General features: G+C 48.6%; 40 protein-coding genes and 2 pseudogenes (2 of these 42 running past the window's edge). 7 read left to right on the top strand and 35 right to left on the bottom strand.

Annotated elements, in window-relative coordinates:
* The 4 genes from MHI37_RS02620 to MHI37_RS02605 form a co-directional block, all read right to left on the bottom strand.
* Positions 1-272 carry the start of an ABC-2 family transporter protein gene (locus MHI37_RS02620; RefSeq protein ID WP_076338684.1) on the bottom strand. The gene continues 532 nt to the left of window position 1, outside the view, so the window shows 272 of its 804 coding nt (coding positions 1-272); it begins with the start codon at positions 270-272; the stop codon falls past the left edge of the window.
* A gap of 1 nt (position 273) precedes the next feature.
* Positions 274-1,083, bottom strand: a complete 810-nt coding sequence (locus MHI37_RS02615; RefSeq protein ID WP_076338683.1) for an ABC-2 family transporter protein — start codon at positions 1,081-1,083, stop codon at positions 274-276.
* The gene (locus MHI37_RS02610; protein ID WP_076338682.1) at positions 1,080-2,102 is read right to left on the bottom strand and encodes an ATP-binding cassette domain-containing protein; all 1,023 of its coding nucleotides are present in this window, start codon (positions 2,100-2,102) and stop codon (positions 1,080-1,082) included. Before MHI37_RS02610 ends, MHI37_RS02615 begins: the two co-directional genes overlap by 4 nt.
* A gap of 124 nt (positions 2,103-2,226) precedes the next feature.
* Positions 2,227-4,002, bottom strand: a complete 1,776-nt coding sequence (locus tag MHI37_RS02605; RefSeq protein WP_256710639.1) for a family 43 glycosylhydrolase — start codon at positions 4,000-4,002, stop codon at positions 2,227-2,229.
* Between MHI37_RS02605 and MHI37_RS02600 the strand changes: the two genes are divergently transcribed.
* A complete protein-coding gene (locus MHI37_RS02600) occupies positions 3,911-4,162 on the top strand; it encodes a hypothetical protein (RefSeq protein ID WP_256710640.1) in 252 nt (83 codons plus the stop codon). The genes MHI37_RS02605 and MHI37_RS02600 overlap by 92 nt on opposite strands.
* 179 nt (positions 4,163-4,341) lie before the next feature.
* Here MHI37_RS02600 and MHI37_RS02595 read toward each other — a convergent pair whose 3' ends face one another.
* The 16 genes and pseudogenes from MHI37_RS02595 to MHI37_RS02520 form a co-directional block, all read right to left on the bottom strand.
* On the bottom strand, positions 4,342-6,081 hold the full coding sequence (locus MHI37_RS02595; protein WP_076338680.1) for an ABC transporter ATP-binding protein: 1,740 nt from the start codon (positions 6,079-6,081) through the stop codon (positions 4,342-4,344).
* Positions 6,078-8,012, bottom strand: coding sequence for an ABC transporter ATP-binding protein (locus MHI37_RS02590; protein WP_083676446.1), 1,935 nt, complete (start codon positions 8,010-8,012; stop codon positions 6,078-6,080). The genes MHI37_RS02595 and MHI37_RS02590 overlap by 4 nt, the downstream gene beginning before the upstream one ends.
* An 85-nt stretch (positions 8,013-8,097) precedes the next feature.
* On the bottom strand, positions 8,098-9,048 hold the full coding sequence (locus MHI37_RS02585; RefSeq protein WP_076338679.1) for an ABC transporter substrate-binding protein: 951 nt from the start codon (positions 9,046-9,048) through the stop codon (positions 8,098-8,100).
* A 251-nt stretch (positions 9,049-9,299) separates the two neighbouring features.
* Entirely contained in the window at positions 9,300-10,325 is a 1,026-nt protein-coding gene (locus tag MHI37_RS02580; protein ID WP_144023759.1) for a helix-turn-helix domain-containing protein, read from the bottom strand.
* A 466-nt stretch (positions 10,326-10,791) separates the two neighbouring features.
* A pseudogene (locus MHI37_RS02575) lies at positions 10,792-11,013 on the bottom strand (IS5/IS1182 family transposase); the annotation flags it as partial.
* A gap of 165 nt (positions 11,014-11,178) precedes the next feature.
* A pseudogene (locus MHI37_RS02570) lies at positions 11,179-11,544 on the bottom strand (IS1380 family transposase); the annotation flags it as partial.
* A gap of 1,247 nt (positions 11,545-12,791) precedes the next feature.
* On the bottom strand, positions 12,792-13,073 hold the full coding sequence (locus tag MHI37_RS02565; RefSeq protein WP_076338676.1) for a hypothetical protein: 282 nt from the start codon (positions 13,071-13,073) through the stop codon (positions 12,792-12,794).
* Positions 13,070-13,339, bottom strand: coding sequence for a hypothetical protein (locus tag MHI37_RS02560; protein WP_076338675.1), 270 nt, complete (start codon positions 13,337-13,339; stop codon positions 13,070-13,072). The genes MHI37_RS02565 and MHI37_RS02560 overlap by 4 nt, the downstream gene beginning before the upstream one ends.
* Positions 13,340-13,712: 373 nt before the next feature.
* Positions 13,713-14,162: a YdeI/OmpD-associated family protein gene (locus tag MHI37_RS02555; protein WP_256710635.1), complete on the bottom strand. Its 450-nt coding sequence runs from the start codon at positions 14,160-14,162 to the stop codon at positions 13,713-13,715.
* Between the two features lie 180 nt (positions 14,163-14,342).
* Positions 14,343-16,433 carry a carbohydrate-binding protein gene (locus tag MHI37_RS02550; protein WP_076338674.1) on the bottom strand — a complete coding sequence of 697 codons (2,091 nt, stop codon included), beginning with the start codon at positions 16,431-16,433 and terminating at the stop codon, positions 14,343-14,345.
* Between the two features lie 338 nt (positions 16,434-16,771).
* Positions 16,772-18,013, bottom strand: coding sequence for a molybdopterin-dependent oxidoreductase (locus MHI37_RS02545; protein WP_076338673.1), 1,242 nt, complete (start codon positions 18,011-18,013; stop codon positions 16,772-16,774).
* Between the two features lie 546 nt (positions 18,014-18,559).
* Positions 18,560-26,137 (bottom strand): immunoglobulin-like domain-containing protein, encoded by a 7,578-nt coding sequence (locus tag MHI37_RS02540; RefSeq protein ID WP_179090282.1) that lies wholly within the window; start codon positions 26,135-26,137, stop codon positions 18,560-18,562.
* A 181-nt stretch (positions 26,138-26,318) separates the two neighbouring features.
* Positions 26,319-27,908 carry an extracellular solute-binding protein gene (locus MHI37_RS02535; RefSeq protein ID WP_076338672.1) on the bottom strand — a complete coding sequence of 530 codons (1,590 nt, stop codon included), beginning with the start codon at positions 27,906-27,908 and terminating at the stop codon, positions 26,319-26,321.
* A 69-nt stretch (positions 27,909-27,977) separates the two neighbouring features.
* Positions 27,978-28,871 (bottom strand): carbohydrate ABC transporter permease, encoded by an 894-nt coding sequence (locus tag MHI37_RS02530; protein ID WP_076338671.1) that lies wholly within the window; start codon positions 28,869-28,871, stop codon positions 27,978-27,980.
* Positions 28,872-28,914: 43 nt separating this feature from the next.
* Positions 28,915-29,838 carry an ABC transporter permease subunit gene (locus tag MHI37_RS02525; RefSeq protein ID WP_179090281.1) on the bottom strand — a complete coding sequence of 308 codons (924 nt, stop codon included), beginning with the start codon at positions 29,836-29,838 and terminating at the stop codon, positions 28,915-28,917.
* Positions 29,839-30,295: 457 nt separating this feature from the next.
* The gene (locus MHI37_RS02520; RefSeq protein ID WP_076338670.1) at positions 30,296-32,311 is read right to left on the bottom strand and encodes a beta-galactosidase; all 2,016 of its coding nucleotides are present in this window, start codon (positions 32,309-32,311) and stop codon (positions 30,296-30,298) included.
* A 354-nt stretch (positions 32,312-32,665) separates the two neighbouring features.
* Between MHI37_RS02520 and MHI37_RS02515 the strand changes: the two genes are divergently transcribed.
* From MHI37_RS02515 to MHI37_RS02505, 3 genes are all read left to right on the top strand, one after another.
* Positions 32,666-34,903 carry a helix-turn-helix domain-containing protein gene (locus MHI37_RS02515; RefSeq protein WP_076338669.1) on the top strand — a complete coding sequence of 746 codons (2,238 nt, stop codon included), beginning with the start codon at positions 32,666-32,668 and terminating at the stop codon, positions 34,901-34,903.
* A 73-nt stretch (positions 34,904-34,976) separates the two neighbouring features.
* Positions 34,977-36,011, top strand: coding sequence for an NAD-dependent epimerase/dehydratase family protein (locus tag MHI37_RS02510; protein WP_076338668.1), 1,035 nt, complete (start codon positions 34,977-34,979; stop codon positions 36,009-36,011).
* Positions 36,012-36,024: 13 nt separating this feature from the next.
* Positions 36,025-36,420: a hypothetical protein gene (locus MHI37_RS02505; RefSeq protein ID WP_076338667.1), complete on the top strand. Its 396-nt coding sequence runs from the start codon at positions 36,025-36,027 to the stop codon at positions 36,418-36,420.
* Positions 36,421-36,507: 87 nt separating this feature from the next.
* Here the strand turns inward: MHI37_RS02505 and map are convergent, their stop codons facing one another.
* From map to MHI37_RS02460, 9 genes are all read right to left on the bottom strand, one after another.
* On the bottom strand, positions 36,508-37,260 hold the full coding sequence (map, locus tag MHI37_RS02500; protein WP_076338666.1) for a type I methionyl aminopeptidase: 753 nt from the start codon (positions 37,258-37,260) through the stop codon (positions 36,508-36,510).
* 1,677 nt (positions 37,261-38,937) lie between these two features.
* The gene (locus MHI37_RS02495) at positions 38,938-39,126 is read right to left on the bottom strand and encodes a hypothetical protein (RefSeq protein WP_054026245.1); all 189 of its coding nucleotides are present in this window, start codon (positions 39,124-39,126) and stop codon (positions 38,938-38,940) included.
* Positions 39,127-39,307: 181 nt separating this feature from the next.
* A complete protein-coding gene (locus tag MHI37_RS02490; protein WP_076337087.1) occupies positions 39,308-39,535 on the bottom strand; it encodes a hypothetical protein in 228 nt (75 codons plus the stop codon).
* A 241-nt stretch (positions 39,536-39,776) separates the two neighbouring features.
* The gene (locus MHI37_RS02485; protein ID WP_256710531.1) at positions 39,777-40,214 is read right to left on the bottom strand and encodes a PaaI family thioesterase; all 438 of its coding nucleotides are present in this window, start codon (positions 40,212-40,214) and stop codon (positions 39,777-39,779) included.
* A gap of 2 nt (positions 40,215-40,216) precedes the next feature.
* The gene (locus tag MHI37_RS02480) at positions 40,217-42,007 is read right to left on the bottom strand and encodes a long-chain fatty acid--CoA ligase (RefSeq protein WP_076337086.1); all 1,791 of its coding nucleotides are present in this window, start codon (positions 42,005-42,007) and stop codon (positions 40,217-40,219) included.
* Positions 42,008-42,022: 15 nt separating this feature from the next.
* Positions 42,023-43,813, bottom strand: coding sequence for an acyl-CoA dehydrogenase family protein (locus tag MHI37_RS02475; protein WP_076337085.1), 1,791 nt, complete (start codon positions 43,811-43,813; stop codon positions 42,023-42,025).
* 86 nt (positions 43,814-43,899) lie between these two features.
* Positions 43,900-45,114: an acetyl-CoA C-acyltransferase gene (locus tag MHI37_RS02470; protein ID WP_076337084.1), complete on the bottom strand. Its 1,215-nt coding sequence runs from the start codon at positions 45,112-45,114 to the stop codon at positions 43,900-43,902.
* A gap of 22 nt (positions 45,115-45,136) precedes the next feature.
* The gene (locus MHI37_RS02465) at positions 45,137-47,578 is read right to left on the bottom strand and encodes a 3-hydroxyacyl-CoA dehydrogenase/enoyl-CoA hydratase family protein (protein ID WP_076337083.1); all 2,442 of its coding nucleotides are present in this window, start codon (positions 47,576-47,578) and stop codon (positions 45,137-45,139) included.
* Positions 47,579-47,628: 50 nt separating this feature from the next.
* A complete protein-coding gene (locus MHI37_RS02460) occupies positions 47,629-49,860 on the bottom strand; it encodes a (Fe-S)-binding protein (protein ID WP_256710530.1) in 2,232 nt (743 codons plus the stop codon).
* 266 nt (positions 49,861-50,126) lie between these two features.
* Between MHI37_RS02460 and MHI37_RS02455 the strand changes: the two genes are divergently transcribed.
* Together MHI37_RS02455 and MHI37_RS02450 are read left to right on the top strand one after the other, a co-directional pair.
* Positions 50,127-50,972, top strand: coding sequence for an electron transfer flavoprotein subunit beta/FixA family protein (locus MHI37_RS02455; RefSeq protein WP_076337097.1), 846 nt, complete (start codon positions 50,127-50,129; stop codon positions 50,970-50,972).
* A gap of 639 nt (positions 50,973-51,611) precedes the next feature.
* Positions 51,612-52,604 (top strand): electron transfer flavoprotein subunit alpha/FixB family protein, encoded by a 993-nt coding sequence (locus tag MHI37_RS02450; protein ID WP_076337096.1) that lies wholly within the window; start codon positions 51,612-51,614, stop codon positions 52,602-52,604.
* A 566-nt stretch (positions 52,605-53,170) separates the two neighbouring features.
* Here the strand turns inward: MHI37_RS02450 and MHI37_RS02445 are convergent.
* The 6 genes from MHI37_RS02445 to MHI37_RS02420 all read right to left on the bottom strand — a co-directional run bounded on the left by MHI37_RS02445 (position 53,171) and on the right by MHI37_RS02420 (position 57,308).
* Positions 53,171-53,842, bottom strand: coding sequence for an SOS response-associated peptidase (locus MHI37_RS02445; RefSeq protein WP_076337081.1), 672 nt, complete (start codon positions 53,840-53,842; stop codon positions 53,171-53,173).
* Positions 53,843-53,956: 114 nt separating this feature from the next.
* Positions 53,957-54,808, bottom strand: a complete 852-nt coding sequence (locus tag MHI37_RS02440; protein ID WP_076337080.1) for an AraC family transcriptional regulator — start codon at positions 54,806-54,808, stop codon at positions 53,957-53,959.
* 276 nt (positions 54,809-55,084) lie between these two features.
* Complete coding sequence (locus MHI37_RS02435; protein ID WP_076337079.1) at positions 55,085-55,798, bottom strand: hypothetical protein; 714 nt, start codon at positions 55,796-55,798, stop codon at positions 55,085-55,087.
* A 25-nt stretch (positions 55,799-55,823) separates the two neighbouring features.
* On the bottom strand, positions 55,824-56,276 hold the full coding sequence (locus MHI37_RS02430; RefSeq protein ID WP_076337078.1) for a flavodoxin: 453 nt from the start codon (positions 56,274-56,276) through the stop codon (positions 55,824-55,826).
* A 32-nt stretch (positions 56,277-56,308) separates the two neighbouring features.
* A complete protein-coding gene (locus MHI37_RS02425) occupies positions 56,309-57,109 on the bottom strand; it encodes a hypothetical protein (protein ID WP_083676275.1) in 801 nt (266 codons plus the stop codon).
* A 13-nt stretch (positions 57,110-57,122) separates the two neighbouring features.
* The gene (locus tag MHI37_RS02420) at positions 57,123-57,308 is read right to left on the bottom strand and encodes a hypothetical protein (protein WP_076337076.1); all 186 of its coding nucleotides are present in this window, start codon (positions 57,306-57,308) and stop codon (positions 57,123-57,125) included.
* Positions 57,309-57,585: 277 nt separating this feature from the next.
* Here MHI37_RS02420 and MHI37_RS02415 point away from each other — a divergent pair, with 277 nt between their 5' ends.
* A protein-coding gene (locus MHI37_RS02415) for an exosporium glycoprotein BclB-related protein (protein ID WP_083676274.1) crosses the window boundary here: on the top strand, positions 57,586-57,671 show its start. It continues 739 nt past the right edge of the window; the window shows 86 of its 825 coding nt (coding positions 1-86); its start codon is at positions 57,586-57,588; the stop codon falls past the right edge of the window.

Genomic DNA, 57,671 nt, shown 5'->3' with positions numbered 1-57,671 from the left:
TGCACATCTTCTTCGACATCATTCATTTGGAAAAAGAAAAATACAGCCGCTATAGCATAAGTAAGCATATTTAGGGTGTAAAGAAGCATGACCTCATACATATTCCAGCCATTAATCGTCTGAAAGCGGCTCATAAGCGCCCAAATGACCGTATAGCTGACGATATGATTGAGTGCAAAGCCAATAAAATCCATATAAAAGCCAAAGCCGTGTTCGGTTTTACTTTTGAAATAAATCGGAATAAAACGCCCGTACAGCTTCAAGTATCTCATCTTAGCCTCCCTGAACGACAAGCCGGGTAACGGCTCTCGACCACATCCATTTTTGCAACAGCAGAAAACCCGCCATCCAAGCTAATTGCTGGAGAACGATGGCAAGCAGATCCTGCCAGCCCGTTACTCTCCCCAAGTAGACGGAGATTGGTTCATAATAAATGAGGCGAAACGGCAGAAAGTACGAGAGCTGCACCAGCGAGTCCGAGAAAAACCAAATCGGAATAAACGCCCCAGAAAATAGCCTAATCAGCCCGTTAAGCACCGTATTAACCTGCCAGACGAGAATGTACCAGAAGGCAATTAACCCAATCGTATATGTAATTAAGAAATTAAGAATCAAGCCATTAATGACCAAAATAAGGAAGGCAAGGCCATTTTCCAGCGAGGGCAGTTGCACGTGGAAAAATAGCATGCTGACGATCATTAACGGAATTAATTCAAACAATATCCGGTACAAATTCGCACCGAACACCTGACAGAAAATGACGGATCGGAAGCTCATCGGCTTAATGAGATCCATTGCAATTTCGCCAGAGGATACTTTGGAGCTTACTTTAAAAATAACGTCATTCGTAGCAAATACCGAGATAACTGAGCTGATTACGACATACGTGATCATTTCCTGAATGGTCACCGTGCCGGCTTGCGAGGTTAAATGGCCTGAATCGCCAAACAATGCGTACCAAATATAGACCTGCACGGAAATTTTGAACAGTTGCCCAAACAGGAACAGCAGCACCTCAGCCCGAAAAGCAAGCAGCGAGCGGAAGGCGTTCAGCGTCATTTCCCGATAGAGTGCGATTCTCATATGATCACTTCCTGCCGCTGACGATCTTCCTGACTAAAGCCGGCATAAAGATTTCGAATAATTTCTTCGATCTCGGTTTCCTTAACCTTGAAATCACGCACGGAGTAACGATCCATAATCCACTTGATAACCACAGAGGAATTAATATTTTTCTTATCATAGACGAGTTGGCTTCGGGCATCTTCCGTTCGGCTGAACGAAATCCCCATGCGCAGAAGCGCATCGTCCATGACAAAGTCCTCCTCCGTATCCAGCTCCATGGTCTCCATATTACCGTAATCGTTCTTCAGCGTATTCAGATTTCCGTCATACATAAGCCTGCCGTGATCGACGACCATCACGCGACTGCATAGCTTCTCAATGTCGGACATGTCATGCGTCGTCAGTATGACCGTCGTTCCTCTTTCCCGATTAATCTCACGGATGAATTCGCGGATTCGCTCTTTCACCACGACATCAAGTCCAATTGTGGGTTCGTCGAGATATACGATTTCCGGATCATGCAGCAGTGCCGCGCAAAGGTCTGCACGCATCCGTTGGCCGAGGCTTAGCGAGCGGACGGCAACATTTTTGAATTCGTCTAGTCCAAGAATATCGCCGAACAGCGCCATATTTTGAAGATAGCGATCCTCTGGTATATCATACATATACTTCGTGAGCCGCAACGATTCGATGACCGGCGTATCCCACCATAACTGGCTTTTTTGGCCGAATACAGCTCCGATTCTCCGTGCATTCTCGATACGATTCTCGAAAGGCACAAGCCCTTTCACATGCACGTCGCCGCTGGTTGGCACGAGGATGCCTACCATCATTTTGATCGTCGTCGATTTTCCCGCTCCATTGGGCCCGATGTAACCGACAATCTCACCTTGATCAATCGTAAACGAAATGTCCTCGACCGCGACCTTCTGCTCGTATTCCCGGTACACGAGACTTTTCATCAATGGCCAGAACCCGTCTTTCCTCTTCTGTCGTTTAAATTCCTTACGTAAATTTTCCACTTGAATCAGCGGCATCAATGCCCCTCCCTCCTAGATGACATTCCAATAATCCGATAAAGGCTGCAGGAGTTAAAACCATCCTATCAACCTAAGGCCGGCCCCGATTCATTCGCGGCCGACCTAGTTCTGTTGCTGAGCTTTAAGGAGTCGACGATACGATGATGCGGCTTACGTTGGCTCCTCCCATTCCACCATTCATTCGAATCACGTTATTGGCACCTGGGTTCAAAGCAATTTGCCGGCTAACCTGGCCAGTAAAAGTACTCCAGCCCCCTGTGCCAGGCAGGGAAATAGAGTACCCGTTCCCCGACTGATCACCGCTGCTGTTTACTCTAAAAGTTGCGGCGTTGTCCGCGGAAGCGTAAAGCACGGTAAGAGTCACCTGGCCGCCAGAGCCGCCGTTGACGCCAGACAGCTCGAAATAGGAACCCGGAATATGCATATTTTCAACCGTTCCGCCTGACTTAGTCGCGCCACCCCCAACAGACACATTGCTTCCGTTCAGCGCATATTCCGTAACTGTACTAGTTGTTGGGACCAACGATACACTGACTCCAGTTACGTTGGCTCCGCCCATTCCGCCGCCGAGCCTGATCACGTTATTCGTGCCTGCGTTCAAATCAATTAGACGGTTGCTTCGGCCCGTGTTGTTGCCCCACCCTCCGGTGCCAGGCAAGGAAAGAAAATAACCATCTCCTGCCGTATCACCGCTAGCGTCCACCTTAAAGGCTGTACCGCTGTCGCCAGATGCATAAAGCACAGTAAGGAGTGCCTTGCCACCTGTGCCTCCGTTGATGCCATTCAACTGAATGTAGGAGCCTTGGGTATGCATATTTTCAACCGTACCACCCGAACGGGTCGCCCCTCCTCCAATAGATACGTTGCTGCCATTCATCGTATATTCTGTTTTCTGGGTATATTCATCAAAGCTCTCATTAATCAGATCATAATATTTGATCTCTGTAGCATGGGAACGCGGTCCGACAGCCGGGACACCCCCAGACGTCTGTACGACCTTTTGAATCGTCCCATCCGAATTGAAGTTTAACTGATCCACGCAGACGGAACGCAGCGTACCGTTGGAGGAAATTTCTCCGTTATGGTAAAACATATACCAGTTGCCCTTATATTCCACGATAGACCCATGCGACGTTTCGCTATTGTTTACCGGATCCAGAATTACGCCTCGATTTACCCACGGTCCAAGCGGATTATTGCTGGTTGCATACCGCATCTGGTTCCCACCTGGATTATTGTCCGAATACATTAAGTAATACAGGCTTCCCCGCTTAAAGACCCAAGTGGCCTCATGGAAATCCTGCAGCTCAGTGAACTGCTTGATCGGTCCGTCTAATGACATCATGTCGCTACCCAGCTTGACACCGTAGCTCGTACCTCCACCACCCGCATAAAGGTAATAGGTACCATCGTCATCGCGAAATACACTGGGATCTATCAAATTACTGCCTGGAAGCCCCTCTATATAGCCTTGGACGGTGAAATCCGCAGTAGGCTTATCACTTGTTGCTACACCGATTTTCCATGAATCGTTCCAATTCGTATCGCTAGGATGAGGAAAATAGAAATAGTAAGTTCCATCCTTGAAAGCGGCATCTGGGGCCCACATAAAACCGCCCTCCGGTCGACCCCACGACACATCATCAGAACTTAGAATTTCTCCTTCATCCACCCAGTCCACCATATTATCCGACGAGAAAACATGGTATTTATCCATTAAATCGCTGCCCCTGGAAGGAAATATATCATGTGACGCGTAAACATAGATACGTCCGTCATTCCAAACATGAGCAGAAGGATCGGCTGTGAAAATGCTAGTGAAAATAGGATTGCCAGACAAGACAGGTGTATCGGCAGTGGAAGAAGAGGAAGTGAAAAAGAAAACGGATATCAGCATGGTTCCTGACAAGAACAGACTCGAAAGCTTTTTTCTCATAAGTGTTACCTCCCCATTAAATAAATTCGGGTTGCATCCCGGCAACCATACAGCTAAGACGATTCAATCATCACCCCTCAGCATTTGGAATGGGAAAAATGTAAAATTCATGATTCAGTAATACCTTACAATATATGTAATCCGTTATATAGTGAGCATTTTTAAACTTTCAATGCCATTCTTAGCCTAATGATAGGTAAGGAAAGTACGTGCAAGCTGTTGGAACAAAATTGAAGAAGCCCGCAAGCTGCCACAAGGACAATTAGCGAGCTTCCCCTATTAAAAAATTTCGAATTTTTGTTATTTGAGCTGCCAGCCTGCAGCTTCCTGCTGTAATCTCCATAAGCTAGCATAGCGTCCAGCCTGTGAGCATAACTCGTCATGCGTGCCTTCTTCTACAAGCCTGCCCTGCTCGAGAAACAGAATTTTGTCCGCATGCTGAATGGTCATCAGACGGTGGGCGATCATAATGACCGTCTTGCTTGCGACCAACTCATTGATGGCCTGCTGAACCTCAGCTTCATTTTCCGGATCAAGCGAAGCCGTTGCTTCGTCGAGTAGAATGATCGATGCATTCTTGAGCAGTGCGCGGGCAATGGAGATACGCTGCTTCTCACCGCCGGACAATGTGGAGCCGCCCTCGCCTACCGGGGTGTCATACCCTTGAGGCAGCCTAGAAATAAACTCATGGCAACAGGCACGTCTGGCCGCCTCCTCAATCTCTGCTTGCGTTGCATCCAGCTTGCCGATACGGATATTATTTCCAATGGTATCTTGAAAGAGGTATACATCCTGAAAGACCATCGACATATGCGATAACAGCTGCTCCGTATCGGCCTGTTCTAGTGTCTGCTCCCCAATGCGGATAGCACCTTGCTGGACGTCCCAGAAGCGAGCGAGCAAGCGCAAAACTGTGCTCTTCCCACTGCCTGACGGGCCCACTAAGGCTGTAATGCTCTGCGGCGGAATCGTAAATGACAGCTCCTTCAGAACAGGTGCTTCTGGCCGATAACCGAAGGTAATCTGGTCGAATACAATCGCGCCATTCTCGTCAATACTTCCCGTTCCCGGCATCGGCTGCTCCCGCCGAATATCCATAATGCGCTGGGCACTGTAAGCGGAATAGCGAATCTCCCCATAGTTCATCAATACGGCGGTCAGCGGGTCGAAGATACGGGTGCCCACAAGTAAGAACAGCAGAAAGACGGTCAAAGAAAGCGTCCCTCCGGCAAGCCAACTGCTCCCTGCTGCAATCATGATCGTCATGCCCGAGCGGGTCAGCAGCGTCGCTCCCAAAATGAGTGGGCCCATTAACCCTTCAAGCCGAATGGAAGCCTGCCTCAGCTCGTCAAAGGCAAGACGCAAACGTTCGAATCGCTTGCCCCCCATGTTATGGGCTTTGATTTCTTGAATGCCGCTCAAATATTCCTGCAGTCGGTTGGCGGCTTCATTCTTGGCCCGGATGTGCCCTTCGCTCAAGCGCACCTGCAGCGCGTCCGTCAGCCAAAGCAGCAGCAGGCCTGCTGGCACTGCCACGAACATCGCCAGTGCCATCCGCCAATCCAACAGCAGCAAGCCGCCAAACGCCAGCAAAGGCAGCATCACTGCACTGATTAACTGGGGCACATTATGCGATATCGTATGCTCGACTTGAGCATAATCGCTTAATAGCAGGTTAGTCATATCCGCCGGATCACGCTTACCGAAATAACCTAACGGGAGACGGCGCAAATGTTCAGCCAAACTCATCCGACCCGCAGCAGCTAGGCTATACGCCGCTCTATAAGCTTTGTTGTACAGCAATGAATATGCCGCGTATGAGACAGGCAGCCAAATAATCAGTACAGCCGCCACCATCCAGAGCCGCCAGGTATTCCACGCAGTACCCGGCTCCGTATAGAAGGTATACATCGTATGAAATAGATCGGCCAGCAGAGCAGCGGGGACGATCTTGACCACGCCATCCAACATAGCGGCAAGTGCCGAAGGGATAAGGGTACGAGGATTTCCACCTGACAGATTCGTCAGATAATGTTTCATGGCTTCCCCCTCCTTCCATCAGAAGCGTGATGTATATCCGCAACAGTATCTTTGGATGATGCAGAAGCAGCTCCAGCTATATCAGCCATTACGGTTGTTCCGGCAGCTTCTGCAGTTGCTGAGCCCCTGGCTGTTGGCCGTCCCGCCCCAAGCTTCCAAGAAGCAGCACTTATATGGGATTTCCACATCTGCTCATATAGTCCCTGTAATGCCCGAAGCTCGTCATGAGTGCCACGCTCTACAATTTCTCCTTGTCGAATAACCAGAATCTGTTCTGCCGCCCGTATGGAAGATAGCCGATGAGCAATAATAAGCACTGTTTTCCCCTGCACCAGCTTAGCCAACGCCTGCTGAATTAGGTACTCATTTTCGGCATCCGCATAGGCGGTTGCCTCATCCAGCACTAAAATCGGAGCATCCTTGAGCAATGCCCGAGCGATAGATACCCGCTGGGCTTCGCCGCCTGACAGATAAGTGCCTCCCTCCCCGATCATGGTGTCATAGCCTTGCGGAAGCTGCTCAATAAATTCATGACAACGAGCCATTGTCGCAGCTTTTCTAACAGCTTCCTTGGAAGCCGTCCTATTGCCCATTCGGATATTGGCTTCGATTGTATCGTAGAAGAGATGCACATCCTGAAAAACAAACGATACGAGGTCCATCAGCTTCTCCGTTCCGATCTCTTGGATCGGAACGCCGCCAATCGTAATACGACCTTCATTGATCTCCCAAAACCGCAGCAGCAATTGGGCAATTGTAGATTTTCCGCCGCCCGAAGGACCAACAAGTGCCGTCATCTCACCAGCCTTGGCCACAAAACGGATATCCTTGAGAACAGGCTTGTAATGTTTGCTGTCGCTCCTCTCATAGGCGAAGGAAAGCTGCTCAAACGCAATGTCATAGAAAGATGGGTCTTTCGGAACAGCAGGCTCTTCGACAATCCCTTCCTCAAGCACAGTCTCAATCCGCTTGTAGCCCTCCACAATTTCCCGCAAGCCACTCCCAGCTTGCATCAGCTTCAGCAGCGGTACTGCCATTCCTGGAGTAATAAGCAGAAACAGTACAAAGGTAACCGTAAACGCCAGATTGCCAGGCGTATTGGAAGCAAGCGCTAGCCCTGCTGGAATGATGAATGTGAACAGCGAGCTAACCACTAGAAAAAACAGACCGTATGGCCTTCTGTAAAGGTCGGTTATCCGAAGCGATATATCCCGATAGCGCTCGACTGCATACCTGAAGGTCAGAAAGCTGTCCGCTTTAATACCGAATACTTTGACAGCAGGCATCCCGCGAACATACTCCACACCTGTTGCATTCATTTCCTCCACCGCAAATTGAAAATCACGGTAGGTGTTTCGCCCGCTTTCAGTGGCAAACATTCGGGCTTGCAGCCAGTAGCCGAAGCTGATCGGTACGAGCAGTACCAAGGCCATCCTCCAATCCAGCCAGAACAAATAACCAAGTAACAACAAAGGAATCATGACGGCGCTGACCGTATCCGGAAGCTGATGAGCAATAAATTTTTCAATTTTCTCGACACTGACCTCGATAATTTTTTTCAACTCTCCGGTCGCAGTTCTTGTATGATAGCCCATGGGAACTTTGGCCACATGATCGGCAAGACGAACCCTTAATCGGTATAAAATATCAAAGGCCGCAATATGCGAGCACATACCGCCAATATAGAGCGTGATGAGAGCTCCGATTAACGCCGCCAATGCTGCAAGACCCCAATACATAATGAGACTCTTGTCTATACCTGCCTGATCGTTGGCATGGAGAAAAAGCTCCTGCACAATTTGATATACCGCAACAAAAGGAGCCACCTGCAGCAAGCTGGAGATCGTCGAGAAAATGACGGCCACGGACAGAAGTCCCTTTTTCTCTGCAGTAACTTGTAGTAGTCCCGATAACTCAGATTTCAAATCCATGGCAATAACTCCTTTACGTTAGGATTGAATAGCCTGTCCGGTTCATTATTACCCGCCGACTTGATTGAGATAAGAACGGATCGGCTTACTGTTTGTGCTTCTCCAGAATAAGTGACCCAATCATGTCGAGCAGATGCATCCTGCCCATTGCGGTATAGGAATAATTGTAGTTATCGATATTTGTAATTTGATACACATTGTCCTGCTGAACGGCCTTTAAATTACTCCATACTTTACTATCACTCATTTTGTTCTCGCTGTTCTCCATGAGCAGCAAATGATCCGGGTTAATGGCAGTGAGTCCTTCCAAACTCATCTCCTTGCCTCCCCAATGATCCGGATCGGGAATGCCCTCTGTGCGTTTGAAGCCGAAGTCTTTATAGATCAACTCCGCACTGCCTGTAGATGAATAGGCCACTAGATTTTTCGGATAGGTTTCAATCATAGCAAAGCTTTCATCCTGTATAATCGGCGATAGCTTCTCCTTCCAATCCACAACCTTCTGCTCATACTCCACCAGCCATTTATCCATTACATCCTTTTGGTCAAAAAGATCGGCCAGAAAGGCAAATCGTTCCCTCCAGGCATAATAAGGATGCGGTACAACCACCGTTGGCGCAATTTGCGACAACTGTTCGTACAAATCCTCATTGAACAGCGTCCCTAATATGATCAAATCCGGCTCAGTAGCTGTGACAAGCTCTATATTAATCGGCTCGGCATACCAGCCCAAATTGATCGTATCGGGGTCCAACTTGTCCTTAATTGTAGAAGTGAATACTTCCCGGGTTCCATAATCCGCATTTGCTGATGCAATCGGCTTAATTCCCAGAAGCAGCAGTTCTTCCGTTGATCCCGATAAATCAGCAATCCGCTCCGGATGAAGCGGCAATTTGATTTTGTCCCCTCTAGCATTCTCAATCATTTTGAACGTTGCCTGACCGTTCTCTCCCTTTTCCCCTGTTGTCTTCGCACTACTGCAAGCTGACAGTACAAACACCATGCATGCTATGGCCAAAACTAAAACCTTCTTCATCTCTTCATCCACCCTTTCCAGTATTGGGTACGCTCTAGCGTAGTTGCCAACTGAATGAATTCCGTCCCTTTACATAAGTATTCGTTTCTCCATCTCCATCGAAAAATCAATAACGATTATCATTATCAATTAAGCTAAAAAAAAAGAGCTTCGATCCACGTTAGGGGGTCATTCAGCCGATATGCCCTACTATCTCATACCTACTCTGCCAGCTGCTACCCAAATCGGGAGGGTAAAAGGACAAATCCGGATTATTGTGAAGGAAGTAAACGCTCCCCGCTCAGCTTCCGGTGATGAGGGAAATATTCAGACGGCTTCATCCCGTATTTTCGCTTAAACTGATCCGAGAAATGACCTGCCTTGCTAAAGCCCACAGCATAAGCAGCCTCCGTTATATTTACAACTCCCTCTTCCAGCATATAATAGGCCGCCGTCAGCCTGCAATCAATCACATAGGCATGGACCGGGAAACCGAACAGCTCCTTAAAACCTTTTTTAAGCTTGTATTCGTTCAGGCATACTTGCTTGGCTAATTCACCTAGCCCTGGAGGCGTCAGCAGATTGGCATCCAAAATTTCTTTGGCCCGATGAAGGGCAGCAAGATCAGTTCTGGACAAATCCGGCATAGTTAGCGGCTTCTGAAGCAGCGATTCACTAAAGTATAGGGCAATAAGCTCCAATACCTTGGCACTCAAATAAATCTGCTTCACGTCGCCCGTGTATCGACAATGCAAAATTTCATGCGTAATTTGCTTCATGCCTGGCGTCATCTTACTACTGAATAATTGTCCCTTTTTCTCAAAAAAAGTATGCATTACCTTATCGATGGGAAGATGCTGCAACGATTGGCTGGCCATTTGCCGGTTCAGCTTCAAGGTTAAGCCCTGAAAATGCCGGTGGACATCATACTCGCAGCAATTGCTGCTCTCCGTGTTGAAGAAAGCTGACACCTCGCCAGAATCAAGTCCGAACTCCTTCCTGTTGCCCTCGACATTCCACCAGATCGGATCGCCCAGACAAAAACCAATAACGGCCGAGTCCTCTGCTTCTTTGCTGCTCATCACCATATGTTTATTAAAACGCACATCGCAAAGCACCAACTCGACAGCAGTAAGTGGCCGCATACGCTGCCAATAGCCGTTTCCAATCTCGAACGGAACTTTCACTTGATGCTCCAGGGCATCTGCACTGTACATGCGATTCAAATGAGCGGTCAATTCACAACCTCTATTTCGTTTATTCTCAATTTCACACCAGTGTCGTTGGATGTTCTCCATTCTGGTTTACCCCCCGATGCTTTTTTTCTATTATTTTTGCTGTAAAAGAAGAAAGGAAAGTAAAAATCAAGAATCTAAGCCCCTCGAAAAGGATGTACGTAACATTGCTGCGCGTCTTTTTTGCGCATCAGCCCACACTTGTACTAGAGGAACCGTATTTTTACCTGGAAGAACAAGATCGTCGTCATTTCAAACGGATATTAGATGACCTTTCGAAAGAAAAGCAGATCTTAATTTTAACTTCGAATTTAGAGGATGCCCTGATTTCCTGTAATGCCATTTATTGATTGAACGAGTTCGGATTTCATCAATTGGATATTCGGGACTCAGAAGAGGATAAGCAGGAAGTGCAAGAACAAGATCGGGCTAATATAGCCTTGCAAAAGATTTATACGAAAAGAAATGACAAAGTGATTTTATTTAATCCGCCTGAAATCGATTTTATAGAAAGTGTAGATGGTTCGATCGACAGATCGGAGATCGATTTCAACAACAAATACTTAAACATTCGAATGGGAGGCACTGCGTTACGACCGTTATCGAGGCAATATTTATCTTCTAGTTCTTCATGGACGAACGAGAAGTCTACAAGGTCATTAATCTGACGTAACCTATTATCTTTAGGTACGACAATATCATATATTCCCATATATGGACTGAGGTTTAAGGTTTGTTGGTTTGAAATCATCCGGGTCACCACCTAATTATGATTACCTCTATTATACAAGAAAACAGGACACCCTTCCGCTAGAAATTCCGGGAATGGTATCCTATTTATGAGTTTTGGACTTTTTCAGTGGCCTCGTTCAGTACAGGAATCATCTCTTATGTGTGGCTTAGCACTCTTTTTTTAATAGTGTCCTTGACTAAGGGGCCAGTTTACTTTGTAGGTTCGTGATACGCCTTCTTTCTTCGTTTTGGAGTTGTCAAAGGGCGAAACATCAAGATCAAGTGGTAAATAGGATTGAGAATCACGATCCTCGTATTGGACCACAATTGGAGTAAGCGGTGCTCTTGCCCGTTTTAGTAAATCGGCTGATTCCTCCCAAATAATGGTTTACCATTGACCGGATGGGGCTGCTTGATCGAAACGCTGACGCATAGTTGGGCTAGATGGGAAATTTCGAATGCCAAGCGCTTTAGAAAAGAAAATATCTTTGCGAAAAGGTTCAATATGATCAAAATCGCTCTTCCCTTGGCATAACAAGCCAATGAAAGCACGGAAGTTAACTGCATGGGAAATGGGCTGTTATCTCTATTTCACGAAGATATCCTCTTAAAATCTATGGTTTTCAAGAAGTCTCTATCACGGATTCAGGTATTACTCAAAGTCGTATTACATCTTCAATACCATACTTTTTGAGTTTAGTCCACGCAAATGTCATTACGGAAAATACCAATCGTTTTTTCGTTGACTCCCACTCTCTGATTCGTTACTCTTTGGAAGGAATAGTAAATAAGTCCTAAAGACTATAGAATCATGATTATTACAATGTGGGGAGTGATTTCAGCGCATGGACAAGAGGGCTAACCCTTGAAATGATCGGGAAAGTCATGAAAACAGATTGATTGTTCTGGACCTATAAGCGTTTCTTAAATAGGATAAAATTTTTGAAGGTTGAGATAATCATCATGTCCCGAAAATCATTTTAAAGAATCGAGGCGATTTAAACATGAAAAAAAGAATAGGTTTGAGCTTAATTCTTGCATACGTTATTTCACGAGTCATTCTTTCAATGCTTGGTATGGATTACGATATGACAAAAAATATCCTTTCGTACAAGTTTTTTATAGACTTAATTTTGTTTGCTTCTATATTTTATTTGTGCTTCTTATTGTTGAGGACGAAAAAACAAAAAAAAGACTAATGGGTGTCTCATATTACGATCATGTATAGCATTATTGGAAATAAAAAAGACAATCTCTTTAAATATTCGAAATGCGTATTGAGCCATTTCAATATCAAAGCCCTCATCTGTTAAACAAGATGAGGGCTTTGATGTTGAGAGCAGTGAAGTAATCAGAGTGTTTTTCGCCATACACCTGTACCTTTTACAACTAACAACGCTAGTTCTTCAATGGCCTCCCTCCGGGCCGGAGTATCCGCCTTATTTCATGCATGACCTTCCTGCTGTTTTCCTGCCAATCGGCGTTGTTCGAGTTACCAAGATAACATACACTCCAGCCGGAAACGATCAGATCGGCGGTTTTATCAGCAAGCGGCAACTGCCGCTGATCTCCAGCTGTCGTTATGCATTGAAAGTGATTTCAAGGCGGGGCTTGTGGCTGTACAGAGCTTGGCGATCCGCCAGCTTCATTGTATTGCCGCTCATGATGGTCGCAGGACGTTGTTTCTGCTGTCGAGTTCGTGAGTCGGGTGGGCGGAGCTCCAAAACCGCCGCAGAATAAAAATGGGATGCATCTCACCACCTATACGTGAGCGCATCCCAATTATTTAAGAACATTTTAATTTTCACCCGGGCATTTAACAGCCACTACAATCGTTTCTTCCCCTATACACTCTACAAAAAAGCGGAATTTACGTATAACAACGCGCATTAAACCGGCATACTCCCCGAATTCCTCCGTATAAGGTTTGTTGAATACAGGATTTAAAAGCAAATCTTCCGTTTCGAGAATAATCTGCACAATATAATCTAAGGTCTCTTCCGTGGTAAAGAACTCACTTCTGAATGAAAGAAGCTTGCTCCTTACTGGTTTTGGCCATACGACTTGTCGCACCTTCATTTTTCGAAGTCCGCAGGTGAAATGGACTGAAGAAATTGTTTCGTATTCAGCCCGTTTCCTAACTTATAATCAGCCCTACTATCTTGAATCATTTGACGTAATCGTGGGTCGGACGCAATCTCTGCACGAATCGATAGCTGATCCTCTTCTTGAAGTACAATGGTAAACGTCCCTTTTCCAGGAATATACACCCGTGAAACTGAATTCGCTTTGTTCATTCGACCTATATGATCGAACAATTCGGTTTCAGTCTGTACTGTCTCCATTCTTCTCACCACCTGCTTAAGCTGATTCTATTGTACCATAATTGCGTTTATGATCATATATGTGCTTCCTCGTACGCCCGGTTACCCACTTCCAAATCGTTCAGCGCATAGCGCGCATCCACAAGCACCTTCTCCATAACTATTGATCACACCCAAGCATCGTTCGAGTAACCACGAGCTTCCCAATAACCCACATGCTCGCCTTTAATCAGCTCGATGCGGTTTAACCACTTCACCGTGACGTTACGCTGGGTCCTGACATTGTCTGCTCCCTGTTATCCGAGCTTGTCGGCATGCCTCTTCTGGCATGGTGGCTGAGCAAGGCTGCTAGAACCCGATAATCCGAGCATTCCTGCTCCTTCCTTCTCAAGCTTTAGGCTTTGCCTTCCTTCAAGGAGTCCACTGCTTTCTGAATGCGGCGTTGACGAGTTTCGGCAGTCTTCGCCTGATCGATGTTGTACACAATCCGCCGTTTGTTGCTATAGCTTAATCCTTCGAAAAATTTCAAAGCCGCCTCTTCCTGCCCCAGCGCCTCCGCAAAATCTTCGGGCACCGTTATTGCGCGAGGCTCTGTGTCCAGCTCCAGCGCCACTTCTACCGTATCGCCCGCAGCAACGGCTGCGGCTTGGCGATTCTCGGCACTCAGCGGCAGCATGAACTTGCCGCCCATCGTCGCAATCGTACTGCGATAGGTATGATCCCCAATCGCAACCCGCACCGCAGGCTTTTTGCCCGAGCCAAGCGATTCCACAACCTCGGCAGGCACCTCGAAACCGGTAGCAGTCTTGCCTTCCAATACAATAACCGTTTGAAATTTCATCATGCTTCTCAACCTCTCTTTCTCTGCATCTATTCGTGACTCTATTGTACCCGATTTCCATTCGCCAAAAACTAATGAAAGAGAGACTCCCAAAGGAGTCTCCCATTTTGCAGCTATAGAACCATCATTGACCGCCTGTACAAGCTGTACACTTTCTCCTGCATTGTCCAGAGCTGCCCATTCTTACTGATGACTCGTCGGATGCTGCGCCGTTGCCGGTATTTGGCCTTTGAGCATTCGATTGATGTCGCCTGTCAGCCTTAAGTAGAAGTCCGACGATACCGCAACACCGTCTGCATCGAGCGTCAAGAAATAATGGTTGGCCGGAATCATCGAGGCGTTCTCTGCCGCCTTGGCGATTGCCGTGCCTTCATCGTATTCGTCGAACATGGCGACGTATCCGGTATTAATACCGAGGCTCTTGGCGTTATACGCCTGACGCCATATGAAATCGCCATGCAGCCTCGGAATTTGGTTCTGCGGCCCGCCGTGAAGATTATACCAGGAGAAGCCCGGCCACAGCACCGGCTGATAATCGATGCCCTGCTGGTTCGTCATGGCCACATCCGGCTGCATCAGATTGTTTTTGAAGTGATCCGCACCGTCCAAACCTCCGAAGCGGCCTACATACCAAGGCGAGAGCATGTCAAACGATTGATATACGCTGAGGAAGCCCGACTTTGAGTCTTCAACACCGGTACGCCAATAAGTTGGCACGCCGCCGATGACGTAAATATTCTGATCTTTGAACCATTGGATAAGAGCCGACGATTCGGAAGCCGTTCCCGGCCGATCGTTGAAGCCGATACCCCAAATACAGACGACAATCTTGCCGTCCTGCTTCGCATAGGCCGAAGAAGAGGTCAGATTCATGTTGCTGAGAATATTGTTTGTCCAGTCGAACTTGACCGCATCGTCCCACGTATTCGAGTCCATGCCTGAAATATCGTACATGATGTAAAACTTGCGGTTATAGCTTTCGGCAGCATTTTTCACCTTAACCGCCACGCTGTCCCGATTCGTCCGCCAGTTGTCCGGCGTACTGCTCGTGCTGGCGCCGAACCGCTGCAAGGCCGCGCCGTCTATGTTGTAGGTCTGCATCCATTCAAAATGCTTGTTGACCGTCTCTTGGTCATAGGACGAGAACAGTCTAGCCTGTTGGCCGTTATTCAAGTTTTGCAAGCTGGTTGCGTACGTCTTCGAATATTCTCTGAGATCCGGATACAGGTCGAAGTTTACGTTGCTGCCGGTTCCCGGAGCGGAGCTGTTCTTTGACCAATGAATCCAGCCGCCGTTCGGAGAACCGTCCCCAGTAGCATTGAACCAGCCTTGATAGCCCGCGATTACTTTGCCGACAACATCCCCTCCTGACGGCTGAGGCGCCGTTGGATCGAAGCGGAACCAGTTCAAGTTGAACAAATTGCCCGCTCCGCCGACGAACTTCAGAAACAAATCATGCACGCCCGATATGTTCGAGACCGCGCATGTTGTCGTTATCCAAGTCTGCCAGCCGCCCGTACCGGAAACGGTGCAGGTTCCAGCCAACGTTCCATTCACGCTGCCCAATCGAACTTCGATGGAGCCGCCGCTGGTTTGGCTTGCGACACGAGCAACGAAAGCGTTTGCACCACTGCCGAAATTAATATTGTTGAAACGGATATAGTCTCCATTGTCAATATGCGAGACATTCTGTCCGCCTTCGCTCGACGCTTCAAGCTGCGTGCCCAGCTGTGCGTCATATTGCTCCGCTTCCGTCTGTACGAATGCCGATTTCGATCCAGAGAATTGGAACCACAGCATATTGAACAAATTGCCCGCTCCCCCCGTAAATTTCAGAAACAACGTTTGCGTGCCGGTTGGATTGCCGCTTACGCTGCACGTAACCGTAGTCCAACTTTGCCAGCCGCCTGTAGCCGGCACTGTGCATGTAGCCGCCAGCGTGCCGTTCACGCTGCCCAGCCGCGCCTCGACAGCTCCACCGCTTGCATTGCTCGCTACCCTAACGAAGAAAGCGCTTGCACCACTGCCGAAATCGACCCCATCAAACCGAATATAGTCTCCGTTATCAATAAACGCGACATTCTGCCCGCCCTCGCTCGACGTTTCCAACTGGATGCCCGACTGTGCGTTAAAGCTCGACGCCGCTGTCTGCGCGAACGCGGAAGCTGCGCGGGCATACGATGGCGTCAGCACCATCGTCGCCAGCAGTAACGCGACAATCAGAGCTGCGGATAACCACTTCCTGTAGACTTGCTTGTCAACTGCATGATTCATTCTTTCTCCTCCTCGAATTTAATGAGTGCATACAAACATAGCCTGTCTCCGTTCCAAATGGTCGTCCAATTCCTCCTTTCTCTGCAGACCCGAGCTTACCGTCCTTGACGGACGGGTTTCTTCGCCTGTCGCTCCAGAGAGAATGTCATCGAAATGTGAAAGGGGCAAACAATCGTCGGGATGCCTGTCCCTACCATATTCATATAATTACTGCCACAGGAATAGGGGGCGATCTTAGCTTTTACAGTTAAATGTCATCCAAATAATGTATTCTGGTACTAAAGTCTTCTCTCCGTTGGTCACACAAAAAAAACGGCAGGCCTGCAGCAGGCCCGCCTCTACACCCAAGCATCGTTCGAGTAACCGCGTGCTTCCCAATAACCCACATGCTCGCCTTTAATCAACTCGATGCGGTTTAGCCACTTCACCGACTTGTACGCGTACATTTTTGGTACGATGAGACGAACCGGACCGCCGAGGTCGCTCGGAATCGGCTTGCCGTCATGCATAACCGCGGCCATCACATCATCCATGTCGGCTTGCTCTAGCGTTAGCGTATCCGTGTACACGCCATCCCCCGAATAAAGCTTCACCGTTTCAGCACCAGACTGCACACCCGCCATCCTCAATAGCTCTTTGAGCGGAATGCCCTCCCACGTGTTTTTGTACACCGACCAGCCCGTCACACAGTGAAAATCACTGACCTGCACCGTTCGCTTCAGCGCCACAAACTGCTGCCAGTCCCATTTGAATGACTTATCGACAAGTCCATCGATTTGAAACATCCAGTCCGCATTTGTAAAAGAAGGAATCGGCGTTACCGTATACACACGGAACTGTCCAATTGCGCCTCCCCCCATCGGTGGGGCGGAAGCAGGCAGCGGCTGTGGTGCTGGGAGGAGCATATTGGCATCATTTTCGATCAGCTTATCTATCGTTTGGCCCCCGCCAATGCTTCCAAGCGAGGTGCCCAGCCATTTGAGAAAAGACGGACCAATCGTAACCGCTAATCCTAAACCTATCGCACCGCGTATGAACGCTTTACGCGTATAGACGGCCTGAGGCGATCCTGCGGGATGCAGGGCATCCGCTTCGTTCTGCTCATTTTTAATCGTACGACGATTCGGCTCCTTTAGCCATTTCACTCTAGTGATCGAATGGTAAATAATATAAGGAAGACCGATCCACGTTAACAAATCATGTACGACTAACGCGGCGTTTGATATTCCCGGACCTACCGCCTTAAATTGCCACAGCAGCACCCCTGAACCGAACCAGCCAAGCAGTAAGCCCAGCACTACAAGCACATTAAATCGCTGCCAAGGCTTTTGCTTCAGCTGCTTCCAATGCTTGCCCGCAAGGAGGAGGTAATAGATGACTGGTAAAATAGAAGTAATCCCAACGACGATATGCGCCCATTTAATCCATACCCGGCCTTCGCCCAGAAACCCACGCCAGAAGCCACCCACCAGAATAAGCCCGGTCAATGCCAAAATAACAACAATCCAGCCATTCCAGGCATGAAGCGAAACGAGCTTTTTCCCATAGCCCTTGCGAAGCTTCTCCAAAATTCTGCTCATTTATGTACCCTCCTGCTTCCAACCGACGTATATCTTCTTCCTACATTATAACTCCGATAAGATCTGGTTACGACACCAGTTAAGTTATCGCGTAATAACTTGCTCAGTACGCGAACTTTCTTTCTCTTACCTCCACAATTGCTATTTCAGCCTACATTCTCGCAGCCTATACTTCACTTCCCACCGCTCAAGTCCATTTAAGACTAGCTCAAACATTATGCCTCCTGCTACACTGCACTTTATACAATCAAACCGACATCTGAGAGGCTCCTAACGGCGTAGAGTGTAGTTAGTGCAATAGAATCGACCCTCCTTATACGAAAACAGCCAATTATCCGCCATTCTATTGTATTTAGTACAACGTAGCTCCATGTCTCCCCTTCTGCTACGCTCTACATTGCATAAAGTACATTAGAGATCATTTCCTGTTTCCTATTGAGCCCTGCTGGCCATCCTGCCCCCTTACACTACCTCCAATGAAACAGAAAAAGACAGATCACCCTCTAACGACGAGGAATGATCTGTCTTCTCTAAATAGCTCTGAAATTATAGATTAAGCAATTTGTAAATAACAGCTGCTGCTTGTGCGCGAGTCGTTTGCTGCTTAGGCTGGTAGCTTCCATCAGTGAAGCCGTTGATGAAGCCTGCCTCCTGCATCGCGCCTACTGCTTCAACCGCATAAGCTGAAATTGCTGCTTGGTCCTTAAATGACTGACCTGCAATAGTCCCATTGCCCGTAATGCCAGCAAGCGCTGCTGCGCGAGACAGCATGACCGCCATATCCTCTCTCGTAATGGATTCGTTGGCTCCGAAGGAGCCGTCCGCTTTTCCTTTTACGATGCCGAGTTTTTCAGCGGAAGCGACTGAAGCGAAGTACCATGCTCCTTCTTTCGCATCGCTGAAGCTGCTGCTTGCTTGCTCGTCGATAAGTCCAAGCGAGCTTATAAGCAGCTGTACAAATTCTGCTCTCGTTACTGCTCTCGCTGGTTCGAAAACCCCCTCGCCAGTTCCGCGAACGATTTCTCTTGCAGCTAAAGCTTCAATCATCGTTTGTGCCCAAGATGCTTTCGATAGATCACTGAAAGCTACAGCGGCATGTGCTGCCGCATAACGGCTGAAGTGCTTCGGCTTAAAGCTAATCGTACCTGTCGCTTCGTTGTACTTCACATTGCGAACCACTTCAAGCTTGCCATCCTCACCAATATAATAGATAACAATTTGATGCGATTTCTCGCCCGGTTGAAGTGTATACTTCATTTCAACGGTAACAGGTTGGCTTAGATTAAACTCACTTACGTTATCGCCATCAACGCTTAGTTTGAAGTCATAGACTGGATGCCCATTAACTTGCTCCTTCACGCCTGCTGGAAGATCAGAATCATTAACCTTAGTAAAGACAACTTCTACCTGCTGAGCGCCTTCGGTCAAAATACCTGACGAAGCTTCCGTTCCAAAGTAAACCGTCACATCACCTGTGCTCACCGCAATTTGTGTAATTCCTTGTTGTGCACTTAACAGCTGCTGAACGGGAATTGTTACTTTTGCACCATTACTAGCACCGTTGTTGCTTGCTTGCAAATTAATTTTCAGCACAGTAGAAATATCGGATTCGAGCGCCTTCTTCAAATCAGCCTCCGTAATGCGAGCATTCAAAATGCCGCTTCCGTCCACTGACGTCTTCACCGTAATACTGCCTCCGGCTGCTTGAACCGAATCATTATTCACACTAGACCCGCTGCCATTCCCAGGAACGACAGGATCTACCGGATCTACTGGGTCTACCGGATCTACCGGATCCACTGGATCTACCGGATCTACCGGATCTACCGGATCTACCGGATCTACCGGATCTACTGGATCTACCGGATCTACCGGATCCACTGGATCAACCGGATCAACCGGATCTACCGGATCCGTTTCTTCTGCCTTTGTCTTCACCTGCACAGCTTCTGAAAGCTCCGATTCAAGCGCAATGTTCACAGCTGACACTTTGTAGTAATACGTTGTATCTGCACTCAGCCCTGTGTCTGTGTAAGAAGTATCAGCAATGTCTGCCGAATTAATCTTCACATAAGGCCCATTCAAAGCATCGGAACGATAAACGTTATAAGTAACTGTATTCTCTGATTGCTTCCATGACAGTTTCACTGAATCTACCGATACTTCTACCACTTGCAAATCTGCAGGAGCACCGGCTGAAAGCTCCTTCGTCTTCGCCTCAACAGGCACTGACAAAGCTGACTCTATGCTCTCATACATTGCGGTTACCTTGTAATAATAGGTCGTATTTGCATCCAACCCTGCATCCGTATAAACATTAGTCAAAATACTAACACCATTAACTTGGACATAATCGCCATCCAATGCATCGGAGCGATACACATTATAGCCGGATGCTTGCGCAACCTTCTTCCAAGAAAGCGTCACTGCACTTTCTGTCGCCTCATCAACAGCAAGCTGAACAGGATTGTTAGTCGCATGACCGTACACCTTCACTTCTCCAAGCTGAGGCGTATACCAGTTGCTTGGGTTGTTGTGAAGCACGGCATCTACAAGCTGCACTCTCACATATCTGGCTAGGCCTGATAAGCTGTCCGTCGTAAAGCCATAGCTCGTATTGTCGAGTCGATCCAGCGCTAGTGTATAATGAACACCGTCTAGGCTCGTTTCGATTTTATACTTATGGTATGCCTCTGAACCGTTGTACAGGAACCAAGAAATCTGAATACTGCTCAGACTGTAGGTTCCGCCCAAATCTACCTGCCACCATTTCGGCCAAGTATTATTTTCGCCAACCCAGCTTGATGTGTAATCTCCGTCATTTGCATTTTGCGGGCGGTTTACACCGCTCCAATCGCTAGCCGTTGCCGGCTTGCCTGCTGACAAGAGCTGTCCATCCGTCAAGCCGGATACGACACCCGTACCTGGATCTACTGTAATGAAGTCTGAATAATCATAGGAAGCTGTCAAACCATTAAAGCTGATTGGCATCCAAACCCGCTTCGACAATTTCAAATCTTCAGGCTTCCATTGGTTCGACATCATAATGTAGGAGGTCGCCTCAGTGCCTTGAATGGTAAGCACGCCGCCTGATTGACCGCCAAACGTTGAAGCATTTCCGATTTTTTGCGGTTCACTCCAAGGTCCCGTAATGGACGTCGCCGTAGAGTAGGTGCCCTGCGTCGGCCTCCAGCCCGCTGCCCCGGAGGAGAATAAGAAGTATACTCCGTTATGCTTCACCATTGCAGGTGCTTCGCGATGCTTGCCTGTGTAAATCTTCGTTGCTCCCGCAGATTCATCTACCGTCGAATAATCGCTAGAGAGCTTATACAAATTCAAATCCGAGTTCGTATTTGTTGAAGAGATCAAATATGCCGATCCATCCTCGTCTACAAAGGTGGTAAGATCTCTTGAATCATTGCCAAGTGGGCGGAAGCTGCCTTGGAACACAAATGGTCCAGTTGGCGTATCCGATACGGCTGCAGCAACTCTTGCAAGTGTATAATCAACCGCATTCTCATAGTGGAACCAAGCTACATATTTGCCTGTTTCCTGGTTGTAAATGACGCTCATCGCTTCCAGCTTGCTTGCAGCCAGCTCAGTATGTGACTCGTCACTTAGGAGAACCTCATCCTGCAGTGTCCAATTTTTAAAATCGTTTGACGTATAAACGATCATATCCGTGAACCGGAAGCCATCGCCTACAGTCGTATAGTAATACCAAGTATCACCTACTTGGAGATAGCTTCCGATTGGCATTACATTGCCATCCGTATCATACCAAAGGTTGTTGCGGTTATCGAACGTAATCGATGATGCCGGCACGACGTAAGTCTTCGCACTGACCGCAGCGGAAATTTCCGATTCTCCGCCTGCATGCTGCGCTTTTACTTTATAGTAATACGTTTTGCCAGAAGCAAGCCCAATATCCTCGTAGGATGCAGCTCTGCCATAATAGATGGAAGTATACTCTCCATCCAAGCTATCCGAACGAGATAGCGTATAGTGGCTTGCATTCGTTACATTGCTCCAGCTTACATTGATGCTTGTCATGTCCTCTGCGGTCTTCATAGCCGTAGCCGTCAATCCCTGCGGTGTATCAAGCCCCATATTCGAGCTGTATATTTTCACTTCATACAGCCCTCTGTACCAGGTCACTGTATTTCCAGCATTGTTCGTATGCCCCTTCTGACCGGTAATCGTCAATTTCACATAACGATAGTTGCCAGCCAGCTTGTGACTGTTAAAGGAAGGTGTTGTGTTGGTTGTTTGATCGATCAGCATAGTATAAGCATCGCTGCTCGTCTTCTTACCCTCGATTTTGTATTGATAATAGACTTCCGAGCCATTCCACTCTCTCCAGCTCAGATCGATGCGGCTCAGATCATACTCGCGGTCAAGATCAACCTCCCACGTATTTCCAAAGGCAGTCGTTCCTGCGTCAAAATACGTGTCATAATTTCCGTCATTCGCTGCGGAAGCACCAAAGCCTGAAGCCGCGGAGCTCGCCACAGCCGGCTTGCCCTGAGATACGAGCAAATCCTTCGGTGTCTCGAAGTGGCCCGTTGCCGCATTCAAATCCCAATCTCCAGAATAAGTAAGCTCTGCCAAACCATTGTCCAATTGCAGCGGAAGCCAAATGTATTGGGATTCCCTTAGTGCAGTCGGTGTCCAGCGGTCGCCTACATAAACGTAAGACGTCGTTTCCGAGCCATATACGCTTACGATAAAGGCGGATTGCGTATAATACGTCGCAGGGTCTCCGAATTTCTTAAGCTCTGACCATCCGTTTTTATCAGCTAAATTAGTTGTTGTAGCATACATGCCCTGATTCGGATACCAGCCGGACAAGCCGGAGGTGAACATGTAATAGATACCGTCCTTCTTGACGATAGCTGGTGATTCACGCTTTCCGCCAGGAAATGCGGTGTACAGAAATTCATCTACATACAAATAATCATCCGTAAGACGGAAAACATTCATATCGGCATTATTATTCGAAGATGAGAATAAATAAGCTTGACCATCATCATCCTTGAACACTGTAAAGTCTCTGGACTGCATGCCGCCAGGCTGGAAACGATTCACATAGGTGTAATCGCCATCAACCGTATCCGATATCGCTACAATGACATTCGCTTGATTGTAGTTGCCGGACTCTTCCCAATGTCCCCACAGCACATATTTGCCTGTTTTCGCATTATAGAGCACCTTCGGACGCTCAATCTTAGCCGAAGCAAGCTGCGGATGATCGGTTGGCGTCAATACCGTATTGCGATATTGCCATGTTTTTAGATCCTTGGAGGCATAAATGGATACACCCTTCAGCACCGCTGAATTATGTCCTTTATCCTCGCCAAACCAATAATACGTATCTTCTACTTTAATGATATGACCGCCGTGAGCCTGAATTAATCCGCCCTCATCGTCATACCAGAATTCACCGTTACGAATCGTGTCGCTGTAGGCGCTATCGTTTATGACAGTCACAGCCGCTTGAACACGCGTGCTTTGGCCTTTAACCGTGCCTGACGCAGTAAATGACCCTACCGCTTCGTATCTCGCTGGGTCAATCACATCCCAGTCCACTTCCACGGTGGTATACAGATTGTTTGTATAGTCGATTTTCACTTCAGAAGGCAGCCTTGGCTCGAAGCCTACTCTCGTTGATGCCTTCAATACTTCAAGCGTTCTTGCCGTAGACAGACTGTTCACATATTGGCTCCACTGCGTTTCAGTAATCGGCGTGAAGCTGCCCGATATCGCTCCTGCTGGCAGTGTGAAGCCTCCTGTATCCTTCGTCCAGTCCCCACTCGATATCGTACTGGAGTAGAGCGACCATGAACCATTCGTATTCTCATATTTGTACCATCTGTCTTCAAGGAGCAGCTTGAATGTATTCGCCCCCTGAATATCTACAAGACTCGCATTGCTGTTCAGCTCAGTCCACGCTCTGCCGTTCCGGCTGACTGCATAGTACTGTGCATCGTTACCCGTTGCGGTTTTCTTAAAGGAAAATAAATATCCGCTAATCGCGTCCTGCTCTAATATTTTGATAGCAAAGTCTCTTGTATCTGTTACCGTTCCCCTTGTAATCGTTGCCGTCAAGATGACATTCAGATCACCCTTGCCAGCCGCCGGACGGCTAACCATGCCATCTGGTCTAAGATTCATAGGAGAATCAGATTTCCAGCTAATCGTAGTATAATTCGCTCCAGTATTCGGCAATGTAAGCTTACCGGTTACCGCATTCGCGTTGTAAATAACAAGTGCTGCTTTGTCTACTGCAACTGCACCATCATCGTACATCTCCGCAAACACAGTTGCAGTAAATATTTTGGTTAGCTCCTCGTTGCCACGTTTAATCGTTGCGGTTAGGACAACCTCTACATCTAGCGCTCCTAATGCTGGACGTGCAACCGCTCCGCTTGCGTTAATAACAGCGGTATTACTAGATTCCCAGCTGATTTGTGTGCCGCTTGCTCCCTGAACAGGCAGCTTCAAATCCGCCATCACCATGCTCGTATCACCCAGCGTCAAAGCAGCATGATCCTCTGCTACCTTAGCCTGATCTTCAGGCTGCGTGAATAATGCGATTTCCGCAGGACTAAGACTGCGATTGAATACATAGAAATCGTCTATTTTCGTTTTCATATAAGGATCAGCGCTGAACATCGAGCGGCCGATATAGTTGAGCGTTGTATTGCCAAGATCCTTCGGTGTGATTGTCATATTGCTATTGCGAGCAACTTCGACACCATTGATGTAAATCGTTGCTGTACTTCCTGACAGCGTTACCGCATAATGCATCCATTCATTCGCGGCTTGCTGCGCCGGACTAACTGTTGCATACTGCTCTGCGCCGCCGTTTTTGAACACAAATCTGCTTGCATCGCCGTCCGTGCTTGCAGTCAGAAAAATGTAATTGTTAGTGCCCAAACCGATATCAAAGATCCGGCCCCATTTCTTAAGCTCTTTCTGATTTACCCAAGTTGTAATGGTCATATCCGTCAATCCGTTCAAAATACCATTTGGAAGCGTAACATGACCATTGACGCCGTCTAGTTCAACCGCACCGCCGGAACGGCCGGTCGTCCATGTCGCTCCGCCGACCAAATTCGCCTTCGTCTGGTTGGTGCCTGCAGCTATTGAGGATGCCGTCATCCCAGAGGTTTCGTCAAATTTATAGGCAGCGATAATCCCCGGGAGCAAATCCACCGATGAAGGCAATACCAATACCGTTGTCATAATAAGCGTTGGCGTTGCTGCTGAATAGCTATCACCCTCAGCGGAAACCCGGTAATAATACGTTACACCCGTAGCAAGATTCGTATCTGCAAAAGTTAAATCCGTACCGCTGTAAATCTGTGCGAAGCCGGCATTCGGCTGGGTTGAGCGATAAAGTCGGTATAGCGTTGCACTCGGATCGCTATCCCATGAAATCGTTGCTGATGAAGAGGTTACATTCGCAGCAGTCGCTTCAGGAAGAGTTCCGATGCTCCGGAGCTGCACATCATCAATACCCGACTTCTCCCATCTGGAGCGAAAGCCAGCCTTGCCTGTGGCTAACGATGAATCGCTTACCTGAGCAATCAGCTTATTATCCACATAAGCTTTAATGATGCTCCCGTCTACTACAAGCCGCATCGTATACCACTGACCAACTGCAATTGTCGCTGGATAATCCAAGAGTGTAGTAGTCGTTGCTCCAACTCTCTTGGAGAGCGAGTACTTTCCATCACCAAGTTGAAACATATAATAGTTGTCCGTATTCGTGTAGCGAGCAAGTATTCCTACAAATGAACCGGTGGTGACCTTTTTCACCTTTGCTTCGTAGTCATAGTTGCTGCTTGGGCTGCTGTCAATCGTTGCAATCGCTTCATCGCCACTGCTGACACTCAGCATTTTATTGCTTGCAAGCGCCGGGTCGTTCGCAACGCTCAAAATCGATGAATTATTGAGCGTCCACCCTACTGAATTTCCATCCTGAAAATCATCCTCGAATATTACGCTTGAAGGTACAACAGATGCCCCTTCTGCCGCAAAGCCGTACGCAGGCACAATGCTGGAAAATACGATTATAAAAGCAAGCAACATTTTCGAAAATAAGGGAGCTGGTTTCATCGTGCATTTTTCCTCCATTCAGTTGAATTGGAGCGCTTACGAAGGAGGTTATCTCCCTCGATTTATACCGAATTAATATATTCAAATAATCATCTTTTCTGTAAGCGCTCTCCTAAATACTTATAATCAAGGCTGTCTCAGCGATAGATGAACTACCTCCAAGACAGCCTCTGAAAATCAATTATTTAATGCCTTGCTCTGTTACATAAGCTTGCCATTGTTTCGTGTATTCAGCTTGAATTTTTTCAAGACCTGCTTGATTTGCTTTTTCCATGAATGTGGCAAGTCCTTCATCCACGCTTTTTACAAGACCAGCATTAAGCGGGAACAGATATTGCTTCTCCACTTGCTCAAGAGCTGCTCTTTCTGCTTGATATTCAGTGTAATCCTCAGCAAAACCTGTGAATTTATCAGGCACTTGAATTTTATCAAGCTCGTCAAAGATCGCTTTTACGCCGTCGTAGTTTTTATCGAACAGCATGTAGTCTGGATTTCTCCAAGCCCAGCCGTTCATGCCCTCACGAGGGAAGCCATTGGTGTTGGAATCGCCAATCATAGAATAGTAGCCGTCTTTTACTTCGTAGTTTTTACCTTCTACGCCGTATTGTGTCAGCATGTTATAACGCTCATCCGTTACCATCTTCTCGTAGAACGCTAGTGCGCGCTCAGCATTTTTGCTGCTTGCTGGAATTGCAAAGCCGTTATGGATCGGGTGAACTGGTGTCGCAATTCCGTTTGTTATAGGGAATGGGTGGTAGCCAAGCTTCCATTCTGGATGAGTCGATTGAATCTTGATCACCATATCATTGAAACGAGTTGGGTTATCGCCAAGGATTGCTGCTGCTTTACCGCTCGTAATTTGATCTTGAAGCGTATCTTTAACGGCTAGAACGTTTTTCACCATATAACCGTTGTCCTGCCAGCGCTTAAGAACAGTCAAATGCTCTTTTTGCTCATCTGAACCCCAGTAGGAGTAAACTTCGCTAGGTGTTGCATAGTTTACTCCAACACCATAAGGAAGAGCACCGATTGGAGCGCCTGCAATACCTTTAAAGCGATCCATAAGATTTGTTTTCACATCAGAGTTCATAGAAAGCGGTGTTACAGTAGGCTCGTTTTTCTTAATGCCTTCCAAATATTGCTCGAAAGTCGCAATATCTACTGGTGTAGGCAGATTGTACTTCTCACGAAGATCCTCGCGCCATACAAAACCGTCGGTTACGTACTCTTTATAAGTAGCTGGAACGGTGTAAATTTGACCATCGATTTTTACAGCTTCCCACATATCGCCAGGTACATAAGCGTTTAGTGTAGGTGCAGCTACAGGAAGAATTTCGTCAAGCGCTTGGAAAGCGCCTTTTTTCGCATAGGATTGGTACTGCGTCCATTCTGCTGTGAAGATCAAGTCAACCTGTTGGCCTGAACCAAGCAGCAGCTTATACTTTTGATCCCAGTCCGTCCATGAAGTGTAGTTGAATTTTACAGTTGCATTCAAATCCTCAAGAGCCATTTTGTTGATTTGATCTTGAATGGAAGCAATGTCTTTAGGAGCGTCGCCCAGCATGTAGAATTGTAGCTCTACTTTTTTCGACGTATCGATTCCTGTTTTTTCTTCTGTTTTGTCCGTCGATGTGTTTGCCGGATCTTTTGGTGCATTTGTTGCATTAGAGCCCCCGTTATTGTTGTTGTTCGATCCGCAGGCTGCCAGAACAGTCATAAGTAAAATGATCGATAATAGCATAGTAACTGCTTTAAATGCATTCCTTTTCATGTGAATCCTCCCTTTAATCTGTTTTTTTCTATGTCAGCTAAACTTGGAATTGTATATCCTCGTCTAGTTCTAACCTTTTACCGCGCCTATCGTCAACCCTTTAACAAAATAACGCTGTACGAACGGATACAAGAAGAGGATCGGCCCCGTGACAATGATGGACATTGCCATCTTCGTTGATTCAGTTGGCATATCCGATCCTAACGAAACACCGGTTCCCGAGCCCATTTGTGCAATAAAGCTCATGGCGTTAATTACGTTGTACAAGTAGTATTGCAGCTGGTACTTCGTCGTATCGTTGATGAACAATGAGGACGTAAACCAGTCATTCCAATAATGAAGCGCCAGGAACAAGCCCACAGTTGCGATACCCGGCATGGAAAGCTGAAGCACGATGCGGCTATAGATGGTAAAGTCATTGGCACCATCAATTTTTGCAGACTCGATTACCTCATCCGGTACTGCCGAGCGAATGAAGTTTTTCATCAATATAATGAGGAAAGGCGTCATAAGGCCTGGTAAAATCAATACTTCGATCTTATCCGTAAGCTTCAGATACTTTGTAATTAAGATGTACCAAGGCACGAGACCTCCGCCAAACAGCGTCGTGAAATAAATCATAAACGCGAAGAAGTTGCGGTATTTAAAATCTCTGCGCTGCAGCACATAACCAGCCATTGTCATAAAGAACAGCCCTAGTGTCGTTCCCACAACGGTTGCGAAGGTGGTTACGCCATAGGCAGTCAATACCTGCTTCGGAAAGCGGAACACCGTTGCATACCCCTCGAAGGAAAATACAGTCGGAATGAGATGGTAGCCATCTCGGATGATCGCCTCATTTTGCGTAAAGGAAGCTGAAATAATAAGCAGAAACGGAAACAAGCAAGCCACAGTTGTAGCCAGTATGACTACAAAAGCAATGAGTCTGAACCATTTCATATAACTGTCGTCTTTGATCTTCATGGGTACCTCCTACAGTAGGCTGATAGCGTATGCTTCAGATAGTTTAGAACAATGCGTACTCGTCATTAATTTTCTTAATAATATAGTTGACCGTCATAATAAGAATGAAGCCGAACAGCGATTGATAAAGCCCTGCTGCCGTTGACATACCGATATCGAATGTTACCTTCAATGAACGATACACATACGTATCAAGAATATCGGTTGTGTTGTACAATACGCCGTTGTTGCCGATGAGCTGATAGAACAAATCGAATTGTCCCTTCATGATGCTGCCGAGGGCGAACAAGAGAAGCATAACGAAGGTCGTCTTCAGCATCGGCACCGTAATGTACCAAATACGTTGAAAAATATTCGCGCCGTCAATTTTGGCAGCCTCGTAATATTCCTCGCTAATGCCTGTAATCGAAGCCAGATAGATAACCATGCTGTAGCCGATATTTTTCCAAAGGTAGAAGATGATGATAAGGAACACCCATATCCAAGGCGTATTGTATACATCTAGCGGCTCGTACCCGAACGATTTCAGCGTTGAATTCAGAAATCCGCTTTCGTAGTTGAACACGTTATACACGATAACGCTAAGAATAACGAAGGATACAAAGTATGGAAGAAACATGATCGATTGCGTCAGCTTCTTAAACCACTGAAGACGAAGCTCGCTTAGCAGAATCGCCAACGCAATAGCTAGTACGTTTCCGAGTAGTATAAACACGATGTTGTAGCCGACCGTATTTAAGGTAAGTCTAGCAAGTACCCCCGATTTCCATAAAAACTTGAAGTTGTCGAATCCAACGAATTGGCTGTTGAACAAGCTTGTGTTGAAGTCGAATCGGGTGAAGGCATAGTAGATCCCTACCATAGGTACATACGAGTTAATTAGGAAGAAGATAAGCGCTGGCAACAACATAATGAAGAGTATGCGATTGGTTACCAGTTCCTTAAGCACTCCATTTTTTTTCAACATGCAGATGATGTCTCCTCTCACAGTGTTCTTTTCTATTTTTCTAATATAAGAACGCATGCATTTGACTGCTGCGCGGCTTATACTGCACTTAGAAAACGTTTCTTCCCGCCTTAGCAGCGGTGTCAGTCGTTTGCTTCAGTGTGTCGTTTGCTCTGTTAACACCGTACATCGAGCCGGCAAGCGCAGGATAGAGCAAGATATTAAGTTTAGTGAACGAAATAGCGAAATAGCGAGTGAACGATTTAAACTTTTATGCAAAAACAAGCGATTCTGCTGTTTTTGGGCAACAAGGTGAAACGGCTGTCGCCGTCCTTTGGCGGCGCCAGCGCGTTTCATTCCCAGAAATATAGAGAAAGTATGGCCAAATGATCTACTTTCCTATATTTAAAAAAAACACGAACTCAGCTGCTCGAATAGGTATTCGAGACTAGTGAGCTCGTGATTTTCGCACCATTTTCTATACTTTTTGCAAAATCATAACGCCATATGGCTCTATTTCTTTCGTCCCACTAACTGTACACCTCGTTAATAAATCAACATAGACCGTTTCTTCAAGCTCAATCGCTGCTGGAGCACGATTATGATTCAATACGAAGGTGTACAGCTGGTCTCCCTTCCTTCGCTGCGCCAGCTCCACACCCTCTCCCGCCTTGAACGGGGCTGCGATTTGATGCTTCTCGCACAGTGTACGCGTTAAATCAGCCAGCAGCTTCGGCTCAGGAGCCGTTGCCACATAATAAGCTTCACCTTCGCCATAAGCATTCACCGTCAGCGCAGGCATGCCCGCATAAAAATCAGAGCCATAAGTCCCAATTGCCCTTGCCCCCTCCAAATGAAGCAGGTCACACAGCAGGCCGCATTCATACGATCCGGCTACATAGCCATACGCCTCGCCAATATTAATGCTGTTGCGCATCTCAGGCAGCAGGCTGTCGATTTCTTCTACCCATAGTCCAAGAAGATTGCGAAGCTTGCCAGGATAGCCGCCTAGTGTTACAAGATCATTCTCGTTCACAATGCCGCTGAAGAAGGTCGTTATGAAGGTGCCTCCCTCGCGCACAAATTGCTCAATACGCTCGGCAACCCCTGGCTTCAGCATATACAGCACGGGAGCAACGAGTATTTTGTATTTAGAGAAGTCACTCAATGGACTTAGAACGTCTACGGCAACATTTTGATTATAAAAGGCTTTATAGTACCGCTGTGCTTGATCCAAATAGTTCAAGTCAACGCTTGGTCCGCTCGTGATCTCTACCGCGTTCCATGTATCAATATCAAACAATAAGGCAACCTCAGCATGAACCTCAGAATCCAGCAGCCGATCGCCAAGCTCACCAAGCTCGCGCCCGAGCGTCGCACACTCTTTAAATACCCGCGTATCCTCATGCCCAACATGCTCAATCACAGCTCCATGGTATTTCTCGCAGGCTCCGAATGAACGGCGAAGCTGAAAGAACATAACCGTATCTGCCCCATGCGCTACCGCTTGATAGCTCCAGAGCCGCATCACGCCAGGACGCTTCAAGCTGTTGTAGGGCTGCCAGTTCTGCTGGCTTGGCGTCTGCTCCATCAGCATGAATGGCTTGCCTTCCTTTAAGCCGCGCATATAATCATGGCGCATCGCCACATTGCTCATCGGCTCATTCATTTGGGGATAGCTGTCCCAGGATACAACATCCATCGCATCTCCCCATTTTTTGAGATCGAGACCGTTAAACAAGCCCCAAATATTCGTTGTAATCGGGATATCCGGTGTAACCTCTCTCAGCTGTGCGTATTCCCCCTGATAGCAGCCTAAAATCGAGTCAGACATGAACCTTTTGTAATCGAGAGCCATCGGTTGGAAGTTGCGATTGTCCCCATTAAGATTGGATGGCGGCACAATCTCTTCCCATTCGTAGACGGTGTGGCCCCAAAAGCTCATATTCCATTCGGCGTTCAGCCTGTCAATCGTCTCATATTTCACCTTCAGCCATTCCCGAAACTCCGCCGCACAATTAGAGCAGTAGCAATGCGTGCCGTACTCATTATTAATATGCCAAATGAGCAGAGCAGGATGGTCCTTATAGCGATCGGCCAGTGTGCGAGCCAGTTGACTCGATAAACGCCGATACGTCTTGCTATTGGGGCAAAAATTAGTGCGTGCGCCATGTGTCCGCTTCCTTCCGTCAACATCCACCGGCAGCACGTCCTCATATTTACGTGACATCCACGCGGGCTGCGCCGCAGTCGATGTCGCAAGGCAAGCATAAATACCGTTGTCAGCGATGAGATTCAACAGCTTGTCCAGCCATTCTAGCTGGTACGCATCCTCCGCGGGCTGAAGCTTCGCCCAGCTGAACACAGGAAGCGTTACGACATTAATTCCTGCTTCTTTAAACAAGCGCATATCCTCATGCCATATCTCCTCCGGCCATTGATCCGGATTATAGTCTCCTCCATACCAAATCTGTTTTAGCTTCGAATTTATCATTGCCGCTTCATCCCTTCTGTCATTATCATGGAATTCCGTGACATTCTAACGGATTACTGCGCGATTTGTCATCTGACTTGAGGCGTTTCTCCAATAAATTCACTACAGTATGAATTGTTCACTCCGAAAAATCAGGTTCATTCACCTTCATATGATTGATTCATTGCACCTGTGAAGGAGTGAAGATTATAATGAGATTTGTATTCCAAGCTCATCGAGTGAAATATTCCAACTTATTAGACGAAAACAAAGGGGCAACTCGAGAGGCCTTATTATTGGATGGAGAATGCGTATCGTCTGTATGGTGAACAGCATTCTATTAACTTTATTCATATAAATAGAGGGGGATTAGTCATGCCAGCAGTGAAAATCAACGGAAAATTATACAGTAAGCTGCTGTTCACGATCACCTTGAGTATCGTGCTCACTCTTTTGGTTTCGTCCTTGTTCTATTTCTTCAATTACATGCAAATTGATTTGAAGAAGGCTTATCAATACGATCTCAGCAATTTAACCCAAACGAGCAAAGAGGTCATCAGCATGACCGAGAGCGCACAATCTTTATCCTTTCAAATCTACCGAACGTTTAGCGTCTCTAGACTTATGTTCTATACCGAGCCAAATATTTACGATGTGATGGCTGCAATGAATGAATTGAACAACTATCTGAACTCGATGCCATTCATCGAATCTATATATGTTTACAATTCAGCAAACAATCAGTTCTACACGGCCAGCCGCCAGGGCGAAGCTGGCACGTTCAGCAGAGCAGATCTAGCGGATAAGGAAATTTTGGATATATTGGACAACTTCCAGCAATACCGTCCATTCACTCCGATTCCGAGAACCTATACAACCGTCAGCTTAGCTGGAGAACAGCTAACTAAGGCGTATACCTATTTAGGCTATGATGCTATAGGCAAATCACAAAAAATTAATTCTGCCGTTATCATTAATATTTCTTCCGATTGGATCAACAAGGATATCGCTGCTGCAAAAAGTGAAACCAGGGGCGTTTCTTATATTCTAGACAATCAGAATCGTCTGCTCTCCGGAGATTCACTCATGCCAAAAAAACTAAGCGACAAGGATAACTCCTTGCTTAATAATGTAATCAAAAACAAAGAGTCCGGGTATTTAGTTGCAGATTTTGAGGGGAAAGAGTCTCTCATCTCCTATACCGCGCCGGATTCGCTCGAATGGCAATACGTACGCATTACACCATACAAGCAAGTGACGAAGGCCATCTATTCCATCCTTAACAATACGATTCTAATTGCGGCCGTTATTCTAGCCATCGGCTTGCTTATCTCATGGCTTGTGTCTCGTATGCTGTACCGCCCTATCCATCAGATTATGAACAAAATGAACATACTCGAGACGGAAAAACGCAACAGCTCCTATACCATTAGGCAAAATTTGCTGCGCAGCCTTATTCAAGGCTCACAATCGCTGCAAACGAGTGCCCAGCTGCAAAAGCTGCAGCAAAGTGGAATAACCTTTGATTTTCATAAGAGATACCGCGTGATTATGCTCAAAATAGATCAGCTAGCCGCCCTGAAGGAAACCCGCGGCGATGATCTTCATGTGTATAAATTTGCCGTTATGAATATCGGCTGGGAAATTGGCTTAAAGCATTATCACGTGGAAACGGTTGATATGGACGCTGACTATGTCATTATGCTGCTTAATCGACTTGATACCAATGAAGAGTCCGATGCTGAGCTTTTGCGGGCGATGCTTGCACAAATCCAACAAGCCTCTCTCGAATATTTGAAAATCGGCCTTTCCGTTACCTACAGCCCTGAAGCTATTCGCCCAGACCAGCTATCAGGCCTTTACAAGCTGGTGAAGGAAGCGTCGCAGCATCGCTTATTCTATGGACTTGGCTCCTTAATTGATGCTCAGGACATTATGTCCTTCAAATCCAAGGAGTACATCTTCCCTGTCGATAAGGAGCGCAAGCTAACCGATGCATTAATGACCTCCAAGACCGAGGAAGCGAAGAAGCTATTCGCAGAAATCGTCCAGGAGACTGCCGAATATCCGATCCATGTCGTGCAGCTCGCCATCTCGCATCTCACGATGACAGTGAACAACATATTATTTACGATTCACAAAAATAACAGCCTGGACGTCGAGGCAAGCCTAAGCATCCATATCCCGACGCCAGATTATTTCGAAACCATTGAAGAGCTGAATGCCGTATTTTTCGCATTGTTCGATGACATTCAGATGAAGCTGTCCGCCAAGCGCTCGACGAAGCAGGGCGATTTAATTCGCAAAATTAACGATTTCATTCATCAAGAATACGCAAACCCGAATCTCAGCCTGAACTGGATTGCTGATGAATTAGACATGTCTTCCATTTATTTAAGCAGAATCTACAAGCAGCAGACGATGACGACCATTGTTGATGTCATTAATCAGGTGCGTCTGGAGATGGCCAAACACTATTTGGAGAGCACCGAATGCTCAGTCGTCGATATCGCCGTAAAAAGCGGATATACGAGCAGCTCTTACTTCCACCGTATGTTCAAAAAAAGCTTTGGCGTCACACCTTCCGATTATCGCAAAATGAAGCTGGGGTAGAGACGCAGGGGGCTCTCCTGTATAATTATGTAAAGGAGAGCTGAATGGAGTTGGAGAGGCTGGTGAACCGCAATTGAACATTTTAATTATCGGAGGAACTGCATTTATTGGTCCAAACGTAATTAGGCAGCTTAATAGGATGGGCAGCCATGAAATAACCTTATTCCATCGCGGCAAGACAAATTGTGATTTTCCTGCAAATGTGAGACATATCTATGGCGAGAAAATGCAGCTGGAGCGGTTTAAGGATGATTTCAAGAAGCTGGCACCAGATATGGTTGTAGATATGATTGCTTCAACTGAAGCAGATACTCAAGTCGTAATCAACACGTTTAAAGGGATCACTGACCGATTGCTTACGATCAGCAGCCAAGATGTGTATCGCGCTTACGGGATAGTAAGAAAAGCCGACGCCGGCTCGTTAGAGCCTACCCCTATTACTGAAGCTTCAGCTTTGCGTGTAAATCGTTTCCCCTATCAAGACAGCTCGAAAGATCCTGACGATTGGTGCAACAAGTATGACAAAATACTCGTTGAGAATATTGTAATGAACAATCCCTACATTAAAGGTACGATTTTGCGTCTACCAGCGATTTACGGCCCAAATGACGAGCAGCATAGATTATTTAAATATCTCAAATTAGGGCATATGAACGATCATCGGCCGTATATTTTGATGGATGAAGCTTTTTCGAACTGGCATTGGACTCATAGCTATGTTGAAAATGCAGCCCACGCCATCGCATTGGCGATTACCAAGGAGCGGTCTGCTGGCCGTATTTATAATGTGGGTGAACCGCAGTCTCCCTCCATGCTTGATTTCGTTCTAGAAATCAAGAGCATTCTTAATTGGAACGGACAAATCATGCTCGCCCCTGCTGGACGTCTGCCGGAAGATATGACTGTCCCCTTCAACATGGAACAACAGCTTGCTATTGATTCCAGCCTCATTCGCGAGGAGCTCGGCTATATCGCACCTATTTCCTTTAGGGACGGATTAATATCAACGATAAAGTGGGAGCTTGCTCATCAACCAAGTGAAGCCTTTAATTATGCGAAAGAGGATTTACTTTTACGCGAATTAGGTTTGCAGAGCGAGTTACTTTAAGGAGGTCGGATCGTTGAAAAAAAGCTTGATTATAGTATGCTCCAGCATAACAATCCTAATCGCAGCAATCCTAATTGGCATATTTGTATCGAGCAAAAGCTACTATCCCGATCTGCCAATCGATTCTGTTAGCAAACGTGAAGTGATCGCTATGATTAATCAATCATCCGAAGCTATGGTGAAAATAACCGAAGAAGGGGGCAACGCGTGGTACATCATGCAGAGGGAACAAGGGGCAGCAGTGAACGATAGTCTCAAAAAATTAATGACGGATAAAGGCTGGGAGTTTAAGGAGCAAATGGGCGCTGGCTTTATTTTTGAAAAAGAAGGAAAAGCAGTTATCCCAACGACTCGTATGTGGACAAGACATTATGTTCTTTGCCAAATCCCGCTGGAAGCCCTGCTTTAAGAGCTTTATTAGAAAAGCCGAACAGCAGCAAAACTATACTGCAAACGCTCGGCTTTTTTTGTCATGGTTAAAGTACTTACACCAATCTTATTCCCAGCGCGTTAAAATAATAGGTCCTGCCTTCGTAATGGCCACCGTATGCTCGAATTGTGCTGCCCATGCTCCGTCCCTTGTACGTGCCGTCCATCCGTCTGTTGTAATGTATACATCCGCTTTCCCAGCCGTAAGAATCGGTTCGATTGTAATAACCATACCTTCCTCCAGCTTCATCCCTTGACCGCGTATTCCGCTGTGCAGAACCTCAGGAAACTCATGCACGCTTTTGCCGTTTCCGTGTCCGGCAAAAGCAGTAACAACCTCAAAACCAGCCCTCTCTGCTCGCGTCTGCACCGCATATCCTATGTCGCCTAACCGATTGCCGAGTACCGCCTGCTTAATGCCATCAACAAGAGCTTGTTCTGCTGTTAGCAGCAGCTTTTCCACAGCATTATTCGTCCTGCCAATCGCGTATGTCCATGCAGAGTCTGCTTTCCACCCATCTACATCAGCCACCATATCGATCGTTACGATATCGCCCGCTTCAAGCGGCTCGGAATCAGGAAATCCGTGACAGACGACCTCATTCACAGAGGCACAAGTTGCAAATGGATAGCCCTTATAGCCTTTCTGAGCTGGGATTGCCCCGCGATCAAGCATAAAGCGTTCAACGAACCGATCGATTTCCTGTGTCGTAACACCCGGCGCTATGCGTTTGGAGAGAGCCTTGTGACAGGCAGCGACGATACGCCCAGCCTTGCGAATTCCACGAATATGTTCCTTTGTTTTCAACTCCACTGCCATTTGTTCGAACCTCCTTAAAGTTTTGCGTAAGCAAAATCCGCTTCGTAAGCATCGACCTAGGTTTTGCGATAGCAAAATCCACTTCGTAAGCGCACTGTTCCTACGACAACGAGTGGATTTGTCTATGTATAACCTATTCGAGAAAAAGGAGACAAATACCGATTCAATATGGCGAATTTATAAACTAATTCATATTCGAGGTGGAGCTGCACAGCAACGACAATGCATCGGTTCGCGCGCTATGTTAACTTACAACCCATTTACATATATACATCCAACGTACATCCTATATACATTCAACATACCTCTGACCTGCATACACTCTACATGCAACATACCTCCAGCCTCCAACTAACAACACTCCGTTGCTATCCTGCACTCATGCAGGATAGCGGCTGATTTAATGCCCTCTCGGGTGACTATGTTGTACGCCCGCATTATAGACGCCCCTATTGGGGCTAATTTAGCTGAAACCTGCCTATTCTAATGCATATGTGCAGGATAGGCAGCTCGGAGAGGCTGAAAAGCGCGAAGTTACTGCAAATGTGCAGGATAGCCTGCGTGCGGAGGAAGCGAGGCTCGTGCTCGGAGTGAATTTACGACTATCCTAGACTAACCTTCCGCCGTTATCTCCAACTAACTCAACTATGGCGCTATCCTGCACTCTCGCAGGATAGAAGCTGGTTTTTCTAGCTCCCATGTGTCTATATTATACGCGCGCACTATAGACACCCCCCATTGGAGCTAATTTAGCTGAAACCTGCCTATTCTAATGCATATGTGCAGGATAGCCACCTCTAGGTTACTCAAATGCGCAAAGTTACTGCAGATGTGCAAGATAGGTTGCCGTGTGGAAGTTATGGGTAGAGATTGCGTGATCTTGAGTGTGGTAGTGCTGCACAGCGTCGATAATACATCGGTTCGCGCGCTATGTTAACTCACAACCCATTTACATATCTACATCCAACATCCATCCATCATACAACCAACATACCTCCAGCCTCCAACTATCAACACTCCGTTGCTATCCTGCACTCTCGCAGGATAGAAGCTGGTTTTTCGAGCTCCCATGTATCTATGTTGTACGCCAGCACTATAGACGCCTCCATTGGAGCTAATTTAGCTGAAACCTGCCTATTCTAATGCATATGTGCAGGATAGGCAGCTCGGAGAGGCTGAAAAGCGCGAAGTTACTGCAAATGTGCAGGATAGCCTGCGTGCGGAGGAAGCGAGGCTCGTGCTCGGAGTGAATTTACGACTATCCTAGACTAACCTTCCGCCGTTATCTCCAACTAACTCAACTATGGCGCTATCCTGCACTCTCGCAGGATAGAAGCTGGTTTTTCTAGCTCCCATGTGTCTATATTATACGCGCGCACTATAGACACCCCCCATTGGAGCTAATTTAGCTGAAACCTGCCTATTCTAATGCATATGTGCAGGATAGGCAGCTCGGAGAGGCTGAAAAGTGCGAAGTTACTGCAAATGTGCAGGATAGCCTGCATGCGGAGGTTAGGGGAGTTGGGAGGAGTTAGTTGGGTGATACGGCGTGAAGCGATGCTGCTTAGTAATGTTTTAGTGGAGAGCAATAGCCTCGGCAACATTTGTTACTAAAAAACAAAAAGACTTTGCATCCTGCCGAAGACAGTTTACAAAGCCATATTTCACATGATGAGTTTAACTGACCGAAGAGTTAATCCTGCCTAATTCATTTTCTACCAAAGTCGTCAATTCATCCTCGTAGCCACCGGTAATCCGATACTTGCGAATATACTCTTTAACAAACTTACGCGGGTCCTTGGGTTGAAAAATTCTCGTGAGTTCTTTCAGGCTTTCCTTGACTTCATTCTGGCTATGCTTCGCCATGAAATCTCCCTCCCTTTACGTTGGATGGTCGTCCTAAACAGTATTATACGAGACCGCATGCGGTAATTACACCGCAAGAACCCCCATTCGGTGCAGGTAACTCCATGGCCAATGAGTCACAATGTTCGCATTTTTCTTACTATTATAACATTTCGATATGGAATAAGAAAGTGAACAATTATTAATCTCGCGGCATAGCTTGTTCGGGTTTTGCTTCTTTTATATGTCCGCTATCCGTTGGCTTTACTGGAGTAATCACGTTTGGAGGCGAGACATCGGCTGCTTGATGAGAGTGTGAAGATAGCCTGTCTTTACGAAACATTCTTAAATAGGCAATCACGCCAATAACCGCAACTACGATACCAAACCCTAAAACTAATGTCGTTACCCATCCCGGCACTTGCACCATGTCCTCGCCTCCCTTCTCTTATTACATTTATCGGCATAAAACCGTCAAATATTAATAAATCTCCAAAGCATCAAACTTTCCATTTATTATCCATTATTATATCCAATCTATAACATGCAAGCAAATGAGCGCTGCTTTCGCTCAAGGTGAAACGGCTATCGCTGTCCTTTGGCGGCGCCAGTGCGTTTCATTCCAGAAATATAGGCAGAGTATAAGTGTGAAACTTATACTTTCCTATATTTTAAATAATACGATATGCTCCGCTGCCTAAACCTAGAAGCTTGCCAGAGTCGTCTTTAATTTGTGCTTGCAGCGTAAGGGTCCGCGCTGTTCGATGTACAAGCTCCGCCTCGCATAGCAGCACACCTCCCTTGCTGCTGGAGAGAAACTGCGTGTTCAAATTCGCTGTTACGGTACGCTCTTCCGGTGCCGCGAGCATAACGACGAGCCCCATCGCATTATCGAGCAGCGACATAAGCACACCCCCGTGCACGATGCCCAGCAGATTCAAATGCCGATCCGAGGCATCCAAACAAATCGTCGCTTTACTCGCATTTGCCTGCACCACCTCACAGCCGAGCACGCCCCAGAAGGTAGCTTGTGCGCGCTCGGCAAGTCTAATCAAGTGCCCCGCCTGATCTGCCTGTTGAACAAACCACTCCTCTTCCTTGCCGCTCACGGTCACTCTCCTTCTCCCTGGCTCTCTGCCCCCCGCTTCTCCGCCGCTTCTGCCTCTTCCTCCTGCAGTTTTCGACGAAGCACCTTGCCGACCATCGTTTTTGGAAGCGTTTCCCTAAAAGCATAGTGACGTGGTACTTTATAAGCAGCAAGCCGTTCTCGGCACCAGTTGTCCAGTTGATTGCTCGATACCTGCCAGCCCTCCCTGAATACGATAAAAGCCTTTACCGTCTCGCCGCGGTATTCATCCTTTACACCCACAACCGCTGCTTCGCGTACTGCTGGATGCTCGAATAGCACCTCTTCTACCTCACGCGGATAGATATTAAAGCCACCTGCAATAATAACATCCTTAATCCGATCCATAATTGTAAAATAACCCTCTTCATCCATCATCGCAAGATCGCCTGTATACAACCATCCATCACGAAGCACCTGCTCGGTCTCCACTGGCTTATTCCAATATCCCTTCATGACCTGAGGCCCGCGAACGATAAGCTCGCCCAGCTCGCCTATCCCGAGCCTCTCCCCGGTTTCCGAATCAATAACAGCAGCTTCCGTATCTTGAATTGGGACGCCGATCGTTCCGATTTTGCGCTTCCCCCATATGGGATTCGCATGTGTGACAGGTGAAGCCTCTGACAAGCCGTAGCCTTCAATGAGTCTGCCGCCAGTCAACGCTTCGAACCTCTCCTGCACCTCAAGCGGCAGCGCAGCGGAGCCGCTTATACATACATTAATTGAAGATAGGTCTGTTTTCGCAGCAGCCTTATGATGAATGAGCGCAACGTACATCGTCGGTGCCCCTGGAAAAATCGTCGGCTTCTGCTGACTGATTGTTTTGAGCACCGTCTCCACTTCGAAGCGGGGAAGAAGAATTAACGTTCCTGATTTCAGAACCGACATATTCATTAATACCGTTAATCCAAACACATGAAACAAAGGCAGCGCAGCGAGGAAGCGCTCCTTCCCATCCTCCGCCTTATAGCACCAAGCAGAGATTTGCATCGTATTGGCCACAAGGTTCCGATGCGTCAGCATGACGCCCTTAGGTGTTCCGGTCGTACCTCCCGTATATTGCAGCGCAGCCAGCTCTTCTCCTTTGGCATGCGCTGGCAGCTGCGCGGATGGATGCTTCGTTGCCAGCAGCTTTTTATAGCCGATTACGCCATGGCTGCCATAAGGGATGTCGGCTCGAAACCCTTCCTTGCGCTGCTTAAGCGGATAGAGCAGGTTTTTTGGAAACGGCAATCCATCTTTTACGGATGTGATAATCGCATGACGCAGCTTCGGGAGCGGACCTTCCTCGGGCTGCTCACCGCGGACTCGAGATAGACGGGCATACAGCAAATCGACCGTAATGATGGCTACAGCTCCACTATCCTTAAGTTGATGCTCCAGCTCACGCTCCACATATAGTGGATTTGTCTGTACAACAATGCCCCCTGCAAGGAGCACGCCATAATAAGTGACAACCGCCTGCGGGCAGTTCGGCAGCATAATCGCCACACGATCCCCTTTGGCAATGCCAAGATTCCATAAACTAGAGGCAAGCCGCAGCGCATCGTCATACAACTTGCGGTAGGTTAGCGTTTTGCCAAGAAAATGAACGGCCGTATGGTTAGGATAGCTCTGCACTGCATGGACTAAAAATTCGACGATACTCTGATCGGGATAGCTCTGCGAAGGAGAAATCTCCTCCGGGTAATGACGAAGCCATGGACGTGCGAGCTCTTCGGCTTCGGCAGACGACTGTTTGGGCGCAATCGGGTCTTGCGGACCGAGCGGTTCCATTCATGCTCTCCCCCTTCACACGACATAATGCTCACTTCGAATAACACGAGCGGCAATACTTCGCTTCAAAGCAACCGTATCTGAAAGCGGTGCGCGCATCAGCTTTTTTAGAATAGAAAGCTGCATTTGCAGTCCATCTCCCTGCTCCAGTGCAGTAAGTGCAAGCTTAGCCAGCGACTCGACTCTCTCCATTGCTTCCTGCACAAATACCGTTGTCATTGCGATGACATTCTCCGTCTTCTCCGAGGCCTCGCCACCGCTCGCCTTCCAGATCTTCTGCGTGCGCAGCAGCACGCTCTCCATTGCAAATATTTCGATCATGAGATCAGCCAGCGAGCAAAGCACCTCCTGCTCCTGCTCCAGCCGCAGCCCGAGCTTCTGGACGGCAAGCCCGCCGATGGCTAAGAAGATTTTTTTGGCCTGTGCAACGCGGTACGCTTCCTTGCTGAGCTGCTTCTGGAAAGGGGGAAGCGGCATCGGCTGGAGCAGCTCGGCTTGCAAAGAACGAACCTTGCGCAGCAGCGGCAGCTCGCCCTTCAAAGCTTTTTTCATCAGCGTGCCTGGAATAAGCATCCGATTGATCTCATTCGTTCCTTCAAAAATCCGGTTAATACGCGAATCCCGATATATCCTCTCGACTTTGTAGTCCCGAATATAGCCGTAGCCGCCGTGAATCTGCACCCCCTCATCCGCTACAAAATCAAGTGCTTCCGATGCAAATACCTTGACGATTGAGCACTCTATCGCATACTCCCCAATCGCTTTTGCCATCTTCATCCCATCATCCGCCGCTGCTCCCTCGACCTCCGCTGTCCGCAGCATCGCATCGATCCAGCCAGCCGTCCGATACACCATGCTCTCCAGCACATAAGTGCGAATATTCATGTCTGCGAGCTTCGCTCCAATGAGCGGATAGGAGGAAATCGCCCGCCCGAACTGCTTGCGTGTATTGGCATAGGCGGATGACAGCTCAATCGTTTCCTTCGAGGAGCCGAGACAGGCTGCTCCAAGCTTGAAGCGTCCAATGTTCAAAATGTTAAAGGCGATATGGTGCCCTTTGCCAACCTCCCCCAGCACATTTTCGATCGGTACCGAAACATCCTCGAAAAACAAAGGGCGTGTGGAAGAACCCTTGATGCCCATCTTATGCTCCTCCGGCCCAATACTGAACCCAGCCATCCCTTTCTCAACGATAAAAGCAGTAAAATATTCACCGTCCACCTTCGCATAAACGATAAATAGATCGGCAAAACCAGCGTTCGTAATATACAGCTTTGATCCATTCAGCACATAATGCTTGCCATCTTGTGACAGTCTTGCTGTTGTTTTGGCCCCTAAGGCATCCGAGCCAGAAGCTGGTTCTGTCAGGCAGTACGCTGCAATTCGTTCTCCCGTCGCCAGCGCTGGAAGGTAGGCTTTCTTTTGCGCGGGGGTGCCAAAGAACACGATAGGCAGCGTACCAATGCCAGTATGAGCGCCTACCGAAAGAGCGAACGACGAAGCGCGCGACAGCGTTTCCGCCAGCAGCGTCGTGCTTACCTTATCAAGTCCTAGGCCGCCGTATGCCTCAGGCACATCTGCTCCAAGGAGGCCAAGCTCGCCTGCCTTGCGCATAAGCTCCACGGTCAAATCATAGTTGAGCGCTTCTAGCTCCGCATCGCGCGGTATAATTTCGGCTTCCAAAAACTGCTGTGCTGCTTCTGCCATCATCCGCTGCTCTTCCGTAAAATCCTCAGGTGTCACGACCGATTCCGGTACACTGTCCTCTACGACAAATCTACCGCCAAACCGTATCGTTTCCGTCATGCCGCAGGTCTCCCTTCAGTCATTAATTATTGAGATCATTAATTGTTTCTACCTAATTCATTCATGCCATGCAGCTCTGCGCAAGGTTAGTTCCCATACACCTCAATAACGCCCGCTGCGCCCATCCCTCCGCCAACACACATCGTAACTACTCCGATCCCGCCTCCTCTACGCCCCAGCTCATGAATAAGCGACACGGTCAGCTTCGTGCCCGTACAACCAAGCGGATGGCCAAGCGCGATCGCGCCGCCGTTCACATTGACCCGCTCAGGATCGATGCCAAGCTCATTAATAATCGGTACACACTGAGCAGCGAACGCTTCATTCAGCTCAAAAAGATCAACCTGCTCCAGCGTAATTCCTGCTTTGCGCAGCACCCTCGGCACCGCCTCAATCGGTCCAATGCCCATGACCTCCGGCGCCACGCCCGCCACGCTGTAGCTGCGGAATACGGCGAGCGGACGCAAGCCCAGCTCTGCGGCACGCGCTCGACTCATGACAATAACTGCCGCTGCTCCATCGCTCATTTGAGAGGTATTTCCAGCCGTCACCGTCCCCTCGCGCGCGAAGGACGGCTTGAGCGCAGCCAGTCCCTGAACTGAGGTTTCCGGACGGACGCCTTCATCGGTATCAAATAACAACACATTTGACCAAGGGCGACCAGCATCATTTACACCCGACTGACTGGCCGTTATCGGCACGATTTCCACTTGGAAGCGGCCCGCTTCTATGGCGGCAGCCGCCTTGCGGTGGCTCGACACTGCGAAGGCATCCTGCGCCTCGCGCGTTACGCCGTAGCGCCGAGCGACCTCCTCCGCCGTATGTCCCATTCCCATATAAACCTCAGGCAGCGTATCCACAATGGCAGGATGCGGCGACAGCCTGAAGCCGGTCATCGGTACGTGACTCATGCTTTCAACGCCGCCTGCCGCAATAATATCGGCATCCCCAAGCCGAATACGCTCCGCTGCATACGCAATGGCTTGCAAGCCAGAAGCGCAAAAGCGGTTAATCGTAACGGCTGGCGTCGTCACCGGCAGTCCCGAATAGAGCGAAATCGTACGGGCCATGTTGAGACCCTGCTCACCCTCAGGCATCGCACAGCCGATAATCACATCCTCAATGAGCTCAGGCGATAAGCTCGGCACTCTCGCAAGCGCACCTCGCAGCACGGCTCTGCCAAGATCCTCCGCCCGCGTCTGCGCTAAGCTTCCTTTCGCTGCTTTACCGACCGCCGTCCTCACCGCAGCAACGATAACGGCATCGCGGTCGTGGTCTTTAAACGGTGATGCTGCTGACATTTTACGCCCCTCCTTATACGTGCTAATTGCGCAGCGGCTTGCCGGTGGCGAGCATATGGCTCATCCGCTCCTGCGTCTTTCGCTCGCCGCATAAACTGAGGAATGCTTCGCATTCCAAATCGAGCAAATATTGCTCACTTACCTCCGCGCCCGGCTGAATATCTCCGCCAGCGAGCACCCGCGAGAGCTTGCCGGCGATGAGCGCGTCATGCTCACTAATATGACCGCTTAGCCGCATCGCTTGCACCGCTACCTTCAGCACCGCGCTGCCTTCTCTCCCGGCAACGCGGATGCGCTCCTCTGCCGGCGGTGAATAGCCGGCCCGGTCCAGCGCAAGCACCGCCCGCTTCGCTTCCGCAATCCGCGACTCCTGCCTAATAATGACGCGATCCTGCGGCCGCATCAGACCTAATCGTCTAACGTCATAGCCGCTTGTGGATGCCTTCGCGAGCGCAATCGTCTCGAACAGCGCATTCAAATGCGGCTGCAGGTCTCCGCCCGGCTTGCCGCCATTTCCGATAAAGGCCCGTTCAGCCGCCATCGCAGCCGCTTCCTTACAGCCCCCGCCAGCAGGAATAAGGCCCACACCTGTTTCCACAAGTCCAAAATACGTCTCTGGGGAATAAATAATTTGGTCAGCAGGCAAGCAGGCCTCCACCCCGCCGCCCAGCGTCATGCGATGCGGTGCGGCAACCACTGGCCGATCCAACCGCTTCAGCTCAAGCATGCTGCTTTGGAAGAAACGAATAATTTCCTCTACCTCATCCCATTCGCCGCTTTGCGCCTCCATTAGCAGCAGCATTAGGTTTGCACCGACGCAAAAATTACGCCCTTCATTCGCTAGCACTAGCCCGCGCCAATTTTGCGACACCTCCTTCGCGCTTTGCTGAATTGCGGACAAAATATCTCCACCGATCGCGTTGTTGGCTGAATGAAACTCCAGCAGCACCACATCATCGCCAATGTCGATCAAGGTGGCACCCTCGTTAGAAAGCACCTTTTTGCCAGAAGCTTTTAATGCTGCTAAGGATATCGAATCCGCTTCCGCCTCCTCGAGCTTGTAAGCGCCGCTTGCTGCGTAGACGCGTTCACTGCCCTCGGACTTATAGAAGCTTTCATGCCCCGCTTCGAGCCAAGCGGTCACCCAAGCCGGTATCGCATCTCCCTCCTTCTGCATTTGCTGCACCGATTTTCGCAGCCCAATCGCATCCCACAGCTCGAACGGGCCAAGCTCCCAGTTAAAGCCCCAGCGCATCGCGCGGTCGATATCTGAAATAGAATCGGCAATGACTCCGATTTGGGCGGCTGAATAGAGCAGCGTTTTTTTGATCGTTGACCATGCAAATTTAGCGTAACGATGCTGTGAATCCGTACGAAGCAGCGCTTTCACTTTTGTTGCTGCACCCTTTGCTCTTTTGGAAGCATCGATGATCGGCGAGTTCACAGGCCGCTTCGGCCCGTACTCCAGCGTATCCAGCCTGAGCGATTCAATCTCGCTGCCGCCTTTTCCCTTTACCTTCCTATAGAAGCCGGCTCCTGACTTTTCGCCCAATCTTCCCAGTGCGACAAGCTGCTCCAAAATCATCGGTCTGGCAAAGCTTGCTTGCTCTACCGGATCAACACTTCTCTCACGCACATTGTCCACCACATGCAGCAGCGTATCGAGTCCAACCAAATCGAGCATCCGAAGCGTTGCTGTCTTTGGCCTCCCCATTGCAGGGCCGGTCAGCGCGTCCGCTTCCTCCACCGTCAATCCATAAGCCAGAGTGTCCGCAAGCGTGACGAGCATGCCGTAAGTGCCGATCCGGTTGGCAATAAAGTTCGGTGTATCCCGTGCGAGCACAACGCCCTTGCCGAGCCGCTTCTCGCACACTTCCTTGAGCAATTGAACTACCTCGGGAGCTGTATCCGCAGTAGGGACGATCTCAACAAGCTTCATATATCGCGGCGGGTTGAAAAAATGCGTCACGCCAAAATGCCGCTTGAATTCCTCGCTTCTCTCTTCCACCATCGCCGCTGCCGACAGTCCCGACGTGTTCGTCGATACGATAGCGCCGGGCCTCCGGACAGCTTCAATAACGGCAAGTACCTCGCGCTTAATATCGAGCCGTTCAACAACAGCTTCAACAATCCAATCCACCTCGCCAAGCGATGCCAAATGATCCGTCAAATTTCCTGGCGTAATTCTGGACGTCCATGCAGCATCATAAAGCTGTGCAGGCTGCGCCTTGCCCATTCTCGCAATAGCTGCACTTGCCAGTCGATTGCGAACCTTTCCATCCGCAAGAGTGAGACCCTTCCGCTCCTCCTCTACGGTCAGCGCCTTCGGAACAACATCCAGCAGCAGCACGCGTATACCCGCATTCGCGAGATGGGCGGCGATGCCCGCCCCCATTACACCAGAGCCGATAACGGCAGCCCTGCGAATGGAGCTTGCGTTTTTTTGAGATGCTTGCAGCACCATGGCTCCCCCTTTTCCCGTTAAAATAATACTTTTTTTATGTCACGCTTCACTTACTCTCCAAATACGCTTTCCGCCAGCAGCTCCGCCACATCCCGCGCGATCACTTTCTCATCAGCAGACAAGGCCTTCAGGCCATCCTCCATCATCGTCAGGCAGTAAGGGCATGCTGAGCTAATGACTGAAGGCTTAACCTCAAGCGCTTGAGCGACTCTAGCATGGTTGACCCGAGTGCCTGAATGCTCCTCCATCCACATCATTCCGCCGCCCGCGCCGCAGCACATGCCATTTTCGCGCGAGCGCTCCATCTCCTCAATCATTACGCCCGGAATCGCGCGAAGCAAATTGCGCGGCGCCTCGTACGTATCGTTATAGCGGCCAAGATAGCAGGAATCATGTACCGTTACGATTTCATCAATCGTATGCCGCGGCTCCAGTAAGCCTTCAGCGAGCAAGCGCTCAAGCAGCTCCGTATGATGCTCCACAAGGATGTCTGGGCTGAGCCCAAAATCTGGATATTCATTTTTGAACGTGTTATAGGTATGAGGGCAAGCGGTGACCACATGTTGAATGCCATATTTGCTCATCGTCTCAATATTCTCACGGCACAGCTCCTGGAAGAGCAGCTCATTGCCGATCCGCCTTGCCGTATCGCCGGAGCTCTTCTCCTCCAAGCCCAATGCCCCGAAGCTGATGCCCGCGTGACTGAGCAGCCGCACCACATCATACAAGACGCGGCGGCTCCGCATATCATAGGCTCCCATCGAGCCTGCCCATAGCAGGACATCCGCTTTTTTGCCCTGCTGCTTCAGCTCCTGCATCGTCGGAACTCTTATACCTGTGCGGCTCTCACATTCCGTAATCCAGGCTGCCCGTTCCGCGCGCGGCAGTCCCCATGGATTGCTTTGGCGCTCAATGTTCTGAAGCGCGCGCTGCCCATCGGACGGCAGCCTGCCTTCCATCAGCACCAAATAACGGCGCATATCGATAATTTTGTCCACATGCTCATTGCCAACCGGGCATTGCTCCTCGCAGTTGCGGCAGCTTGTGCACGCCCAAAGCTCCTCCTCCGTGATAACCTCGCCGATCAACTGCACCTCCTCTGGCTTCAAACCCTCTCGAACACTCCAAGCTCCTGCCTGCGCAGCCATCGTTGGCGCAATGCTCGTTCCTCCCTCTGCCTCCGACTCCCAAGCGGGAAGCACAGCTCCCATAACATGAGCGGATGGGCCATTCTCCTTAGATTGCCACAGATTAGCGGGAATCCAAGGCGACTTGGACGTAATCGCAGCTCCTTTCTCGGTCAAATGATCCCGCAGCTTTACGATGAGGTGCATCGGGGACAGCAGCTTGCCGGTATTCGAGGCTGGGCATACATTCGTGCAGCGCCCGCATTCGACGCAAGCGTACAAATCGAGCAGCTGCTTTTGCGTAAAATCCTCCACCTTCCCAGCGCCAAAGGACTCCGCTTCCTCATCCTCCAAGCTTAGCGGCACTAGACGTCCGGGCGGCGTGCTGCGCCGGAACCAAAGATTGACCGGAGCCGTCAACAAATGAAAATGCTTCGACTGCGGCACGTAGACAAGGAAGCTTAGCAGCACAAGCAAATGCAGCCACCAAAACACTTCAAGCCCCAGCCCCGCTGTCATGCTATGCGGCTCGATCCCCGCTCCCTCAAGCAAATAGGCAAGCTGGGCGCTTACTGGAGCGAAGCGCGTCTCTACGATATGCGTGCTGGAAGCTGCTGCCGCTAAACGCTCAAACGCTAAAGCAAACAGAATCGTGAGCATCAAGGTACCGATGAACCACATCACAAGCGAAGGCTTCCACCCGCGTTTCAGCCTCGGCAGCCTCTCCCCATAGCGGCGAAATGCACCATAAAGCACGGCTCCAAGCACAAGGGTAACGGTTATCTCCTGCATCAATGAAAACCAGCCATAAGCGAGCAGCGGGGCTCCTTCGTTCAAGCCCTTCCAAATCAGATCCACCGCGCCAAACTGAAGCACAATAAAGCCGTAAAAATAAACCAAATGCATCAGCCCGCTTCTGACATCATTCAGCAGTCTGCGATGACCGAGCACTTGTCCGCTGAAGCTGTCCTTGCCTTGCTGCTTACGCTGATACCGCCTAAAAACAGCAGGTGCCCCCAGCCTCATGTACAAAATTCGCCGCTGCACAACAAGAGCAAACATCCCCGCCGCAAGGAGCACTACTGCCGCAAACAACGCCCATTTTCCCCAATACAACCAATCATCGACCAGTTTGAATGTCAAAAACAATGGCATATGCCTCGCCCCCCTTATACGCTGGTTCATGGAACCAAGCAGCCATGCGTGAAGTAGTTGGACAAGCATTTTTGCGCTGCGTGTAACTGGATGACACCTTCCTAGGTGGCAAAAGCAGCTGTAATGCTCCATGTATATGAGCTTTTGATCTTGAACATGCCGCGCAGAGGATCATTGCAGGGGGTCTATTCGCTTGTAAAGGGACATATTGTAGCACTGATGGACAGTGCCAACAAAATATCGGAATAAGTGAGGGAGCTTCTATGCTGAAAATAGTGGTGCTTCTCAAGCAAACGTTCGATACCGAAGAAAAAATAACAGTAACAGCTGCCGGCATCGATGAAAGAGATGCCAAATTTGTCATCAACCCTTACGACGAATTTGCTCTCGAGGAAGCGCTCCGTCAGCGGGAGCTGCTTGGCGGAACGGTCATCGCGCTCACCTGCGGGCCAGAGCGAGCACAGGATGCGCTCCGCACCGCTCTCGCTATCGGTGCAGATGAGGCGATTCGGCTGGACAACACCGCATTGCCTGATGACAACAGCTCCGTTGCTGCGGCAATAGCTGCCGTAATCAAGCCGCTCGCGCCCGATCTTCTGCTCGCCGGCTTGTTTGCTGTAGACAGCGGCGCTGGAAGCGTGGCGCTTCAAGTAGCGGAGCGGCTTCAATTGCCGCATGCCTCCGCCGCCGTTAAGGTCAATCTCATAAGCGCGGCTGAGCTAGGCGCTCTATCCACGGTCGGAGTGCTGAGCACGGCTTCGCCTCTCAGCGCTGAACGCTATGCCCTCGTCGAGCGTGATATCGAAGGAGATACGGAAACGGTTACGGTCCCGCTGCCTGCGCTGATTACGGCTCAGCAAGGGTTAAACGAGCCGCGTTATCCGTCGCTGCCAGGCATTATGAAGGCTAAGCGCAAGCCGCTGCGCACCATAACGCTGGAGGAGCTGATCAGCAGCCGCGCGCTTTCGCCAGGCAGCCTCTCGCCTCGCACCGAGCGCAAGCAGCTGCTTCCTCCACCGCCACGTGCAGCGGGCAAGCGCCTTCCCGGTGCGCCGGCGGAGCAAGCTGCTGCGCTTGTCGCCCTGCTTAGAGACGAGGCTAAGCTTCTGTAGGGTTTAGTGGGAGGGGAGGCGCTCCGCTTAGAGTCGAAGCTACGCCGATGGAGGGGCCATGGGGAGATCGCGGCGCTCATCGCTCTGCTAAGCCGTTAAAGCCAACCGATGGAGGAGCTGCGGAGAGGAGCTGGAGCAGCAACAATGCTTCTGCGCATTGCACTTTCTGCAATGGAATAGCCGCTTTGGCTCACGCTGATCGCCCTACGCTGCACTTTTTACAATACTTTTAGCGTTTTCGAGGCGCTAAGGGGCTTTTCACGCTGATTCTAGTGCATTTCTGCAGCGTAGCTCTCAAACGTGGCTCCTATGTCAGGTTTACGTTGCACAAACTACATTGTAGCTCCGCTCTGATGCTCCAAACATCGGCTCAAGCACCGGAGTAGAGACTAATTGGTTTATTCAGCTGCGAGTTGGGAGATAGGTCGATGTGTTAAGGTAGGTTGTTGCTAGAGTAATGCTTGCTCGTAAAGCGTCGGACTCATGTTGGTCACGATGAAGCTTAGGGGCTGGTTTTGCCGAATGAAGTGCAGCCAAAGCTCTAGCTTGCGAGCCGCTATTCATAGAAACAATAGTCATTTGTTGGTTCGTGCGTATGCTTCGTTTCATATCAAAGCTATAGGAGAGGAGCTGCATTTCATGTCCAAAACCATTCTCGTATTTGCAGAAAGCCGCAGTGGCGCTCTCCGCCGAGTAGCGCTGGAGGCACTCGGCGCAGCAAGGCTGCTTGCAGGCAAGGACGGCGCTGTGCATGCCGTCCTTGCCTGCTCCGGCGGCGCGGCGGAAGAAGCCGCCGCGCTAATAACGCGGGGGGCGGACGTCGTGCATATCGCCGACGATCCTTCCCTCCGCGCTTTCGCGCCCGAGGCGTACATCGCCGCCCTTAGCGCAGCCATGGCTGCGGTGCAGCCGGACGCGCTGCTGCTCGGCCACACCGCTATGGGGCGCGAGCTCGCGCCCCGCGTGGCCGCAGCCCATGGCGCCGGCCACGTCGCCGACGTCATTGCCATCGAAGCATCTGACGATGGCAATGACGCCTTGTTCATCCGCCCGCTCTACGCCGGCAAGGCGTTCGAGCGGCGCAGCTTCTTGCCGGGCTGCCCGTGGGTCATCACGGTGCGCCCGAACAACCTGCCGGCGGCAGAGCCGAAGGATGCCGCCGACATCACAGGCACCGTGAAGGCTCTGCCGTTCACGGTGCCACAGCTCTACACCGCCGTGCGCAGCCTTGTGCGCCGCGCCGGCGGGCAGCTTGATCTCGCCGAAGCCGACGTCGTCGTATCCGGCGGCCGCGGCGTGCGCAGTGCTGCGGGCTTCGAGCCGCTGCAGGCAATGGCTGCCGCGCTCGGCGGCGCAGTCGGCGCATCTCGCGGCGCTTGCGACGCCGGCTACTGCGACTACGCGCTGCAGATCGGGCAAACCGGCAAGGTCGTTACGCCGCAGCTCTATATTGCCTGCGGCATCAGCGGCGCCATTCAGCATCTCGCCGGCATGAGTCAATCTCGGGTCATTGTCGCCATTAATAAGGACCCGGATGCACCTATTTTTGGAGTTGCTGACTACGGCATCATTGGTGATCTATTTGAGGTGGTGCCGCTGCTGACGACAGAGCTGCAGCGCGCACGCGCTTAATTAACTTTTTTCACTTCAAGCTCACCTTACTTCATGTTCACCTTATACGTCCCTAATTCCCCGCTATAGCAATAGCGCATAATAGAGGGTATTCCAATGAGCTAAGATGAACCGGCTGGCGCCGTCCTTTGGCGGCGCCAGCCGGTTCATTCCGAGAAAAATAGAGAAGAATGGTGACATGATATACTCTCCATATTTTCAAAAACAGAACAAATTTACCCTTACGGGTGATTAGAAATCGCAGACGCATCAGCTCACACTTCTAACGGAAACCACAGACGCTAAATCGCCTTTATTTTTCGTTTCAAAATTGTAACGGAACCACGGGCCTCTATTTGTACCCTACCTGCCCGATCTCGCCACATTTTAACGGAATAGCGTCTCCCACTTCCGTTAAAATGTGGCGCTAACCAAAAATGGAACTTTAGCGTCTCTGGCTTCCGTTAGCTTTCGTTATCAACAAATTCGGAGAATCCATAATTTCCCATATAACAAAAAAGACGTACATGGCTTGCCCCAGCCTCCTAAGAAACTGAGCAAGCCATGTACGTCTAATCTTCATCTTATTATGCAAAATCCGGACGTATCTCACGAATGCAATCCGGTGATTCGTACAAGTCGTCATGCACCGCGTTAGTTACAGGGTAAGCGCGCATGAGGTAAGTGTCCATAGCCTCCAGATGCTTGCGCAATCCGCTAAACTCCGTAATACGTGGATTCAGCCAATCCTCCATGCCTTCCTCATCCAAAATAACCGGAACTCGAGGCTGCCAAACCGACATAGCCCCCGTCGAAGCAGCCGTAATCATCGTGAAGGCGCGTACCTCCCTGCCGCTTACATTTTTCCAGCAGTCATAAATGCCTGCAATGCCCATCAACTGCTGGCTTGGCACAACGATGTGCATGGCTCTTGGGTCACGCTCTTTCCCGAACTGCTTTTGTCCAAAAAAACCGCTGCATGGCAGCACGCATCTTTGTCTACGCAGCATTCTCTCCAAAAAAGGCTTCTCCGACAGCGTCGTATGATCTGCATTAATGGCATCCTTCGCCCAGAAAGGGAATAGCCCCCATCTCGACTCCTGCAGCGTCCTTTGATCAAAGCGATCATTCATGACAATCGAAACCGTCTGTGTTGGCGCTACGTTAAAACGGTTCGTATGCCCGTAAATAACCTTTCTTACCTGAAACATCTCCACAATATCACCAATATCTGCCGTTAACGAAAACCGTTCAATCATCGCGATCACCCTTTTCACGTTGTTGAATCCAGTTTTTGTTAAGGACACATAAATTATGCAGAACAGCTGATTAAAGTATGTAAAATAGCAGACCGTTAACCATCCGAGCATCTATTACATCGTGAAGCGTTTCCTGAATTTAAGCGGGGGCATGCCCGTATGTGATGCAAATAATCTTGAAAAATGCGGCGTTTGACGGAATCCAGTTTCCTCTGCGACCCGAGCAATGGTCCAATCTGTCTTGATCAGAAGCAGCTTGGCTTGATCGAGCCTATAATACAGCAAATATTGCTGCGGCGTGCAATCGAATACCTCCGTCATACAGCGCGTAATGTAATTGGTGTGCAGTCCAAGCACATCGCTTAGCATCGTGTTGCTAATTGGACTGCGATAATTCAGCTTCAAATAAGCAGCAGCCCGCTCTGCGACCGATACTGCCGCCTTAGCCGCATCTGAGCGCCAGCCTTCATCGAGCATTTGAAGCAAATGTAGAAACCGCTGCTGACGTTCCCAGAAAGCACCATGCGATGAGCTTTTGGCTGCTTCATGCAGCTGTGAGAAAATAAGTTTGGCTTCATCTGGATACGTAAGCTTCATTTTTTTGGGCAGGCGAATTGCATAGGTGTAGTAATCCCCTCTCAGCGAGCCGCTTTGGTTGCCCACCGTTTCCTCCCATGCGCCTACCGTCTGAAAATGAATCCAGTCAAACACCGTATCCTCCTCACACGGGCGAGTAGAATAATGCCATCGATCAGGTCTAAGGATGAGTACATCACCCGGTCCAAGCGTCCATTCATGGTTGTCCTCTGCCACATGTAGCGCACCTTGGTTTACAAATAACAGATCAAAGACGCCCAGATTCGTTCGATTTGGATGCTCCTCCCCTGGGCGATAAGTTAAACGATTTGACTCTATGAAGAAAGGCAATGGCGGTGAACGAAATGTTAGTAAAAGCTCTTCTGACAACCTGATCTCTCTCCTTCTAAAGTTTTGCGAAGCAAAACTTACTTCGTAAGCGTAGACTTAGTTTTGCGAAGCAAAACTTACTTCGTAAGCATAGGCTTAGTTTTGCGATGCAAAACTTAGCTATTAATCTATTTCATGTGCAAATATGCAAAAATGACTACTGACCATGTTACTTGAAAACCATTTCATTTGTCTACAACAAAACAAAGCCCCCATCACTCCATAAATGGAGATTGATTAGGGACTTATTTGCTATCTATTATTTTATGGACAGTTTCACATGACTAACTGTGCGGGCCAGCCCGGATTAACCTTGAATACATCCACCTCAGGAAGCAGGCTTTTGATCAAAAACATATAATCATAGGAACTCTCAAGCGTTGCCTCATCAGGCTCAAACACGATTCGTTTTCCACAGAGCAGAGAAAGCACCTCAATCCGAGTCGGCAGCTTCTCAAACGCGCTCATACAAAATACAGACGTCATATGAAACAACAAGTCAAGTGATTCCTTATCCACATCAACCGCTAGCTTCTGCACAATATAATCATCAGCAGCTCCGCCCTGGTCCCTTGAAATCAAATGAAAGATTTGCGATAATTCCAAATCAAGATCCTCCACATAAGTAGACAGCTGCTCGTAGAAAACAATCGGCATGTCGGGACATGCACCATCGAGCAGAAAAGCCTTCAGCTGTACCTTGATCTGCTGCTTCATTTGCAAATAATGCTCATGCGAATGGAATTTATAATTTCGATTTGTCCACCAGTGTTCAACAGAAGCCTCAATAGCTTCTGGTGTGCGAGCAGTTTCAGAAAACCTATAAAAGTCATTTACGCAATGACTCGCTGCGAACTGGACCATTTGACGCCAATTCACGTCGCCTTCCCGCTTGCTTCCTGATTTCATATTTGCGAATCGTTCAGGACAGCGAAGGAGCTCTTCAAGCCTATAGTCTTCAATTTTTAATATTGCTGGTAATTGCTCCATTACACTGCCCGCCTCTCTCGCTGAATTAACTATTCACTGCTACAAGCCCGGCAATTTGACGCCCTAAGCTTCTGCCTTGCTCCTTCTCTGCTTCAGTAGGATTGTATTCGAACTTGATGCATTCACAGGCAATCTCCGCGCCAAGCTCCTTCAGTTTCTCTTCAATAATATTGACAGAAGCGCAGTAGATCGGGTAAGAAGTATCACCTGAACCGAATACAGCCGCTTTTTTACCGCTGAGATCTAGTGAACTCATTTCTTCGTAAAAGTCGAGAAATTCATCCGGCAGCTCGCCGTCTCCCCAAGTGTACGCACCGATAATGATACCATCATAATCCATAAGCTCAGCCGCGGATGCGTCGAAAGACTCCTTAGAAACCACCTCTGCTCCAGCTTCCTTCACACCCTCAACAATCGCCTCAGCCATTTCCTCGGTATTTCCGGTCATGCTTGCATAAACTACCAGCACCTTTGGCATTCATAATTCCTCCGATTCCTGCTTTTAATGTATTAAACGCTTACGGTTTGAATTCCCTGATAAAGTGTAGCCATATATAAATTACCGTCTTGCATGTCAATGTCTGTCACTGGGCAGCCCAGTTTAACTGAAAGCAGCGTAATCTGATTGCAAATATAAGCAAGCTGGAATAATCCGCGGTCTGTACACACATAGACCTCTTTGCCCTTGGCAAGCACAGAAAAAATAAACGGCTTTCCGAAGCTAATACGGTCAAACCTTCCTTTTTTGTCACCAATCAGCAGTTCTCCATGCTCACTCGTTCCGATTAAATGACCTCGAAACACTGCTAAGCTCGTGACACTGGTTTCCAGCTCGAAATGCGCCCAATCATCCATAAAGCGATCATAGAGTGATATGCCGCTCTCATGCGAAAGGATCAAATACTGTGGCAAATTGATAAAATCATACACTCGCTTATCGTTGCAGGCAATTTGCTCCCATCTAGAGCTTGCCTTAGACCATAGTCCATAATTTGTTGCTGCATAGCTGCTTCCACCGATTTTGCGATATTGGTAGCATGGTATCGACAGGCCGTCATTTTCCCACGCATCACCGTTCCATTCGTACAAGCCACTGCTTGTGCAGGCATGCAGCAAATCATGCTGCAGCTGCAGTCGATTTACATTCGTTTGATCCTCAATTCCTTGTTCAAGCTTCTCCCAGCTGCCTTCCGCATCGATATGATAAATACCGTGGCCGACTGAAGCTGCGAACAAGCCATCAGGTCCTGCCTTTACCGATGAGAACGGAAAGAGCAGCCAATTCCAAGGCTTACTCGTTTCAGTCTGCATACCTCTCACCCCTTCAGGAAAAAATTGCGTTAGTTTGCACGTTCTGCTGTGCTTTCGCACTGCTCACGTGCTCCGATCTTTTCAGCTCAGCAGCATGGCTTTGGCTTGTATGGCTTCCAAAGCACTGCTTCCAACTAATCTGCTGCAGCAGCAGAGCTGATTTGCGTTTCTTTATAACCATTTCATAAAGCAAACCCATTTGCTTTGCCTCCCGTTATATATGAATATGCAATTATTTTAATTGATAATGATTATCACTTTCGTAATTATGATAACTATTCTCAACGTAGATGTCAATGTATTTCTTCATCCATTCTTCATACCAAGAAGCTGAAGCAACTCTATTTATTCCCAAGGCCAATCTCTCCCCTATAAAGGTACATTTCCGCAAATATGCATAAAAGCCTATGACCCTATAAGCTATTACCCAATCAATAGATAGAGTACAGACGTAGAATAAGGCAAATACCAAGGAGGTGCTTGCACTGAGTTATTCAGATAACCACAAGAAACGTTGTGTTAGAAAACCAACATCAGGATGTAGTCCAAAAAGAAAGAATCA

The organism is Paenibacillus sp. FSL H8-0548 (assembly GCF_038630985.1).
Lineage (GTDB): Bacteria > Bacillota > Bacilli > Paenibacillales > Paenibacillaceae > Pristimantibacillus.
Note: the sequence above shows the minus strand (reverse complement) of the source record. Positions and strands in the feature narration are given on the sequence as shown.

What these genes read in the sequence shown, in the direction of transcription:
- MHI37_RS02545 (WP_076338673.1), bottom strand. Translation starts at nt 18,013, where the DNA reads ATGAGCAGAATTTTGGAGAAGCTTCGCAAGGGCTATGGGAAAAAGCTC.
- MHI37_RS02535 (WP_076338672.1), bottom strand. Translation starts at nt 27,908, where the DNA reads ATGAAAAGGAATGCATTTAAAGCAGTTACTATGCTATTATCGATCATT.
- MHI37_RS02550 (WP_076338674.1), bottom strand. Translation starts at nt 16,433, where the DNA reads ATGAATCATGCAGTTGACAAGCAAGTCTACAGGAAGTGGTTATCCGCA.
- MHI37_RS02530 (WP_076338671.1), bottom strand. Translation starts at nt 28,871, where the DNA reads ATGAAGATCAAAGACGACAGTTATATGAAATGGTTCAGACTCATTGCT.
- MHI37_RS02495 (WP_054026245.1), bottom strand. Translation starts at nt 39,126, where the DNA reads ATGGCGAAGCATAGCCAGAATGAAGTCAAGGAAAGCCTGAAAGAACTC.
- MHI37_RS02460 (WP_256710530.1), bottom strand. Translation starts at nt 49,860, where the DNA reads ATGCCATTGTTTTTGACATTCAAACTGGTCGATGATTGGTTGTATTGG.
- MHI37_RS02590 (WP_083676446.1), bottom strand. Translation starts at nt 8,012, where the DNA reads ATGGATTTGAAATCTGAGTTATCGGGACTACTACAAGTTACTGCAGAG.
- MHI37_RS02560 (WP_076338675.1), bottom strand. Translation starts at nt 13,339, where the DNA reads ATGGAGACAGTACAGACTGAAACCGAATTGTTCGATCATATAGGTCGA.
- MHI37_RS02420 (WP_076337076.1), bottom strand. Translation starts at nt 57,308, where the DNA reads ATGGGTTTGCTTTATGAAATGGTTATAAAGAAACGCAAATCAGCTCTG.
- MHI37_RS02520 (WP_076338670.1), bottom strand. Translation starts at nt 32,311, where the DNA reads ATGATAAATTCGAAGCTAAAACAGATTTGGTATGGAGGAGACTATAAT.
- MHI37_RS02525 (WP_179090281.1), bottom strand. Translation starts at nt 29,838, where the DNA reads ATGTTGAAAAAAAATGGAGTGCTTAAGGAACTGGTAACCAATCGCATA.
- MHI37_RS02610 (WP_076338682.1), bottom strand. Translation starts at nt 2,102, where the DNA reads ATGCCGCTGATTCAAGTGGAAAATTTACGTAAGGAATTTAAACGACAG.
- MHI37_RS02490 (WP_076337087.1), bottom strand. Translation starts at nt 39,535, where the DNA reads ATGGTGCAAGTGCCGGGATGGGTAACGACATTAGTTTTAGGGTTTGGT.
- MHI37_RS02515 (WP_076338669.1), top strand. Translation starts at nt 32,666, where the DNA reads ATGCCAGCAGTGAAAATCAACGGAAAATTATACAGTAAGCTGCTGTTC.
- MHI37_RS02425 (WP_083676275.1), bottom strand. Translation starts at nt 57,109, where the DNA reads ATGCAGACTGAAACGAGTAAGCCTTGGAATTGGCTGCTCTTTCCGTTC.
- MHI37_RS02475 (WP_076337085.1), bottom strand. Translation starts at nt 43,813, where the DNA reads ATGACGGAAACGATACGGTTTGGCGGTAGATTTGTCGTAGAGGACAGT.
- MHI37_RS02615 (WP_076338683.1), bottom strand. Translation starts at nt 1,083, where the DNA reads ATGAGAATCGCACTCTATCGGGAAATGACGCTGAACGCCTTCCGCTCG.
- MHI37_RS02445 (WP_076337081.1), bottom strand. Translation starts at nt 53,842, where the DNA reads ATGATTGAACGGTTTTCGTTAACGGCAGATATTGGTGATATTGTGGAG.
- MHI37_RS02555 (WP_256710635.1), bottom strand. Translation starts at nt 14,162, where the DNA reads ATGATGAAATTTCAAACGGTTATTGTATTGGAAGGCAAGACTGCTACC.
- MHI37_RS02470 (WP_076337084.1), bottom strand. Translation starts at nt 45,114, where the DNA reads ATGTCAGCAGCATCACCGTTTAAAGACCACGACCGCGATGCCGTTATC.
- MHI37_RS02595 (WP_076338680.1), bottom strand. Translation starts at nt 6,081, where the DNA reads ATGAAACATTATCTGACGAATCTGTCAGGTGGAAATCCTCGTACCCTT.
- MHI37_RS02465 (WP_076337083.1), bottom strand. Translation starts at nt 47,578, where the DNA reads ATGGTGCTGCAAGCATCTCAAAAAAACGCAAGCTCCATTCGCAGGGCT.
- MHI37_RS02450 (WP_076337096.1), top strand. Translation starts at nt 51,612, where the DNA reads ATGTCCAAAACCATTCTCGTATTTGCAGAAAGCCGCAGTGGCGCTCTC.
- map (WP_076338666.1), bottom strand. Translation starts at nt 37,260, where the DNA reads ATGGCAGTGGAGTTGAAAACAAAGGAACATATTCGTGGAATTCGCAAG.
- MHI37_RS02585 (WP_076338679.1), bottom strand. Translation starts at nt 9,048, where the DNA reads ATGAAGAAGGTTTTAGTTTTGGCCATAGCATGCATGGTGTTTGTACTG.
- MHI37_RS02605 (WP_256710639.1), bottom strand. Translation starts at nt 4,002, where the DNA reads ATGCTGATATCCGTTTTCTTTTTCACTTCCTCTTCTTCCACTGCCGAT.
- MHI37_RS02565 (WP_076338676.1), bottom strand. Translation starts at nt 13,073, where the DNA reads ATGAAGGTGCGACAAGTCGTATGGCCAAAACCAGTAAGGAGCAAGCTT.
- MHI37_RS02580 (WP_144023759.1), bottom strand. Translation starts at nt 10,325, where the DNA reads ATGGAGAACATCCAACGACACTGGTGTGAAATTGAGAATAAACGAAAT.
- MHI37_RS02430 (WP_076337078.1), bottom strand. Translation starts at nt 56,276, where the DNA reads ATGCCAAAGGTGCTGGTAGTTTATGCAAGCATGACCGGAAATACCGAG.
- MHI37_RS02435 (WP_076337079.1), bottom strand. Translation starts at nt 55,798, where the DNA reads ATGGAGCAATTACCAGCAATATTAAAAATTGAAGACTATAGGCTTGAA.
- MHI37_RS02540 (WP_179090282.1), bottom strand. Translation starts at nt 26,137, where the DNA reads ATGAAACCAGCTCCCTTATTTTCGAAAATGTTGCTTGCTTTTATAATC.
- MHI37_RS02480 (WP_076337086.1), bottom strand. Translation starts at nt 42,007, where the DNA reads ATGGAACCGCTCGGTCCGCAAGACCCGATTGCGCCCAAACAGTCGTCT.